Annotated in this window: 50 protein-coding genes and 1 pseudogene (1 of these 51 cut by a window edge); 31 read left to right on the forward strand and 20 right to left on the reverse strand. The window is 71.6% G+C overall.

Features of this window, described 5'->3' with window-relative positions; all coding sequences use genetic code 11:
* Positions 1–96: 96 nt before the first annotated feature.
* Positions 97–240, reverse strand: a pseudogene (locus ACWED2_RS36825) (aspartate/glutamate racemase family protein); the annotation flags it as partial.
* Positions 237–1,658, reverse strand: a complete 1,422-nt coding sequence (locus tag ACWED2_RS36830) for an NCS1 family nucleobase:cation symporter-1 (protein WP_449695138.1) — start codon at positions 1,656–1,658, stop codon at positions 237–239. The gene ACWED2_RS36830 and the pseudogene ACWED2_RS36825, both read right to left, overlap by 4 nt.
* 147 nt (positions 1,659–1,805) lie before the next feature.
* Between ACWED2_RS36830 and ACWED2_RS36835 the strand changes: the two genes are divergently transcribed.
* From ACWED2_RS36835 to ACWED2_RS36855, 5 genes are all read left to right on the forward strand, one after another.
* Complete coding sequence (locus ACWED2_RS36835) at positions 1,806–2,474, forward strand: GntR family transcriptional regulator (RefSeq protein WP_449695139.1); 669 nt, start codon at positions 1,806–1,808, stop codon at positions 2,472–2,474.
* A 163-nt stretch (positions 2,475–2,637) separates the two neighbouring features.
* A complete protein-coding gene (locus tag ACWED2_RS36840) occupies positions 2,638–3,828 on the forward strand; it encodes a S53 family peptidase (RefSeq protein ID WP_449695140.1) in 1,191 nt (396 codons plus the stop codon).
* Positions 3,829–4,064: 236 nt separating this feature from the next.
* On the forward strand, positions 4,065–5,225 hold the full coding sequence (locus ACWED2_RS36845; protein ID WP_449695141.1) for an acyltransferase: 1,161 nt from the start codon (positions 4,065–4,067) through the stop codon (positions 5,223–5,225).
* 88 nt (positions 5,226–5,313) lie between these two features.
* Positions 5,314–7,014: a CTP synthase gene (locus ACWED2_RS36850; protein ID WP_449695142.1), complete on the forward strand. Its 1,701-nt coding sequence runs from the start codon at positions 5,314–5,316 to the stop codon at positions 7,012–7,014.
* A complete protein-coding gene (locus ACWED2_RS36855) occupies positions 7,011–7,640 on the forward strand; it encodes an NUDIX domain-containing protein (RefSeq protein WP_449695143.1) in 630 nt (209 codons plus the stop codon). The genes ACWED2_RS36850 and ACWED2_RS36855 overlap by 4 nt, the downstream gene beginning before the upstream one ends.
* A 21-nt stretch (positions 7,641–7,661) precedes the next feature.
* Here the strand turns inward: ACWED2_RS36855 and ACWED2_RS36860 are convergent, their stop codons facing one another.
* On the reverse strand, positions 7,662–8,162 hold the full coding sequence (locus tag ACWED2_RS36860) for a DUF1707 domain-containing protein (protein WP_449695144.1): 501 nt from the start codon (positions 8,160–8,162) through the stop codon (positions 7,662–7,664).
* Positions 8,163–8,254: 92 nt separating this feature from the next.
* On the opposite strand from ACWED2_RS36860, the gene xerD reads away from it, so the two are divergent.
* The 6 genes from xerD to ACWED2_RS36890 all read left to right on the forward strand — a co-directional run bounded on the left by xerD (position 8,255) and on the right by ACWED2_RS36890 (position 13,367).
* Positions 8,255–9,157: a site-specific tyrosine recombinase XerD gene (gene xerD / locus ACWED2_RS36865; RefSeq protein WP_449695221.1), complete on the forward strand. Its 903-nt coding sequence runs from the start codon at positions 8,255–8,257 to the stop codon at positions 9,155–9,157.
* A 147-nt stretch (positions 9,158–9,304) separates the two neighbouring features.
* Entirely contained in the window at positions 9,305–10,276 is a 972-nt protein-coding gene (locus tag ACWED2_RS36870; RefSeq protein WP_206796715.1) for a ParA family protein, read from the forward strand.
* Entirely contained in the window at positions 10,273–10,683 is a 411-nt protein-coding gene (locus ACWED2_RS36875; protein ID WP_449695145.1) for a cobyrinic acid a,c-diamide synthase, read from the forward strand. The genes ACWED2_RS36870 and ACWED2_RS36875 overlap by 4 nt, the downstream gene beginning before the upstream one ends.
* Complete coding sequence (locus tag ACWED2_RS36880; protein WP_449695146.1) at positions 10,683–11,585, forward strand: segregation and condensation protein A; 903 nt, start codon at positions 10,683–10,685, stop codon at positions 11,583–11,585. Before ACWED2_RS36875 ends, ACWED2_RS36880 begins: the two co-directional genes overlap by 1 nt.
* Positions 11,586–11,740: 155 nt before the next feature.
* Entirely contained in the window at positions 11,741–12,628 is an 888-nt protein-coding gene (gene scpB / locus ACWED2_RS36885; protein WP_449695222.1) for an SMC-Scp complex subunit ScpB, read from the forward strand.
* Positions 12,615–13,367 (forward strand): pseudouridine synthase, encoded by a 753-nt coding sequence (locus tag ACWED2_RS36890; RefSeq protein WP_176171269.1) that lies wholly within the window; start codon positions 12,615–12,617, stop codon positions 13,365–13,367. The genes scpB and ACWED2_RS36890 overlap by 14 nt, the downstream gene beginning before the upstream one ends.
* On the opposite strand, the gene ACWED2_RS36895 is transcribed toward ACWED2_RS36890, so the two are convergent.
* Entirely contained in the window at positions 13,346–14,185 is an 840-nt protein-coding gene (locus tag ACWED2_RS36895) for an SAM-dependent methyltransferase (protein ID WP_449695147.1), read from the reverse strand. The genes ACWED2_RS36890 and ACWED2_RS36895 overlap by 22 nt on opposite strands.
* Before the next feature lie 58 nt (positions 14,186–14,243).
* Here ACWED2_RS36895 and ACWED2_RS36900 point away from each other — a divergent pair, with 58 nt between their 5' ends.
* Entirely contained in the window at positions 14,244–16,094 is a 1,851-nt protein-coding gene (locus tag ACWED2_RS36900; protein ID WP_449695148.1) for a Xaa-Pro dipeptidyl-peptidase, read from the forward strand.
* Here ACWED2_RS36900 and ACWED2_RS36905 read toward each other — a convergent pair.
* The 3 genes from ACWED2_RS36905 to ACWED2_RS36915 are packed head-to-tail and all read right to left on the reverse strand — an operon-like array spanning position 16,091 to position 18,180.
* Positions 16,091–17,284: a cation:proton antiporter gene (locus tag ACWED2_RS36905; RefSeq protein WP_449695149.1), complete on the reverse strand. Its 1,194-nt coding sequence runs from the start codon at positions 17,282–17,284 to the stop codon at positions 16,091–16,093. The two genes, ACWED2_RS36900 and ACWED2_RS36905, sit on opposite strands and share 4 nt — an antisense overlap.
* A gap of 7 nt (positions 17,285–17,291) precedes the next feature.
* Complete coding sequence (locus ACWED2_RS36910) at positions 17,292–17,774, reverse strand: cation:proton antiporter regulatory subunit (protein ID WP_449695150.1); 483 nt, start codon at positions 17,772–17,774, stop codon at positions 17,292–17,294.
* Positions 17,775–17,811: 37 nt separating this feature from the next.
* Positions 17,812–18,180 carry a DUF4267 domain-containing protein gene (locus ACWED2_RS36915; protein WP_449695151.1) on the reverse strand — a complete coding sequence of 123 codons (369 nt, stop codon included), beginning with the start codon at positions 18,178–18,180 and terminating at the stop codon, positions 17,812–17,814.
* Between the two features lie 93 nt (positions 18,181–18,273).
* Here ACWED2_RS36915 and ACWED2_RS36920 point away from each other — a divergent pair, with 93 nt between their 5' ends.
* From ACWED2_RS36920 to ACWED2_RS36960, 9 genes are all read left to right on the forward strand, one after another.
* Positions 18,274–18,840 (forward strand): TetR/AcrR family transcriptional regulator, encoded by a 567-nt coding sequence (locus ACWED2_RS36920; RefSeq protein WP_449695152.1) that lies wholly within the window; start codon positions 18,274–18,276, stop codon positions 18,838–18,840.
* 90 nt (positions 18,841–18,930) lie between these two features.
* Complete coding sequence (gene cmk, locus ACWED2_RS36925) at positions 18,931–19,635, forward strand: (d)CMP kinase (protein WP_449695223.1); 705 nt, start codon at positions 18,931–18,933, stop codon at positions 19,633–19,635.
* Positions 19,632–20,291: a lysophospholipid acyltransferase family protein gene (locus ACWED2_RS36930; protein WP_449695153.1), complete on the forward strand. Its 660-nt coding sequence runs from the start codon at positions 19,632–19,634 to the stop codon at positions 20,289–20,291. The genes cmk and ACWED2_RS36930 overlap by 4 nt, the downstream gene beginning before the upstream one ends.
* A 17-nt stretch (positions 20,292–20,308) precedes the next feature.
* A complete protein-coding gene (gene der / locus ACWED2_RS36935) occupies positions 20,309–21,769 on the forward strand; it encodes a ribosome biogenesis GTPase Der (protein WP_449695154.1) in 1,461 nt (486 codons plus the stop codon).
* Positions 21,770–22,089: 320 nt separating this feature from the next.
* Positions 22,090–25,974, forward strand: coding sequence for a Pls/PosA family non-ribosomal peptide synthetase (locus tag ACWED2_RS36940; protein ID WP_449695155.1), 3,885 nt, complete (start codon positions 22,090–22,092; stop codon positions 25,972–25,974).
* Positions 25,975–26,054: 80 nt separating this feature from the next.
* Positions 26,055–27,464: a M1 family metallopeptidase gene (locus ACWED2_RS36945; protein WP_449695156.1), complete on the forward strand. Its 1,410-nt coding sequence runs from the start codon at positions 26,055–26,057 to the stop codon at positions 27,462–27,464.
* A gap of 196 nt (positions 27,465–27,660) precedes the next feature.
* On the forward strand, positions 27,661–29,955 hold the full coding sequence (locus tag ACWED2_RS36950) for a glycosyl hydrolase family 95 catalytic domain-containing protein (RefSeq protein ID WP_449695157.1): 2,295 nt from the start codon (positions 27,661–27,663) through the stop codon (positions 29,953–29,955).
* Between the two features lie 25 nt (positions 29,956–29,980).
* The gene (locus ACWED2_RS36955) at positions 29,981–32,254 is read left to right on the forward strand and encodes a glycosyl hydrolase family 95 catalytic domain-containing protein (RefSeq protein WP_449695158.1); all 2,274 of its coding nucleotides are present in this window, start codon (positions 29,981–29,983) and stop codon (positions 32,252–32,254) included.
* Positions 32,255–32,320: 66 nt separating this feature from the next.
* Positions 32,321–33,223: a peptidylprolyl isomerase gene (locus ACWED2_RS36960; RefSeq protein ID WP_449695159.1), complete on the forward strand. Its 903-nt coding sequence runs from the start codon at positions 32,321–32,323 to the stop codon at positions 33,221–33,223.
* Between the two features lie 137 nt (positions 33,224–33,360).
* On the opposite strand, the gene ACWED2_RS36965 is transcribed toward ACWED2_RS36960, so the two are convergent.
* Genes ACWED2_RS36965 through ACWED2_RS36975 form a run of 3 tightly spaced genes read right to left on the reverse strand, consistent with a single transcriptional unit; the run spans position 33,361 to position 35,643 of the window.
* Positions 33,361–34,155, reverse strand: a complete 795-nt coding sequence (locus ACWED2_RS36965; protein WP_449695160.1) for a siderophore-interacting protein — start codon at positions 34,153–34,155, stop codon at positions 33,361–33,363.
* The gene (locus ACWED2_RS36970) at positions 34,155–35,021 is read right to left on the reverse strand and encodes a PDR/VanB family oxidoreductase (RefSeq protein ID WP_449695161.1); all 867 of its coding nucleotides are present in this window, start codon (positions 35,019–35,021) and stop codon (positions 34,155–34,157) included. Before ACWED2_RS36970 ends, ACWED2_RS36965 begins: the two co-directional genes overlap by 1 nt.
* Position 35,022: 1 nt before the next feature.
* On the reverse strand, positions 35,023–35,643 hold the full coding sequence (locus ACWED2_RS36975) for an MSMEG_1061 family FMN-dependent PPOX-type flavoprotein (RefSeq protein WP_449695162.1): 621 nt from the start codon (positions 35,641–35,643) through the stop codon (positions 35,023–35,025).
* A 56-nt stretch (positions 35,644–35,699) separates the two neighbouring features.
* On the opposite strand from ACWED2_RS36975, the gene ACWED2_RS36980 reads away from it, so the two are divergent.
* On the forward strand, positions 35,700–36,317 hold the full coding sequence (locus ACWED2_RS36980; RefSeq protein ID WP_449695163.1) for a TetR/AcrR family transcriptional regulator: 618 nt from the start codon (positions 35,700–35,702) through the stop codon (positions 36,315–36,317).
* Here the strand turns inward: ACWED2_RS36980 and ACWED2_RS36985 are convergent.
* The 3 genes from ACWED2_RS36985 to ACWED2_RS36995 form a co-directional block, all read right to left on the reverse strand.
* Positions 36,307–37,587, reverse strand: a complete 1,281-nt coding sequence (locus ACWED2_RS36985) for a right-handed parallel beta-helix repeat-containing protein (RefSeq protein WP_449695164.1) — start codon at positions 37,585–37,587, stop codon at positions 36,307–36,309. The genes ACWED2_RS36980 and ACWED2_RS36985 overlap by 11 nt on opposite strands.
* A gap of 101 nt (positions 37,588–37,688) precedes the next feature.
* Entirely contained in the window at positions 37,689–38,180 is a 492-nt protein-coding gene (locus tag ACWED2_RS36990; protein WP_449695165.1) for a hypothetical protein, read from the reverse strand.
* Positions 38,181–38,759 (reverse strand): LuxR C-terminal-related transcriptional regulator, encoded by a 579-nt coding sequence (locus ACWED2_RS36995; protein WP_449695166.1) that lies wholly within the window; start codon positions 38,757–38,759, stop codon positions 38,181–38,183.
* A gap of 22 nt (positions 38,760–38,781) precedes the next feature.
* Between ACWED2_RS36995 and ACWED2_RS37000 the strand changes: the two genes are divergently transcribed.
* Entirely contained in the window at positions 38,782–39,771 is a 990-nt protein-coding gene (locus tag ACWED2_RS37000; protein WP_449695167.1) for a histidine kinase, read from the forward strand.
* Here the strand turns inward: ACWED2_RS37000 and ACWED2_RS37005 are convergent.
* The 3 genes from ACWED2_RS37005 to ACWED2_RS37015 all read right to left on the reverse strand — a co-directional run bounded on the left by ACWED2_RS37005 (position 39,713) and on the right by ACWED2_RS37015 (position 42,173).
* A complete protein-coding gene (locus ACWED2_RS37005; RefSeq protein WP_449695168.1) occupies positions 39,713–40,444 on the reverse strand; it encodes a polysaccharide deacetylase family protein in 732 nt (243 codons plus the stop codon). The two genes, ACWED2_RS37000 and ACWED2_RS37005, sit on opposite strands and share 59 nt — an antisense overlap.
* A gap of 75 nt (positions 40,445–40,519) precedes the next feature.
* Positions 40,520–41,326 carry an NAD-dependent epimerase/dehydratase family protein gene (locus ACWED2_RS37010; protein WP_449695169.1) on the reverse strand — a complete coding sequence of 269 codons (807 nt, stop codon included), beginning with the start codon at positions 41,324–41,326 and terminating at the stop codon, positions 40,520–40,522.
* Positions 41,327–41,369: 43 nt separating this feature from the next.
* Entirely contained in the window at positions 41,370–42,173 is an 804-nt protein-coding gene (locus tag ACWED2_RS37015) for an IclR family transcriptional regulator (protein ID WP_449695170.1), read from the reverse strand.
* A gap of 153 nt (positions 42,174–42,326) precedes the next feature.
* Here ACWED2_RS37015 and ACWED2_RS37020 point away from each other — a divergent pair, with 153 nt between their 5' ends.
* From ACWED2_RS37020 to ACWED2_RS37055, 8 genes are all read left to right on the forward strand, one after another.
* Positions 42,327–43,835: a sodium:solute symporter family protein gene (locus ACWED2_RS37020; RefSeq protein ID WP_449695171.1), complete on the forward strand. Its 1,509-nt coding sequence runs from the start codon at positions 42,327–42,329 to the stop codon at positions 43,833–43,835.
* A gap of 51 nt (positions 43,836–43,886) precedes the next feature.
* Positions 43,887–44,822: a 5-dehydro-4-deoxyglucarate dehydratase gene (locus tag ACWED2_RS37025; protein ID WP_449695172.1), complete on the forward strand. Its 936-nt coding sequence runs from the start codon at positions 43,887–43,889 to the stop codon at positions 44,820–44,822.
* Positions 44,822–46,078, forward strand: a complete 1,257-nt coding sequence (locus ACWED2_RS37030) for a glucarate dehydratase family protein (RefSeq protein ID WP_449695173.1) — start codon at positions 44,822–44,824, stop codon at positions 46,076–46,078. The genes ACWED2_RS37025 and ACWED2_RS37030 overlap by 1 nt, the downstream gene beginning before the upstream one ends.
* Before the next feature lie 4 nt (positions 46,079–46,082).
* Positions 46,083–47,210, forward strand: coding sequence for a hypothetical protein (locus ACWED2_RS37035; protein WP_449695174.1), 1,128 nt, complete (start codon positions 46,083–46,085; stop codon positions 47,208–47,210).
* A 15-nt stretch (positions 47,211–47,225) separates the two neighbouring features.
* Entirely contained in the window at positions 47,226–48,680 is a 1,455-nt protein-coding gene (locus ACWED2_RS37040; RefSeq protein WP_449695175.1) for an aldehyde dehydrogenase (NADP(+)), read from the forward strand.
* A 143-nt stretch (positions 48,681–48,823) separates the two neighbouring features.
* The gene (locus tag ACWED2_RS37045; RefSeq protein WP_449695176.1) at positions 48,824–51,193 is read left to right on the forward strand and encodes a polysaccharide lyase 8 family protein; all 2,370 of its coding nucleotides are present in this window, start codon (positions 48,824–48,826) and stop codon (positions 51,191–51,193) included.
* A gap of 68 nt (positions 51,194–51,261) precedes the next feature.
* Positions 51,262–52,716: a flavin-containing monooxygenase gene (locus ACWED2_RS37050; RefSeq protein WP_449695177.1), complete on the forward strand. Its 1,455-nt coding sequence runs from the start codon at positions 51,262–51,264 to the stop codon at positions 52,714–52,716.
* Position 52,717: 1 nt separating this feature from the next.
* Complete coding sequence (locus tag ACWED2_RS37055) at positions 52,718–52,885, forward strand: VOC family protein (protein WP_449695178.1); 168 nt, start codon at positions 52,718–52,720, stop codon at positions 52,883–52,885.
* A gap of 362 nt (positions 52,886–53,247) precedes the next feature.
* Here ACWED2_RS37055 and ACWED2_RS37060 read toward each other — a convergent pair whose 3' ends face one another.
* The 4 genes from ACWED2_RS37060 to ACWED2_RS37075 form a co-directional block, all read right to left on the reverse strand.
* The gene (locus tag ACWED2_RS37060; RefSeq protein WP_410573511.1) at positions 53,248–53,370 is read right to left on the reverse strand and encodes a 50S ribosomal protein L36; all 123 of its coding nucleotides are present in this window, start codon (positions 53,368–53,370) and stop codon (positions 53,248–53,250) included.
* A gap of 76 nt (positions 53,371–53,446) precedes the next feature.
* On the reverse strand, positions 53,447–54,616 hold the full coding sequence (locus ACWED2_RS37065) for a VWA domain-containing protein (protein WP_449695179.1): 1,170 nt from the start codon (positions 54,614–54,616) through the stop codon (positions 53,447–53,449).
* Entirely contained in the window at positions 54,613–56,796 is a 2,184-nt protein-coding gene (locus ACWED2_RS37070; protein ID WP_449695180.1) for a DUF5682 family protein, read from the reverse strand. Before ACWED2_RS37070 ends, ACWED2_RS37065 begins: the two co-directional genes overlap by 4 nt.
* Positions 56,793–56,887, reverse strand: the final stretch of a protein-coding gene (locus ACWED2_RS37075) for an ATP-binding protein (protein ID WP_449695181.1). 991 nt of this gene lie beyond the right edge of the window; the window shows 95 of its 1,086 coding nt (coding positions 992–1,086); its start codon lies beyond the right edge, outside the window — the gene reads right to left on this strand; its stop codon occupies positions 56,793–56,795. Before ACWED2_RS37075 ends, ACWED2_RS37070 begins: the two co-directional genes overlap by 4 nt.

Raw genomic sequence — 56,887 nt, forward strand, 5'->3', positions numbered from 1 at the left:
AGCCGACCACCGCGATGCCGTCGGGGTCGAGCGTGAGCTGCACCGCGTCCCCGGTGCGCAGGTCCGACGCCGCTGGGGCTACCGCGTCCACAGTGCCAGCCAGCCCTCCGCGGACTCGGGGCCCCAGCGAGGCGTCCGGGCGAGGATCTCGGTGCCGGGGCTCGCGGCCGCGCGGGCCCCGGCTTCGATGTCCTTCGTCATCGCCTCGGTGGTGTTGCAGTTGGTGACGACGATCCTCATCGGTGTTTCCTCGACACCACGTAGTAAAGCGCCGCGGACGACGCCGTGCCGATGAACCACGAGTACGGCGCGGCCGGGGCGAAGAACGGCACCAGCGCGATGACGGCGGACAGCGCCGCGGTCGGGAAGAACGTCACCAGCGCGCGCGGATTCACCCGCGGGTAGCTCCCGCCGTCGACGAACAGCTGGGCGACGTCGACCTTTCCGCGCCGGATCAGGTAGTAGTCGACGATCATGATGCCGAACAGCGGGCCGAGGAACGCGCCGAGCCCGCCGAGGAAGTAGTTGACCACCGCCGGCGAGGAGTACAGCTTCCACGGCAGCACGCACAGGGCCGCGACGGCGCTGATCATCCCGCCGATGGTGAAGGTGATCCGCTTCGGCCAGATGTTCGCCAGGTCGTAGGCGGGGGAGACGAAGTTCGCGACGATGTTGACGCCCATGGTGGCGATGGCGAACGTCAGCGCGCCGACGATGAGCACCGGCGTGCTGTGCACCTTGGCCAGCAGCTCGGCGGGGTCGGTGATCGCCTCGCCGAACACCTGCATGCTGCCCGCGGTGACGATCACCGACAGCAGCGCGAACGCCGTCGAGTTGATCGGCAGGCCCCAGAAGTTGCCGCGCTTCACGGTCTTCTGGTCCGGGGCGAACCGGGAGAAGTCGCAGAAGTTGAGCATGAGCGTGCCGTAGGTGGCCAGGATGAGCCCGGCCGCGCCGAACCACTGCCGGATCTGCTCGCCGGTCGACAGCTGCTTCGGGCTGCTGGTGAAGGAGATGTTCCAGTGCCCGGCGGCGAGGATCCAGACGGCGAGGGCGATCATCACGACCCAGATCGCCGGGCCGCACCAGTCCTGGAACTTGCGCACGGACTCCATGCCGCGGGTCAGGATCAGCGCCTGCACCGCCCACAGCGCGACGAAGCAGATCCAGCCGAGCGCGTGCAGGCCGAGGAAACCGTGTTCGGTCCACGGTTTCAGGCCCGGGTCGATGGCGAGCACGAGCAGCGTGATGGCCACGCTCGCGAGGTAGGTCTGGATGCCGTACCAGAAGATCGCGATGATCGCCCGGATCAGCGCGGGCAGGTTGGCGCCGAACGTGCCGAAGCTGATCCGCGCGACGACCGGGAACGGCACACCGGTGCGCTGGCCGATCCGGCCCATCAGGTTCATGCCGACGTAGATGATGATGAACCCGAACAGCAGGGCGGTGAACACCTGCCAGGCCGACAGGCCGAGCACGAACAGGCCGGCCGCGAACGTGTAGTTGCCGAGGTTGTGCACGTCGGACATCCACAGCGCGAAGATGTCGTAGACCTTCCACCGGCGTTCCTTCGCGGGGGCGAGGTCTTCGTTCCAGAGGCGGGGATCGGGCGGCGGAGTCGTCTCTTGAGAGGATTCCGTGAGCGGGGCGGCGGTCATGAGGCCCTCCGATCGACGTGCAAGGACGGCGATTTGGGATACCAAACTTTGGAATCCCAAATATCGCCCCGGCTTCTGCCGGAGTCAACCCTCCGGCCGATAAACTCGTGTTACGGCCGGTTACGGCGGTGTTGAAGGAGGGGCGCGGTGAACGAGCGGCAACCCCTCGCGGCCACCCGGCAGCGGGTCCGCGAGGAGCTGCGCGAACGGATCCTGACCGGCCGGCTCCGCCCGGGCGACAGGCTGGTCGAGCGCGAGCTGGCCGAAGACCTCGGCGTGTCCAGGGTGCCGGTGCGCGAGGCCATCCGCAGCCTGGAGGCCGAGGGCTTCCTCGTCGTCCAGTCGCCGCGGCGGGTCGTCGTCCGGCAGCTGGCGCGAGTCGACGTCGAGGAGCTGTTCGACGTCCGCGAGGCCTTGGAGGGGCTGGCCGCCGGGCTGGCGGCGTCCCGTGCGGGCGCGCCCGAGCTGAAGGGGCTCGAGCGCACCCTCGCCGACGCCGCCCGCGCCACGGCCCGCGGCGACGCCGCCCGGATCACCGTGCTGAACTCGCGCTTCCACGACGAGATCGTCACCATCGCCGGCAATGCCCTGCTCTCCACCATGCTCCAGCCCCTCGAGGGCAGGCTCCGCTGGCTCACGAGCCAGAACGAGCACTGGGCCGAGCTGCTCGACGAGCACCGCCGGCTCTTCGACGCGATCGCGTCGGGGGACGCCGACCGGGCGAAGAACTCCGCGGTCGAGCACGTGCGGGTGAACCGCGAGGTGACGCTGCGTTCGCTCTTCGGTGAAGAACCCGGTGAGCGGCCCGCGGGCTGAGTGCCGTCCGGTTTGGCGAGGAATGCGCATGTGCGCCCGGTTTTTCAGCCATTCGCACCAACGGTGATCCGACTTTGGGCCGTGCCACGCCGCCGAACGGCCGCTTACGGTCTTCGGCCACCGGTCTCGCCGACCGGGGTCCCCGCCGTCCGGGAGGTTCACCGTGCGTAGTGCCCCAGTACTGGCCGCCGCCTTCACCCTCGCCCTGACCGTCACCGGCGTCGCCGAGGCGGCGCCCGCAGGCCACACCCACGCCCAGCGCGTCTGCTCGGTCGCGCCGGCCGGGTTCGCGGCCTGCAACGCCTGGATCAACACCGACACCGCCTTCGCCGCGGCCGCCACGCCGTCCGGGCTCGGCCCGGCCGACCTGCTCTCGGCGTACAACCTCGGCTCGCTCGCGGGCAGCGCGGGCGCCGGCCGCACGATCGCCATCGTGGACGCCTACGACGCCCCGACCGCCTTCGCCGACGTCAACGTGTACCGCGCCCAGTACGGCATCCCCGCGCTCGCGTCCTGCACGCCGTCGTCGGTCGACGCGAGCACCACGCCGTGCTTCGCCAAGGCCGACCAGAACGGCGGCACCGGCTACCCGCGCAAGGACGGCGGCTGGGCCCAGGAGATCTCGCTCGACCTCGACATGGCCTCGGCGATCTGCCCCAAGTGCAACATCCTGCTGGTCGAGGGCACCTCGTCGAGCTTCGCCAACCTCGGCACCGCGGTGAACACCGCCGTCCGGCTCGGCGCCGAAGTGGTCAGCAACAGCTACGGCGGCGGCGAGTTCTCCGGCGAGGCGAGCTCCGAAGGGCAGTACTTCAACCACCCCGGCGTGGCGATCACGGTCAGCTCCGGCGACTCCGGCTACGGCGTCGAGTTCCCGGCCGCGTCCCGGTACGTCACCGCGGTCGGCGGCACCAGCCTGAAGAAGGCGTCGAACACCCGCGGCTGGAGCGAGACGGCGTGGAGCGGCGCGGGCAGCGGCTGCTCGGCGTACATCACCAAGCCGTCGTGGCAGACCGACAGCGGGTGCGCCAAGCGCACGGTCGCCGACGTCAGCGCCGTCGCCGACCCGGCCACCGGCGTCGCGGTCTACGACAGCACGGCCTACCAAGGCCGCTCCGGCTGGCTGGTGTTCGGCGGCACGAGCGTCGCGGCGCCGGTCGTCGGCGGCGTCTACGCGCTGGGCGGTGTCAGCGGTGTCACGGGGGCGAACACTGTGTACTCGCACACATCGTCGCTCAACGATGTGAGCGGCGGCAGCAACGGCTCGTGCGGCGGCAGCTACCTCTGCACCGCCGTGACCGGCTACGACGGCCCGACCGGGCTCGGCACCCCGAACGGAGCCGCCGCCTTCTGAGTGCTTCCCGCGTAAGGGCCATCACGTCGGCGGCGGCACGCCCACGTGGTGGCCCCTCACTCTGAGCACTAACATGATCACCGTACCCGCGCATCCCGAGCGGACGTGGCATATCCGACACCCCCGAGAAGCCCCGCCAACAGGCGCTTCCCAGCGGCTTCATGGGAAATTCACAGAATGGGTGGCAAGTCTGACAACGTGAAGCACGCCGACGACGGTGCCGGATCGGCGGCACGATGACGACCGCCCAGGCCACACTCGAAGCCCCCGCCCGCAGCACGAGACCGGGCGGCAAAGCGCCCTACCTCCACCAGATCGACCTGTTCCGGTTGATCACGTTCGCCTGCGTCATCCTCATCCACGTGGTGGGCGCGACGAACTTCGCGCAGGACGTCGGCGCCAACGCCGTCGAGACGCCGCTGCACTTCACCCGCGAGGCCTTCTTCGCGCTCACCGGGTTCGTGCTCGTGTTCCAGAACCGCCGCCGCGAGTTCACCGCCGGCGACTTCTGGCGACGGCGGCTCCCGCTGGTGGCCACGCCCTACCTCGCGTGGTCGATGTTCTTCTGGGCGTACGGCCTGGTGACCGGCGAGCAGCAGCCGGGCTCGCTCGAGGCGTCGATGCGCCTGCTGCTGAAGGACCTCGTCACCGGCGGGGCCTGGTACCACCTGTACTTCCTGCTCGTGACGATGCAGGTCTACCTGCTGTTCCCGGTGCTGGTGAAGCTCCTGCGGGCGACCGAGGGCAAGCACAAGTGGCTGCTGCTCGGCAGCGGGCTGGTGCAGGTCGGCGTGACGCTGTTCATGACTTATCAGCCGTTCGGGGTGAGCTACGAGACGATCACCCACCTGTACGGCACGATCCTGCCGTACCAGTTCTACACGCTGTTCGGTGCCGTGGTGGCCATGCACTTCGAGACGGTGCACGCCTGGGTGGGGCGCCACCGGCTGCTGCTCGGCGGCGCGCTGGTGGCGGTGCTGGCCGGCACCGAGTGGTTCTACTTCCGAACTGTCCACAGTGGAACGTTCCCCCAGGTGGCCAGCGATCCGTTCCAGCCGTACCTGATCCCGTGGTTCCTCACCGTCATCGCCGCGATCTACGCGTTCACCACCAGGTGGGCGGCACGCCGCCGCGAAGGCGGCCGCGGCGCCCGGGTGGTCTCGTGGGCGGCGAACCGGTCGTTCAGCATCTTCCTCGTGCACCCGCTCGCCCTGGCGCTGCTCGGGCCGGCGATCCCGCACGTCGCGGAGCGGTTCGGCGCGCCGTGGCTCAGCGTGATCATCTACGTGGCGACGATCGTCCTGACCATCCTGATCGTGGAGGTCCTGCGGCGGTTGCCGGGGAGCCGGGCGCTCACGGGCCGCCCGCGGCTGCGGTCGGTGAAGGCTGCGGCTTAGTCACCCGGGTGGGTGGCTCAGGTCATATCCGGCGGCTCGGGCGAGTCACAGCGCGCGGATCCGCAGGAGTGGGATATGCTGGCGGCCCGTGGGACTTCAGTCACGGGCAACCAAGTACGTCTTTGTCACCGGAGGCGTCGCCTCCTCTCTGGGTAAGGGACTCACGGCTTCCAGCCTCGGTCAGCTCCTTACCGCGCGCGGGCTTCGCGTCACGATGCAGAAGCTCGACCCCTACCTCAACGTCGACCCCGGGACGATGAACCCGTTCCAGCACGGTGAGGTGTTCGTCACCGACGACGGCGCCGAGACCGACCTCGACATCGGCCACTACGAGCGGTTCCTCGACCGCGACCTCGACGGCAAGGCCAACGTCACCACCGGCCAGGTCTACTCCGAGGTGATCGCCAAGGAACGCCGCGGCGAGTACCTCGGCGACACCGTGCAGGTCATCCCGCACATCACCGACGAGATCAAGGCCCGGATCACCGCGGCCGCCGGGCCGGACGAGACCGGCCAGTCGCCGGACGTCGTGATCACCGAGGTCGGCGGCACGGTCGGCGACATCGAGTCCCTGCCGTTCCTGGAGGCCTGCCGCCAGGTCCGCCACGACGTCGGCCGCGACCACTGCTTCTTCCTGCACGTCTCGCTGGTGCCGTACCTGGCGCCGTCGGGCGAGCTGAAGACCAAGCCGACCCAGCACTCGGTCGCCGCGCTGCGCAACATCGGTATCCAGCCGGACGCGCTGGTCTGCCGGGCCGACCGGGAGATCCCGGAGGACCTCAAGCGCAAGATCGGCCTGATGTGCGACGTCGACACCGAGGCCGTCATCGCCTGCCCGGACGCGCGGTCCATCTACGACATTCCGAAGGTCCTGCACGGCGAGGCCCTCGACGCCTACGTCGTCCGCCGCCTAGGCCTGCCGTTCCGCGACGTCGACTGGACGGTGTGGGGTGACCTGCTCGACCGGGTGCACAACCCGAGCGAGATCGTCCGGATCGCCGTCGTCGGCAAGTACATCGACCTGCCGGACGCCTACCTCTCGGTCACCGAGGCCCTGCGTGCGGGCGGGTTCGCCCACCGCGCCAAGGTCGAGATCGTCTGGGTCGCCTCCGACGACGCGCAGACCGCGTCCGGCGCCGCGTCCGTGCTGTCCGATGTGGACGGTGTGCTGATCCCGGGCGGGTTCGGCATCCGCGGCATCGAGGGCAAGGTCGGCGCGATCGAGTACGCCCGCACCCGCGGCGTCCCGCTGCTCGGCCTGTGCCTCGGCCTGCAGTGCATGGTCATCGAGGCGGCCCGGCACCTGGCCGGCATCACCGACGCCGGCTCGTCGGAGTTCGACGAGAACACCAAGCACCCGGTGATCTCGACCATGGCCGACCAGCGTGACGTCGTCGCGGGTGAGCGGGACATGGGCGGCACCATGCGCCTGGGCGCGTACCCGGCGAAGCTCAAGGCGGGTTCGCAGGTCGCGAAGGCGTACGGCACCACCGAGGTCTCCGAGCGGCACCGGCACCGCTACGAGGTCAACAACGCCTACCGCAAGCAGCTCTCGGACGCGGGGCTCGTGTTCTCCGGCACCTCGCCGGACGACCACCTGGTCGAGTTCGTCGAGCTGCCCGCCGACAAGCACCCGTTCTTCGTCGGCACGCAGGCGCACCCCGAGCTGAAGAGCCGCCCGACCCGGCCGCACCCGCTGTTCAGCGCGTTCGTCAAGGCCGTGGTGGACCGCAAGGTCGCCGAGCGGCTGCCGGTCGAGCTGCCCGAGGCCCCGGTGGCGGCCCGGTGACCGCGCCGGGCGAGCACGAGTTCAGCGTCGCCTCGAGCCGGGACGTCCACATCGGACGGGTCGTCGGCCTGCGCATCGACGACGTCGTGATGCCGGGTGGCGGCACTGCCGTCCGCGAGGTGATCGAGCACCTCGGCGCGGTGGCGATCGTCGCGCTGGACGACGAGCAGCAGGTCACGCTCATCCACCAGTACCGGCACCCGATCGGGCACCGGCTGTGGGAGCTGCCCGCCGGCCTGATCGACCACCTCGGCGAGGACCCGGTCGGCACGGCCAAGCGCGAGCTCGTCGAAGAGGCCGGCCTGGCCGCTTCGGACTGGGTGACCCTGGTCGACGTCGCGGCGTCGCCCGGCTTCACCGACGAGGTCGTCCGGGTCTTCCTGGCCCGTGGACTGTCCGATGTGGATCGCGAGGTGCTCGGCGAGGAGGAGGCGGACCTGGTGATCCGCAAGTTCCCGCTCGCCGAGGCGGTCCGGATGGCGCTGGCCGGCGAGCTGCTGAACGGCGCCACCGTGTCCGGCGTGCTGGCCACCCACGCGGTGCTCACCGGCGCGGCGCCGGCCCGCCCGGCGGACGCTCCGTGGGAGGACCGGCCGACGGCGTTCGCCAAGCGCAAAGAAGCCTGAACCGCTCCGCTGCGCCCCGGCTCAGGGGCGCAGCGGGCGGCCTTCGGCGTCCGTCCCGCCGTTGACCAGCAGCATGATGCCGTCGATGATCGGCCAGAACACGCCGACTCCGGTGCAGAAGGTGGCGAAGAGCTGGGCGACGCCCAGGCCGGTCTGGCCGGTGTAGAACCGGCCGACGCCGAAGGGCAGCACGATCTGCAGCACCCCGGCCACCGTCCTCGACCGGGGCGAGTACACCACCGGCGGCGGCCCGTACGGCATCGCCACGGGCGCCGAGGGCGGCGCGTACACCTGCGTCGGCATCTGCGCGGGGCCCGCCGGCGGCCCGAAGAAGCCCGGGTGCGGGTGCGGCAGGTCGCGGAACAGCGGCCGCAGGTCACCCAGCGTCATCGCCGCGTAGGCGTCGGTCACCCGGGACTCGTACTCGTCCGGGCTGATGCGGCCCATGCCGAAGTGATCGGCCAGCAGCCTGGCTGCCTCCTCGCGCTCGGCCGTGCCGATGCGGAGTTCGTCGGACCCCATGGATCCACCGTAACCGAGCGGGGTTTCTGCCGGGTCACGAGCGCCGGGCGGCCTAAGGTGACGGCGTGGCAGCCCCGGGCAGCACGGACGGCGTGATCGCCGCGTACCTCGACCACCTGGTCGTCGAACGCGGGACCGCGCGCAACACCCTGGACAGCTACGCCCGCGACCTGCGCCGGTACGCCGCGCACCTGGACGGCCTGGGCGTCGCGAAGATCGCCGACGTCACGTCCGCGCACGTCACGGCCTTCGGCGCCGCCCTGCGGGAGGGCGACGACGAGCACAAGCCGCTCGCGGCGTCGTCCGCCGCGCGGGCCCTGGTCGCCGTGCGAGGCCTGCACAAGTTCGCGCACGCCGAGGGCCTCACCGAGCACAACCCGGCCCGGGAGGTCCGGCCGCCGACGCCGGCGAAGCGCCTGCCCAAGGCGCTGCCGGTCGACGACGTGCTGCGGCTGCTGGAGACCCCGCCGCCGGACGGCGAACGCCCGCTGCGCGACCGGGCGCTGCTCGAGCTGCTCTATTCCACCGGGGCCCGGATCTCCGAGGCGGTCGGCCTGGACGTCGACGACGTCGATGCCGGCGAACGCACGGTGCTGCTCGACGGCAAGGGCGGCAAGCAGCGGCTGGTGCCGATCGGCCGTCCCGCGCTCGCCGCGCTGCACGCCTACACCGTCCGCGCCCGCCCGGCGCTGGCCGCGCACGGGCGGGGGACGGCGGCGCTGTTCCTCAACGCCCGCGGCAGCCGGCTCTCGCGGCAGAGCGCGTGGCAGGTCCTCAAGGACACCGCCGAACGGGCGGGTATCAAAGCCGCGGTGTCGCCGCACACGCTCCGCCACTCCTTCGCCACGCACCTGCTCGAAGGCGGCGCCGATGTCCGCGTCGTCCAAGAACTCCTCGGCCACGCCTCGGTGACGACGACCCAGGTGTACACGCTGGTCACGGTCAATACCTTGCGCGAGGTGTACGCGACGGCGCACCCGCGAGCGTTGGGCTAGACAGCCCTATAGAGCGTGAAGGGCCTTCGTAGCCTGCACCGACGGTCGAGTGACATTGCCCCGTCGAGTCCGGCGCGTTGCTTTGCCGGGGCTCCGACTCCGCGCATAGGCTGCGGCGGACGCTGACGAACAAGGAGCTTTCGCGCCATGTCGACACCGAACCAGCCGGCCGTACCGGCCGAGTCCGCCGGGTCGGCGGCGGCGAACCTCAGCCAGGTCACCATCGCGACACCGATCGACCACGACGGCGACGATCAGCAGGAGCGCAACGGCAAGAAGGTGAAGCTCGAGGGCATCGGGCCCACCGGCCGCCCGATCCGCGAGCACCCCGATCCGGCCCCGCTCGACAAGCACGGCCCGGCCAAGATCATGGCGATGTGCAACCAGAAGGGCGGCGTCGGCAAGACGACGTCGACCATCAACCTGGGTGCCGCCCTCGCCGAGTACGGGCGGAAGGTGCTGCTCGTCGACTTCGACCCGCAGGGCGCGCTCGCCGTCGGCCTCGGCATCCAGCCGCACGAGCTGGACCAGACGGTCTACAACGCCATCATGGAGCGGTCGGTCAGCGCCACCGACGTGCTGATGAAAACCCGCGTCGACGGCGTTGACCTGCTGCCGAGCAACATCGACCTGTCCGCGGCGGAGGTCCAGCTCGTCGCTGAGGTAGGGCGCGAGCACACGTTGTTACGGGTCCTGCGTCCGGTCATGAACGACTACGACTATGTTCTTGTCGACTGCCAGCCCTCGCTCGGCTTGCTCACGGTGAACGCGCTGACCGCCGCGGACGGCGTGATCATCCCGCTGGAGTGCGAGTTCTTCAGTCTGCGAGGCGTCGCCCTCCTGATCGACACCATCGAGAAGGTGCAGGAACGCCTCAACCCCAAACTGGACATAGTCGGGATTCTCGCCACCATGTACGACCCGAGAACCCTGCATTCGAAGGAGGTCATGGCTCGCGTGGTGGAGGCATTCGGCGAGACCGTGTTCGACACGGTCATCAACCGCACCGTGCGGTTCCCCGAGACGACGGTCGCGGGTGAGCCGATCACGACCTGGGCGCCCAAGTCGGCCGGCGCGGCGGCGTACCGCCAGCTGGCCCGCGAGGTGATCGCTCGGTGAGCAGGCGCGCTTCCCTGCCCGGAGCGTCGGAACTCTTCAGGATCACCTCCAGTCCCGCCCTCGATCTCCCTCCCCAGGCACCCCCCGAGCCCGTTGAGAAACCTCAGCCGAAGCCTTCGGGTAACGGCCGGGCCGACCAGCTCGCCCGCAGCGCGGCCCCGCACGGCTCGGGCCGGACCAAGCACGACGCGAAGATCACCGTGTACGTCTCGGGCGACGAGCTCGTCGCCATGGAGCAGGCCCGGTTGACGCTGCGTGCGAAGCACGACCTGGTCGTCGACCGCGGCCGGCTGGTCCGGGAGGCGGTGGCGGTGCTGCTGGCCGACTTCGACCAGAACGGCGAGGAATCGGTGCTGGTGCAGCGGCTGCGGGTGGTCGGCTCAGACGGCGGCGAAACCGAGGGCTGATGGACGAGCCGGCACCGGCTCCGGAGGACCAGGTACCCGAAGAGCACCAGACGGTGCACGGCGGGATGATCCCCGAAGGCGTCAACACCGAAGAACTGAGCACGTCGAAGTTCAAGGTGCGGCTGGCCAACTTCGAAGGACCGTTCGACCTGCTGCTGCAGCTGATCTCGCAGCACCAGCTCGACGTCACCGAAGTGGCGTTGCACCGGGTCACCGACGACTTCATCGCGTACACGCGGGCGCTGGGCACCGACTGGAACCTCGACGAGACGACGGAGTTCCTGGTCATCGCGGCGACGCTGCTGGACCTCAAGGCGGCGCGGCTGCTGCCGTCGGCCGAGGTGGAGAGCGAAGACGATCTCGCGCTGCTCGAAGCCCGCGACCTGCTGTTCGCGCGGATCCTGCAGTACCGCGCGTACAAGCAGGTGGCGGCGCTGTTCGGCGAGCTGGAGCAGAACGCGCTGCGGCGCTACCCGCGGTCGGTGGCGCTGGAGGAGCGGTTCGTCGGGCTGCTGCCCGAGGTGATGCTGGGCGTGACGCCGCAGAAGTTCGCCGACATCGCCGTCGCGGTGTTCCGGCCGAAGCCGCCGCCGACAGTGTCGATCGCCCACATCCACATGGGCCGCATTTCGGTGCGCGAGCACGCGGCGATCCTGCGGGTGATGCTGGCCGAACGCGGCCAGGCGACGTTCGGGGAGCTGGTCGACGACTGCGAGCACACGGTGGAGATCGTGGCGCGCTTCCTGGCGCTGCTGGAGCTCTACCGCGAGGCGACGGTGCAGTTCGAGCAGAGCGAGGCACTGGCCGAGCTGCACGTCCGCTGGACGGGCGGCACGAAGGAAGAAGCCTCCGCGGCGGCCGAGCTGGACCGCGCGTTCGGAGACGAAGAGGAGTACGGGTGAGCCCGGAGAACGACGAGCAGGTTTCCCCGCCCGAACCGCCGGAGATCCCGGTCGACGCGCCGGCCGAGGAGCCGCCGGCGGCCGAGGAAACGCCGGCGGCCGAGGTCGAGGCGCCCGAACCGCCCCCGGCCGAGCCGGCGGAGGCCGCGGCGGAGCTGGCGCTGGACGAGGCACTGTCGGGCGAGCCGGTGACCGAGGACGGCGAGCCGGTGGAGCCCCTCGCGGTGGAAGAAGCGGCCGCCGAGGACGCGCCCGCCGAGCCCGAAGCGCCTGCCGAGGCCGCCGCCGGGCCGGGCGAGCCTGCGCCCGCTGAGACTGCTGTCGAGCCGACCGAGCCGGAAGCGCCTGCCGAGGCTGCTGCCGGGCCGGGTGAGGCTGCGCCCGCCGAGGCTGGTGCCGAGCCGACCGAGTCCGAAGCGCCTGCCGAGCCCGAGCCCGACCCCGCCGACCCCGAGTCCGACCTGGTCGCCGCCGGTGACTCCGACTCCATGCCGGACGTCACCTCCGACGAGACCCTCGAAGCCGCGCTCGAAGCGCTGCTGCTCATCGTCGACTCGCCCGCCGGCGAAGAACTGCTGGCCGACACCCTCGGCCAGCCCAAGTCGCGGATCGTCGTCGCGCTGCGCACCATGGCGCAGAAGTTCACCGACCGGAACTCCGGGATCGACCTGCGGCGCGTCGGCGAAGGGTGGCGGTTCTACACTAGGGACGTCTATGCCCCGTTCGTGGAGAAGCTCCTGCTGGACGGCCAGCGGTCGAAGCTGACCAGGGCCGCGCTGGAGAGCCTCGCCGTGATCGCGTACCGGCAGCCGGTGACCCGCGCGCGGGTTGCCGCGGTGCGCGGCGTGAACGTGGACGGCGTGATCCGGACGCTGCTCGCGCGCGGCCTCATCGAAGAGATGGGGACCGATCCCGAGACGACCGGCACGCTGTACGTGACGACCGAGCTGTTCCTGGAGCGACTGGGGCTGTCGTCACTGAACGACCTGCCCCCGATCGCTCCGCTGCTACCCGAAGTGGACACCATCGATGACATCCAGTGAACACCCCGACGGCGTCCGGCTGCAGAAGGTGCTGTCGCAGGCCGGGGTCGCCTCCCGGCGCGCGGCGGAGGACCTGATCGTCGCCGGCCGGGTCGAGGTGGACGGCGAGGTCGTCACCGAGCTGGGCCGCCGCGTGCACCCCGACGAGGCGATCATCCACGTCGACGGCACCCGGGTGAACCTGCGCGACGACCTCATCTACCTCGCCCTGAACAAGCCCAAGGGCGTGCACTCGACGATGTCGGACGACCGCGGCCGCCCCTGCGTCGGCGACTACCTGCGCGGCCGCTACGAGGAGACCCCCGGCGTCGTGCACGTCGGACGGCTCGACGAGAACACCGAGGGCCTGCTGCTGCTCACCAACGACGGCGACCTCGGCCACCGGCTGATGCACCCCTCGTACCGGGTGCTCAAGACCTACCTCGCCGAGGTCGACGGCCTGGTGCCGCGCGGGCTCGGCAAGGAGCTGCGCAACGGCTGGGAGCTGCCGGACGGCATCGTCAAGGTCGACCAGTTCCGGGTCAAGGACATGCACTCCGGCAAGTCGTTGGTGGAGCTGGTGATCCACGAGGGCAAGAAGCACATCGTGCGCCGCTTGCTCAAGGACACCGGGCACCCGGTGCTGAAGCTGGTCCGCACGGCGGTCGGCGACGTCCAGCTCGGCAACCAGCGCGTCGGCTCGATCCGGCGCCTGACCAAGACCGAGGTCGGCGCGCTCTACCGCAACGTCGAGCTCTGATACTCGGCGGTGACGAAGCCGCCGGCGGTCGCGTCGTCGGCCGAGGGGCGGCCGTAGGCGGCGGCCAGCTCGGCGCGGGTGACCGTCGACGGCTCCCAGCCGTGGGCGGCCAGCCACTCCGGCGCGGTGTCCCGCAGGCCGCCGCGCCACAACGCGGTGACGTGCTCGCCGTCTTCGGTCGCGCGGGCGCGGGAGACCAGGCTGTCCGGTGCGTCGCCCGGGCGGTGCTCGAACGACACCCGGCTGCCCGGGGCGGACAGCTCGCCCACCGTCGTCAGGAGCCGGGCGGCCTCGTCGTACGACAGGTAGATCAACAGTCCCTCGGCCAGCCACGCGGTCGGCCGGGCGGGATCGAACCCGGCTTCGCGCAGTGCCGTGGCCCAGTCTTCCCGCAGGTCGGCGCGCACGACGATCCGCTCGCACGCCGGTGTCGCGCCCCGCGCGGCGAGCACGTCGTCCTTGAACGCCAGCACGTCCGGCAGGTCGAGCTCGAACAGCCGGATCCCCGGCGGCCAGGCCAGCCGGAACGCCCGCGCGTCGAGCCCGGCGGCGAGCAGCACGACCTGCGCGCAGCCGGCGCCGAGCAGGTAGTCGTCGAAGAACCGGGTCCGGATCGCCACCTGCGGGTACATCAACGCGCCCAGCCCGGCCTGCGTGCTGCCGCGTTCGGGCAGCGCCGAGCGGCCGGCTTCGTAGAAGGCGGCGGCGTACGGGTCTTCGAACAGGCGGTCCGGGCGGCCGCTTTCGTAGGCACGCAACGCGGCGACGCCGACGGCCGTGCGGCTCACCGCGGGCAGGGACTCGGTCACGAATCCCAACGTACGCCCGACTTTCCGCCGTAGCAGCTCCCGACCCCGGGTCGCTAGCGTCACCGGTATGCGACTCGGAGTGGTGTGCGGGATTCTCGCGGTGCTCCTGTCCGGCACGGTGGCCCCGGCCGCCGCGGCGTCTGTGGCGTCTGCGGGGAGCGAACCGGTCTACGACTACGCGAAGGCGGTCCGCGAGACCGTCTGGGTCGACATCGGCCGCGACGGCGACGGTGACGGCCGGTCGGACCGCGTCGCCGCCGACATCGTCCGGCCGGGTGAAGCGACGTCACGCGTTCCGGTGATCATGGACGCCAGCCCGTACTACTCGTGCTGCGGGCGCGGCAACGAGAGCGAGCTGAAGTCCTACGACAGCGCCGGGAAGCCGGTGAAGTTCCCGCTGTTCTACGACAACTACTTCGTGCCGCGCGGCTACGCCGTGGTGCTGGTCGACCTGGCCGGGACGAACCGGTCGGCCGGCTGCGCGGACGTCGGCGGCGCTTCGGACGTCGACTCCGCGCGCAAGGTCGTCGACTGGCTGAACGGCCGCGTGACCGGCTACAGCGCGAAGACCGGCGGCAGCCCTGTGGCCGCGAGCTGGAGCACCGGGAACGTCGGCATGATCGGCAAGTCCTACGACGGCACGATCGCCAACGGCGTCGCCGCGACCGGGGTCGCCGGGCTGAAGACCATCGTCCCGATTTCGGCGATCAGCTCCTGGTACGACTACTACCGCTCGGACGGCGCGACCTTCGGCTTCAACCCGGACGGGCTCGCGCGCACGGTCGAAGCGCGCAACGGCGGGCAGAACTGCTCGGCGCAGAACCAGGCGCTGGCGTCCGGCGCCACCGCGAACGGCGACTACGGGCCGCTGTGGGCGGACCGGGACTACGTCCGGCGGGCGGGCAACGTGCGCGCGAGCGTGCTGCTGTCCCACGGCGTCAACGACCTGAACGTCAAGACCATCCACTTCGGACAGTGGTGGGCCGCGCTGAACGTCGAGAAGAAGATCTGGCTGGCGCAGACCGGGCACGTCGACCCGTTCGACTACCGCCGCGCGGACTGGGTCGACCTGCTGCACCGGTGGTTCGACCACTACCTGCTCGGCATCGACAACGGCGTCCAGAACGGGCCGCAGGCCAGCGTGGAGCGGCAGCCGGACCAGTGGGCGGACCAGAGCGCGTACCCGGCGGCCGGTGCGGTGGCGACGACGTTGCGGCCGGGCGCGTCCGGCACGCTCGGCACTTCGGCGTCGTCCGGGACGGCGTCGTTCACCGACAACCCGAGCGTGGGCGAGGACACCTGGGTGACCAACCCGGGCAGCGCCGCGCTGACCTACTCGACCGGGGCCCTGGCCGCGGACGTGCAGGTCTCCGGCACGACCTCGGTGACCGTGACGGCCACGCCGAGCACGTCGTCGGCCCGGCTTTCGGCGCTGCTGGTCGACCTCGGCCCGGCGACGATCCGCAACTTCGCGGGCAGCGGCGAGGGCATCAAGACGGGGACGGCGGAGAACTGCTGGGGCTCGTCGACGTCCGGCGACGACGCCTGCTACCGGATCACGTCCGCGGACGTGAAGAAGGTGAACTACACGATCCTCAGCCGCGGCTGGGCCGACCTGGCGAACTACGCCTCCCTCTCCCAGGAACGGCCGCTGACCCCGGGCACGGCGTACACGATGACGTTCCGGCTGGCGTCGACGGACCACCTCGTGCCGCGCGGGCACGCGCTGGCGTTGATCATCGGCGGCACGGACGGCAGCTTCATCCGCGGGCCGGCCCAGCCGGGCCGGGTGACCCTCGACCTGGCCCGCTCGTCGGCCTCGGTCCCGCTGGCGGGCGCGGTCCCGGCCGCGACGACCCACCCGGCCCCCGCCGGCGGCGAGCACGTGCCGTCGGCGGGCCGGGTGGACCTGCGCTAGTTAGCCTCGACCGGAGCGGTCTTCGCGGCCGTCTTCCGGTGCAGGGCGCGGACGATCGGCTCGACCACCCGGGCCGCCGTCGGGCCGAGGATCGCCATCAGCAGGACGTACGCCGTCGCCAGGGCGGCCAGCTCACCGGAGACCGCGCCCGCCGTCACCGCCAGGCCGGCGATGACGATCGAGAACTCGCCGCGCGCGACCAGGGCCGCGCCGGCCCGGGCCCGGCCGAGGCGGCCGATGCCCTGGCGGCGGGCCGCCCACCAGCCGGTGGCGACCTTCGTCAGCGTCGTGACGACCGCCAGCACGACCGCCCAGCCGAGCACCGGCGGGATCGACGCCGGGTTCGTGTTGAGCCCGAAGACCACGAAGAACACCGCGGCGAACAGGTCGCGGAGCGGCTCGAGCATGCGCGTCGCGTTCTCCGCCGTCGAGCCCGAGATCGCGATGCCGAGCAGGAACGCCCCGACCGCGGCCGACACCTGCATCGCCGACGCGAACCCGGCGACCAGCAGGGCCGCGCCGAGCACCTTGAGCAGGAACACCTCGCGGTCCGGGCTGTCCACCGCCGCGGAGACGTACCGGCCGAACTTCAGCGCGACCACCAGCACCACGGTGATCACCAGCAGCGAGATGCCGACCGCCTCCAGGCCGCCGAGCAGCGACACCCCGCCGAGGACCGCGGTGAGGATCGGCAGGTAGAGCGCCATCGCGAGGTCCTCGAACACGAGGATCGACAGCACCACCGGCGTCTCGCGGTTGCCGAGCCGGCCCAGGTCGCCGAGGACCTTGGCGACGATCCCGGACGACGAGATGTACGTGACGCCCGCCATCACCATCGCGCCGACCGGGCCCCAGCCCAGCAGCAGCGCGACGGCCGCGCCGGGAGCCGCGTTGAGGACGATGTCGAGCAGGCCCGCCGTCCACGAGCGGCGCAGCCCGGTGAAGAGCTCGGCCGCGGAGTACTCCAGGCCGAGCAGGAGGAGCAGCAGCACGACGCCGATTTCGCCGGCCAGGTGCGTGAAGCCGCCGATGTCGGTCAGCGGGATCAGGCCGCCTTGCCCGAAGCAGAGGCCGCCGAGCAGGTAGAGCGGGATGGGGGAGAGGCCGATCTTTCCGGCGAGGCGCCCGAGCACGCCCAGCACGAAGAAGACCGCCCCCAGTTCGATCAGGGACAGCGTGGTGTGGTCCATCGGCCGCTCAGCCGTACTTGAGGATCTTGGCGGCGGCTTCGAGGCCTTCGCTCGTCCCGACCGCGACCAGCAGGTCGCCCCCGGTGAACGTGAAGTCCGGCGCCGGCGACGGGTGCACCTGGCCGGCCCGCGCCACCGCGACCACCGAGACGCCGGTGCGGGTGCGCATGGCGGTGTCGCCGAGCGTCCGGCCGTCGAACGGGCCGGACGGCTGGATCGGCAGCTGCCGGGTGCTGATCCCCGGCAGGTCGCGGTGCTCCTCGGTGAGCTGCGCGACCAGCTGCGGGGCGCCGAGCAGGTTGGCCAGCGCGCCGGCCTCGTCCGCGGTGAGCGGGATCGAGGCGGCGCAGGCATCGGGATCGTCCGATTTGGACACGATCAGCTCGATGTGGCCGTCCCGCTGGGTGACGACGCCGATGCGGCGGCCGGTACGGGTCGCGAAGTCCTTGCGGACCCCGATGCCGGGCAGGGGAGTTACTTCGACGTTCACCCAACCACCGTAACCCAGGTGTCCGATTCGCGGGATTTCAGCCGAGCAGCAGGAGCAGCGCGGCGACGACCATCACGGCGCTCGTGAGGCCGTGGACGCCGAAGGCGATGGCCTTCTTCCCCCGGTGCCGCAGGATGATCAGCATGTCGAAGAGGGGCCAGACGGCCGCGGTGAGGAAGACCCAGCCCAGCGCGTGCGGGTCGCCGTAGATGGCCAGGGCCAGCGGGACCAGGCCGGCGCCGATGTCGCGGCCGCCCTTGACGTTCAAGAAAGTGTCGGCGTTCTCGGGAGCCTCGTTGAAGCCGAAGCCCGCGGCGGTCTTCGCCGGTGCGAAGAGGTAGTTGAGACCGATGTAGATGATCCCGAGCGAGACGAGCACGACGAGGATGTAGCCGGTGACGATCATGGTGTTTCCTCCAGTGGTTTCTAGCATCGCTAGGATTTCTAGCAACGCTAATCTAGCGACGTTAGTTTGTCTAGCGGTGCTAGCCTGTGACGTATGACCCAGCGACAACGGCGTGTGCGCGACCGGACCGAGCGAGCGCAGCGGATCGTCACCGCGGCCCGGGAGCTCGCCGAAGAGGAGGGCTGGGAGGCGGTCACCACCCGGCGCCTCGCCGCGCTGATCGAGTACAGCCAGCCGGTGCTGTACAGCCACTTCCCGGGCGGCAAGGACGCGATCATGGCGGCGGCGGCGCTGGAGGGCTTCGCCGAACTGGCGGTGGTGCTGACGAAGGCGCGGGGCGGCGGCCTGGCGGGTGTCGTCCGCGCCTACGTCGACTTCGCCCAGGCCAAGCCCGCGTTGTACGACGCGATGTTCACGCTGGCTTCGGAGCTCCCGTTCGCCCAGGACGACACCCCGGAGGTGATGAAGGCGAACTTCGCCGAGCTGCTGGCGGTCATCGAGCCGGTGGCGGGGAAGCAGGACCCCGGCCCGCTGACCGAAGTGTTCTGGAGCACGTTGCACGGCCTGGTGACACTGGATCGAGGCAGGCGGCTGTCGCCCGAGCACCGTGACGAGCGCCTCGCCTTGGTCGTTGCCCGCTTCGGCGCGCGGGCCGACTGATCTCCTCGTCACCCCGACCGGCAGAATGGACACCGAGCCGACCGAGACGAGAACGCGAGGAGAGTGCCGGTGACGGGAGCCCTACGTGGTGTGGTCGCGCTGGACGGCCCGTCGGGGACCGGGAAGACCACCGTCGCCCGCAAGCTCGCCCAGCGCCTCGGGGCCGGCTACCTCGACACCGGTGCCATGTACCGGATGGTCACCCTCGCCGTGCTGCGCGCGGGCGTCGACCCGGCCGATGCGAACGCCGTCGCCGCCGTCGCCGACCGCGCCGAGTTCAGCATCGGCACCAGCCCCGACCGGCCCGAGATCCGCCTGGCCGGCGAGGACGTCGCCGCCGACATCCGCGGGCCCGAGGTCACGAAGGCCGTCTCGCCCGTGTCCGCTGTGCCGCACGTGCGTGAGCTGCTGGTCGCGCGGCAGCGGCGGATCATCGACGACGTCGTGGCGCACCGCGGCGGGATCGTCGTCGAAGGCCGGGACATCGGCACCGTGGTCACGCCGGACTCGCCGCTCAAGGTCTTCCTGACCGCCTCGGCCGACGTCCGCGCGTCGCGCCGCAGCACCCAGGACACCGCGGCCGGGCGCCAGTCGTCGGTCGCCGACGCCCTGGCGAGCGTCGAGCGCCGCGACCACCTCGACTCGACCCGTGCCGCCTCGCCGCTGCGCGCGGCCGACGACGCCGTGCACGTCGACACCTCCGAGCTGTCGATCGACCAGGTGATCGTCGCGTTGAGCGAGCTGGCCAGCCACCGCGGCCTGCTCGCGGGGTGCAAAGAAGAAGTGGCGCGATGACCGCTGACGGACTCCCCGAGGGATCCGTCGGCAGGCTCCACGACGCCGGGCGGGTCTTCGCCCGGTACTATCTGCGCTCGGCCTTCCGCATCCGGGTGCACGGCCGCGAGCGCGTCCCCGCCACCGGGCCGCTGCTCGTGATCGCCAACCACAGCTCCATGATCGAGCCGCAGCTGATCTTCGGAATGCTTCCGCGGCGTTCGGCGTTCCTGGTCAAGGCCGAGATGTTCGGCGGGATCGTCGGCAAGTTCATGCTGGCGATCGGGCAGATCCCGCTCAAGCGCGGCGAGATCGACCGCAAACCGCTGATGACCGCGGTCGGCGTCCTGAAAGACGGCGGGGTCGTCGGGATCTTCCCCGAAGGCACCCGCGGTGCCGGGGACGTCGGCGCGGCCGAACGCGGCGCGGCCTGGCTGGTCCGGGCCTCCGGCGCGACCGTGCTCCCGGTCGCGACGCGGGGCACGCTCAAGCCGGCCGACGGCAGGCGACGGTTCCGGCCGCGGGTGGACATCCTCGTGGGCGAGCCGTTCTCGCCGAAGGTGGGGCCCGGGAAAACCGGGCTCGACCAGGGCACCGAAGAGCTGCGCGGTGAGCTCGCGGCGCTCGTGAAGACTTTGGACGACTGGCGTGCCGAACACGGATTCGGCGCGGTATAAGGGAAATCAGGTTAGCAATGGAAGAGTACGACGGCGTCGGCGAAGTCGACGGCACCTGGTCCGACGAGACCGAATTCGCCGCGCTCGACGCGCAGATCGAGGCGGCGGAAGCGGCCGAGGAGGCCGCGCTCGCGCAGCCGGTCCTCGCCGTCGTCGGCCGGCCCAACGTGGGCAAGTCGACGCTGGTCAACCGCATCCTCGGCCGGCGTGAAGCCGTCGTGCAGGACGTGCCGGGCGTGACCCGCGACCGCGTCGCCTACGACGCCTACTGGGGCGGGCGCAAGTTCACCCTGGTCGATACCGGCGGCTGGGAGCCGGACGCGACCGGGCTGCAGGCCTCCGTCGCCGCCCAGGCCGAGCTGGCCATGCAGACCGCGGACGCGGTGCTGCTGGTCATCGACGCCTCGGTCGGCGCGACCGCGACCGACGAAGCCGTCTCCAAGGTGCTGCGCCGGTCCAAGAAGCCGGTGCTGCTCGCCGCGAACAAGGTGGACGACGACCGGCTGCTCGCGGACACCGCGTCGCTGTGGTCGCTCGGCCTCGGCGAGCCGCACCCGGTCAGCGCGCTGCACGGCCGGAGCTCCGGCGACCTGCTCGACGCCATCCTCAAGGCGCTGCCGGAGTCGCCGCGCGAAGGCGGCGCCGTGACGTCGGGGCCGCGGCGCGTCGCGCTGGTCGGCAAGCCGAACGTCGGCAAGTCGAGCCTGCTGAACAAGCTGTCCGGCGAGGAGCGCTCGGTCGTCGACTCGGTGGCCGGCACCACCGTCGACCCGGTCGACTCGCTGGTCGAGCTGGACGGGGAGACCTGGCGGTTCGTGGACACGGCGGGTCTGCGCAAGCGCGTCAACTTCGCCGCGGGCGCCGAGTACTACGCCTCGCTGCGCACCAAGACCGCGATCGACGCGGCCGAGGTCGCGATCGTGCTGCTCGACGCGGCCGAGCCGCTCTCGGAGCAGGACCTGCGGGTGCTGACCATGGTCGTCGAGGCCGGCCGCGCCTGCGTGCTGGCGTTCAACAAGTGGGACCTGGTCGACGAGGACCGCCGGCACGCGATGGTCCGCGAGCTGGACCGCGGCCTGGTCCGCGTGCCGTGGGCGGAGAAGGTCAACATCTCGGCGCTGACCGGCCGCTCGGTGCGCAAGCTGGCGCCGGCGCTGCGGACCGCGCTGAAGTCGTGGGACCAGCGGGTGCCGACCGGCCAGCTCAACGCGTGGCTGTCCGACCTGATCGCGGCCACCCCGCCGCCGGTCCGCTCGGGCAAGCAGCCGAAGGTCCTGTTCGCGACCCAGGCCGGCATCCGCCCGCCGACGCTGGTCCTCTTCACCACCGGCTTCCTCGAGGCGGGCTACCGCCGCTTCATCGAGCGCAAGTTCCGCGAGCAGTTCGGCTTCACCGGCAGCCCCGTCCGGGTGAACGTGCGCGTCCGCGAAAAGAAGGCCAAGCCCAAGGTCGGCGGAAAAGCCGCCCGAACCCGGTGATTTCCTGACCCGTTTCGGACGACACGCGTGATTGAGAGGTCGACACGCGTGATCAGAGGGTCGACACGACGGATGTCCGGCCGGATGCCGTGTCGACCTTTCAATCACGCGTGTCGACCCCTCCGTCACGGCGGTTCGTCCGGTTCGAGGTGAGGTCCGACACTCCGGCGTGATCCGGGAGATATCTTTCCTTCACCTTGCGTTACAGTGGAAGGTCGTTGCGGGCGCCTCACTGGGAGAGCGAGCCCGGTTGAGGCTCCCGAAAGGTGAGTGGTGGGCTTGCGCGCCCATGGTTTTGTCCTGCCAGGGGTGAGTGGCCGATGACCGTCACCATCGAACCCACCGGGCCCGCCGCCGAGGTGAGCCTCGCGCCGGTCGCCGACCGGGCGCTGTTCTGGTCCGGTCTCGGGGCCGGTGAGCGCACCCTCCTCGACGTCCTCGCCGCCACCGCCGAGCGGCACCCGAACGCCGCCGCGATCGACGACGGCACCACCACCCTGACCTACCGGCGGCTGCTCGACGAGATCGACGGCTACGGCCGCCGCCTCCGCGGCTACGGCGTCGGTCTCGGCGACCGCGTCGGCATCCGGATCTCCTCCGGTACCGCCGAGCTGTACATCGCCATCCTCGCCACGCTGTCCGTCGGTGCCGCGTACGTGCCCGTCGACGCCGACGACCCGGACGAGCGCGCCGAGCTGGTGTTCGAAGAGGCCCAGGTCGCAGCGGTCGCTACCGACGGCAAGATCAACGTCCACTCGACGCCCGGCGGCCGCGAAGGCCGCCCCGGCCCGGCCGACGACGCCTGGATCATCTTCACCTCCGGCTCCACCGGCAAGCCGAAGGGCGTCGCGGTCACCCACGCGAGTGCCGCCGCCTTCGTCGACGCCGAGGCCGAGCTGTTCCTCACCGACGAGCCGATCGGCCCCGGTGACCGCGTCCTGGCCGGGCTGAGCGTCGCCTTCGACGCCTCCTGCGAAGAGATGTGGCTGGCCTGGCGCCACGGCGCCTGCCTGGTCCCGGCGCCACGCGCGCTGGTCCGCACCGGCGTCGACCTCGGCCCGTGGCTGGTCGCGCAGCGGATCACCGTCGTCTCGACCGTGCCGACGCTGGCCGCGCTGTGGCCCGCCGACGCGCTCGAAGACGTCCGCCTGCTCATCTTCGGCGGCGAAGCCTGCCCGCCGGAGCTGGCCGAGCGCGTCGCCGTCGAAGGCCGCGAAGTCTGGAACACCTACGGCCCGACCGAGGCCACCGTCGTCGCCTGCGCCGCGCAGCTGACCGGCGACGGCCCGGTCCGCATCGGCCTGCCGCTCGTCGGCTGGCAGCTCGCCGTGGTCAACGACGAGGGTGAGCCGGTCGCCATGGGCGAGACCGGCGAGCTCGTCATCGGCGGCGTCGGCCTGGCCCGCTACCTCGACGCGGCCAAGGACGCCGAAAAGTTCGCGCCGCTGCCGTCGCTGGGCTGGCAGCGCGCGTACCGCTCGGGCGACATGGTCCGCGCCGAAGAAGAAGGCCTGCTGTTCCTCGGCCGGCTCGACGAGCAGGTCAAGCTCGGCGGCCGCCGCATCGAGCTGGGCGAGGTCGACGCCGCGCTGCAGGCCCTGCCGGGCGTGCAGGGCGCGGCGGCCGCGATCCGCCGCACCAAGGCGGGCAACCAGGTCCTCGTCGGGTACGTCGTCCCTTCGGATGACAACTTCGACCACGACCAGGCCGCCACCCGGCTACGTGAGCACCTGCCCGCCGCGCTGGTCCCGCTGCTCGCCGTCGTCGACGACCTGCCGACCCGCACTTCCGGCAAGGTCGACCGCACCGCCCTCCCGTGGCCGCTGTCCACAGTGGAGGCTTCCGGGCTGACCCCGACCGAGACGTGGCTCGCCGAAGGCTGGGCCGAAATCCTCGGCGTGTCGGTCGACAGCCCGAAGGCGGACTTCTTCACCCACGGCGGCGGCAGCCTGACCGCCGCCCAGGTGGTGGCCCGCATCCGCACCCGGCACCCGCAGGTGTCGGTCGCCGACATCTACGCCCACCCCAAGCTGGGCGCGCTGGCAGCGATGCTGGACGCGCTGAGCGGCCAGGCCACCGAACGCCGGGACATCGCGCCGACCAAACGCCGCGCCGGGGTCATCCAGACGCTGCTGATGGTCCCGCTGATGGGACTGGTCGGGCTGCGCTGGGCGACGCTCGCCGCCGCGCTGTCGAACGTACTGGCCCTGCTCGGGTTCGCCTGGGCGCCGACGCTGAGCTGGGCCTGGCTCGGCCTGGCCTGGGTGGTGCTGTTCAGCCCGGCCGGCCGGATCGCCATCGCCGCCGGTGGCGCGCGCGTGCTGCTCTCCGGCGTCCGCCCCGGCACCTACCCGCGCGGTGGCAGCGTCCACTTGCGACTGTGGACGGCCGAGAAGCTGGCCGAGTTCTCCGGCGCGGACAGCGTGGCCGGCGCGTCCTGGATGACGACGTACGCGAAGGCGCTCGGCGCGCGGATCGGCAAGGACGTCGACCTGCACTCGCCGCCGCCGGTCACCGGCTTCCTCAAGCTGGGCCGCGGCGCGGCGATCGAGCCCGAGGTCGACCTGTCCGGCCACTGGGTCGACGGCGACATCGTGCACATCGGCAAGGTCCGCGTCGGCGCGGAGGCCCGCATCGGCGCGCGCAGCACGCTCTTCCCGGGTGTCCGCATCGGCAAGGGTGCGGAGATCGCCGCCGGTTCGACCGTCCGCGGTGCCGTCCCGGCCGGGCAGCGCTGGGCCGGTTCGCCCGCCGCCCGCGTGGCCAAGGACGAGCGTGACGCGCTGAAGTGGCCGTCGAGCCGCCCGCCGCGCTCGCACTTCTGGGCCGCCGTCTACGGCGCGACCTCGTTGGCGCTCGGCTTCCTGCCCGGCATCGCGGCGCTGGCCGGTGTGGCGGTGCTCGGCTACGCGATCTCCGGCGCTCCGACGCTGATGGACGCCTTCACCCGCGCGATGATCTTCGTGCCGGTGGCGACCGTGGCGTACTTCGGCGCGTACATGCTGCTGGTGCTGGTCGGCGTCCGGTCGCTGAGCATCGGCATGGTCGAGGGCTACCACCCGGTGCACGGCCGCGTCGCGTGGCAGGTCTGGGCGACCGAACGCCTGATGAGCATGGCCCGCGAAGGGCTGTTCCCGCTGTACGCCAGCCTGTTCACGCCGGTGTGGCTGCGGCTGCTCGGCGCGAAGGTCGGCCGCAACGTCGAGGCGTCGACCGTGCTGGCGCTGCCGAAGATGACCAAGGTCGACAGCGGCGCGTTCCTCGCCGACGACACCATGGTCGCCACCTACGAGCTCAACCACGGCTGGCTGCACGTCGCCCCGGCCCGGATCGGCAAGCAGGCCTTCCTCGGCAACTCGGGGATGACCGCGCCCGGCCGTTCGGTGCCGAAGCGCGGCCTGGTCGGCGTGCTGTCCTCGACGCCGCTGAAGGCGAAGAAGGGCTCGTCGTACCTCGGGATGCCGCCGCTGCCGGTCCGCCGCGCGATCGGCGAGGCCGACACGAGCCGCACCTACACCCCGGCGCTGCACCTCAAGGCGGCGCGGGCGCTGGTCGAGCTGTGCCGGATCGTCCCGGTGATGTGCGGCGTCGCGCTGACCGTCGTGGTCGCGTTCAGCCTGCTGTGGACGGCGTCGGCCTTCGGCTTCGGCATCGCCGCGCTGCTGGCCGGGCCCGCCCTGCTGGCCGCCGGGATCGTCGCGGCGCTGACCGCGACGGTGATGAAGTGGCTGCTGGTCGGGAAGTTCCGCGAGGTCGACCACCCGCTGTGGAGCTCCTTCGTCTGGCGCAACGAGCTGGCCGACACCTTCGTCGAGGCCTTCGCGGTGCCGTGGCTGATCGGCTCGGTCGGCGGCACCCCGCTGCTGACCGCCTGGCTGCGCACGATGGGCGTCAAGATCGGCCGCGGGGTGTGGCTGGAGACGTACTGGCTGCCCGAGGCCGACCTGGTGTCGCTGGGCGACGGCGCGACGATCAACCGCGGCTGCGTCGTGCAGACGCACCTGTTCCACGACCGGATCATGAGCATGTCCCGGGTGACCCTCGGCGAGGGCGCGACACTCGGCCCGCACGGCATCGTGCTGCCGGGCGCGGGCATCGGCGCGCGCACGACGGTCGGCCCGGGCTCGCTGGTGACCCGCGGCGACGAGGTGCCCGCCGACACCCGCTGGCTGGGCAACCCGATCTCCGCGTGGCCTGGTAAGTAACAAAAGCAGGACCGGGCGCGCCGGACTCACCCGTCCGTGCGAGCCTGGTTCCAGCACGCACGACGAAAGGTTCGCCACGGGTGATTTCGAAGGCTCCCGCTCCCGGCGCGGACACCTCGGGCGACCCCTACCTGCCCGCACACGGCAACGGCGGCTACCGGACCCGGCACTACGACCTGAGTCTCGACTACAAGGTCGCGCCGAACCGGCTCTCGGCGTCGGCGGTGATCACCGCGGAGGCGACGCAGGCGCTTTCCCGCGTCAGCCTCGACTTCGGCGAGTTCCGGATCAACCGCGTACTGGTCGACGGGAAGGCCGCGAAGTACCTCAAGCGCGGCGCGAAGCTGCACGTCAAGCCGGCGAAGTCGATCCCCGCGGGCGCCGCGTTCACCGTCGAGGTGCACTACGTCGGCAACCCGCGCCCGGTGCGCAGCCGCTGGGGTGACGTCGGCTGGGACGAGCTGACCGACGGCGCGCTGGTGGCGAGCCAGCCGGTCGGGGCGCCGTCGTGGTTCCCGTGCAACGACCACCCGTCGGACAAGGCGGCGTACCGGGTGAGCGTGACGACGGCGTCGCCGTACCTGGTCGCGGTGACCGGCACCCTGGTCGAGCGTTCGACGTCGGCGAGCACGACCCGCTGGGTCTTCGAACGTCCGGAGCCGACGGCGACGTACCTGATGAGTGTCCAGATCGGCCGTTACGACGACATCGAGCTGACCGGGCGTGGCTGGGGATCGCCCACCGGCGTGGGCTCGCGCCTGCTGAGCCTCGGCTTCGGGCGCGGCGGCGTCGAGTCGGTCACCCCGGCGGTGCCGCAGCGGGCCGCCGTGCCGCCGCGGCTGCGGCGCGCGTTCGAGCGGGACTTCGGGCGGCAGGGCCGGATGATGGAGTTCCTGCAGCGGCTGTTCGGCCCGTACCCGTTCGGCGAGTACGTCATCGTCGTGACCGACGACGACCTCGACGACCCGATCGAAGCGCAGGGCATGGCGATCTTCGGCGCCAACCACGTCGACGGCCGCCGCACCCACGAGCGGCTGGTGCTGCACGAGCTGGCCCACCAGTGGTTCGGCAACAGCCTGACGGTGGCGGACTGGCGGCACATCTGGCTGAACGAGGGCTTCGCGACGTACGCCGAGTGGCTGTGGTCGGAAGAGTCAGGCGGCGCCTCGGCCGCGGCACTGGCGCGTGACTGGTACGCGCGGACCAAGGCCAAGCCCGCGGACGTGCGGATCGCCGACCCCGGGGTGGCCCGGATGTTCGACGAGCGCGTCTACAAGCGGGGTGGGTTGACGCTGCACGCGCTGCGGGCCGAGATCGGGGATCCCGCGTTCTTCGCGCTGCTGAAGTCGTGGGCCGAGGAGCACCGGCACGGGCTGGTCACGACGGATCTCTTCGTCGCCGCGGCCGAGACGCACGCGGGGCGGTCGCTGGAGGCGTTCTTCACCCGCTGGCTGAACACCCCGGCGCTGCCCCCGCTTCCCGGCCCGTAGCGCTCGTGAGTGGTAGTTCGGGTTCTAACCCTAATTACCACTCACGAGCGCCGCGGCAGACTGCTGACTGATAGGTCGGATGTCTCTGCCGCTTTCCGGGTGAACTCCTCTGGTCTTTTGGGCCCCTCTCTGCAAGTATGACCGGACGCCGCCGCGTGATCTCGCCGAAACGTAGTATGAATTCGGAGGATGCTTCATGGACGCAGTGTCCCGGCGGACGGTGCTTCGCTCGGCCTCGGTGCTCGCCGGGGCGGCGGCCTTCGGGGGTTTGTGGGCTCGCGCGGCCCCGCCTGTGCTCGCCGCCGGCCGGAACCCGCACGCCGACGTCGCCGCCGATGCGCGGATGCGCTGGCGGCGGCTGCCGAAGAACTGGCAGGAAGGCCCGTTCCTCGCCAACGGCTACCTCGGCGTCCAGGTCTACGCCGGGAAGACGCCGGAAACCCTCAAGTTCATGCTCAGCCACACCCAGGTGCAGGACCAGCGGATCCAGTGGGAGGCGGGCATCGGCCTGTCACGCCTGCCCATCGGCTACCTCACGCTCACCCTGGCCGGCGCGATCACCGCCGTCGACTGGACGCTCGACCTCTACAACGCCGAACTCGGCGGCACCATCACCACCACCCAGGGCTCGGTCGCCTTCTCCGCCGTCGTGCACAACGACCTCGGCGTGCTGCTCGTCTCCCTGACGCCGAGCGCCGGGGAAGCCGCAGCCGCCTGGACGTTCCAGCCGCTCGAATCCGCGACCACCCGGACCGTCCGCAAGCCGCCCGAGTACGTCGCCAACCCCGCGCCCGAGCGGGCCGAGGGCTACTGCGCGCAGCCGATGCTCGCCGGCGGCGGGTACACCACGGCCTGGCAGGAACGCGCGATCGGCACGCGACGGCTGTTCGCGGCCACCGTCGCCTACAGCTTTCCCGGCACCACGCACACCGCGGACGCGCGCACCGCCGTCCGGAAAGCGCTTGCCGCCCACCCGGACGCCCTGCTCGCCCGCCACCGCCGCTGGTGGAACGACTACCACCGGCGCAGCTTCGTGTCGGTGCCCGACAAGCAGGTGCAGCGGTTCTACTGGATCCAGCTGTACAAGATCGCGGCCGCGACCCGCGCGGGCGGGCCGGTCGTGTCCGAATGGGGGCCGTGGTTCCCCGAGGTGGGCAACAGCTGGACCGCCGTCTGGTGGAACCTCAACGTCCAGGTCACCTACCCGATCGTCAACAGCACCAACCACCCCGAACTCGACGCCGTCACCGAGACCTTCCGGCGTGACCACGCGAACCTCGAGGTCTCCGTCCCGCCCGCGTACCGCGACGGTGACACCTACGCCCTCTCCCACCCGGGAGACTGGCGGCTGCGGCCCGGCGGCACCCGCTCGGTGGGCGTCCCCGGGACGACGTCCAAGACCGACCAGACCGGGAACCTCTTGTGGGGCCTGCACAACGTCTGGCTGGCCTACCGGCACCACATGGACAAGCGCGTGCTCCGCGATGTCCTGTACCCGACGCTGGCCAAGGCGCTGAACTTCTACCGCCACTTCCTGTTCACCGCCCCGGACGGGGCACTGCACCTGCCGCTGACCCGGTCGCCGGAGTACGCCGACGCGCCCGACTGCACCTACGACCTGTCGCTGATCCGGTGGGCGGCCCGCACGCTCGTCGATTCCGCCCGGATCCTGTGCCTCGACGAACCGCGGGTGCCGATCTGGCGGGAAATCAGCGCGAAACTCGTGTCCTACCACGAAGATCCCGCCAACGGCGTGCTGATCGGCGACGGCGTTCCGCTGGCCGCCTCGCACCGGCACTTCTCGCACCTGCTGTGGCTGTACCCGCTGCGGGAGAAGGTCTGGGACGTCCCGGGCGACCGCGACCTCATGACGCGCACCTTCGACCACTGGGCCGCCGACGAATCCGCCTGGCACGGTTACAGCTACGCGGCCGCGTCGTCGATGAAGTCGGTGATGGACGCGCCCGAAGAAGCGTTGCGGTACCTGAAGTTCTTCCTCGACCGCAACGTCGTGGCCGACACCGAGCTGACCGCGAACACGATGTACCGCGAGGGCTCCAACTTCGCCATCGAGAGCCCGATCACCGCCGCACAGTCCGTTGTGGACATGCTGATGCAGGGCTCCGGCGGGGTGCTCAAGATCTTCCCGTCGGTGTCGGCGGCCTGGCGGGACGCCTCGATCGCCGGGCTGCGCGCGGAAGGCGCGTTCCTCGTGGACGCCTCCCGCCGCGACGGCAGGACCGAGTTCGTGCGCGTGCACAGCGAAGCCGGTGAGCCGCTGGTGCTCCAGCACGGTGTCGCCGGGGACATCGACGTCCGCGACGAGTACGGCCGCCGGCTGCCGTGGCGCCCGGCCGGGCCCGGCCGGGTCGCGATCGGGCTGCACCGCGGCGGCACCGCCGTCGTCACCCCGCGGGGCGGACGGGCGGACTTCGCACCGCGAGACGTTCCCGCGCTCGGTCCCGCGCCGTCGTGGGGCCTGCCGAGCTGAATCCGCTCTTCGACGAGGAGGTCGAATGGACATCACCCGCAGGACGATGCTCGGCGGTGCGCTCGCCGGGATCGCCGCCGCCGGCTTGACCCCGGGGTTCGCCGAAGCGGCGCCCGGCGGCGACGACTTCGGCTGGGCCGGGTTCCTGGGCACCGCGGACCTGTACTGGCGGCGGTTGCCGAAGACCTGGTACGAGGGCCCGTTCCTGGGCAACGGTTTCCTCGGCTCCGGCATCTACGCCGAGCCGGGGCAGAACGCGATCCGGTTCAACGTCCAGCACAGCCAGGTGCAGGACCACCGCCCGGAGTTCGGCTCGCTCTTCGGGCTGGCCCGGCTCCCCATCGGCTACTTCACGCTGGAGCCGGTCGGCGCGATCACCGCCATCGACTGGCGGATGGACCTGTGGAACGCCGAGCTGACCGGCACGATCACCACCGCGGCGGGCAGCCTGAGCCTGCGCGCGATCGTCCACACCGGACAGTCGCTGCTGGCCGTCGAAATCCGGCCGTCCGAAGGGGAACGGGCGTTCAAGTGGGTGTTCCATCCGGCGGTCGCGGTCAGCCCGCGCGCCGACCCGGTGTGGAACAAGCCGCCGCCGGCCGGGTACACCGCGAACCCGCCGGTGCAGCTGTCGAGCAGCGGTGACGCGCAGCTGGCCGTCCAGCCGCTGCTGGCCGGCGGTGAGCACGTGACGGCCTGGCGGGAGGTCACCCGCGGCGGCGCGCGCACGCTGTACACGTCGGTGGCCTGGTCGCACCCCGGGAAGACGTCGGCGGCGCGGGCGCTGGGCACGGTCCGCCGGGCGGCGGAGTTCGGCGCGCTGACCCCGGACCACCGGCGCTGGTGGCACGACTACTACCGGCGGAGCTTCCTGTCCGTTCCGGACACCCGGCTGCAGAGCTTCTACTGGATCCAGCTGTACAAGGTCGCCTCGGCCGCGCGGCGCGAGGCGCCGGTGATGGCGACGTCCGGGCCGTGGCTGGAGAACACGCCGTGGCCGGCGACCTGGTGGAACCTCAACGTCCAGCTCGAATACTGGCTGATCCACGGCTCCAACCACCTGGAGCTCGACGCGGTCAGCTACGCACTCGACAAGTACCGGGCCAACCTGACCAGCCAGGTCGCTTCCCCCTACCAGGCCGACTCGGCGGGCATCCCGCGGACGACCGACATGACGCTGCTCAACGGCGTCTCGAACACGACCAGCGGGTTCCCGGTCGGGATCCCGGGCAAGGACACGCCGACACCGGAGGTCGGCAACCTGACCTGGGCGCTGCACAACGTGTGGCTGTCCTACCGGCACACTCTCGATCGCGCGCTGCTCCGGGACACGTTGGTGCCCTTGCTGCGCAAGGCGATCAACTACTACCTGCACTTCCTCGCGCCGGGGGCGGACGGCAAGCTGCACCTGCCGCCGACGTTCTCGCCCGAGTACGGCGTCAACGCGCCGGACTGCAACTACGACCTCTCGCTGATCCGCTGGGGCTGCAAGACGCTGCTGCAGCACGCGCCCGGCGATCCGCTGGCCCCTCGCTGGCAGAACGTGCTGGCGAACCTCGTCGACTACCCGGCCGACGTCAACGGCTACATGATCGGCGCCGGCGTGCCGTTCGCGAAGTCGCACCGGCACTACTCGCACCTGCTGCAGATCTACCCGCTCTACGACGTCACCTGGGAGCAGCCGGAGCACCGGGCGATCATCGAGACGTCGCTGAACCACTGGGTCGGCTTCGAGGGCGCGCTGCAGGGCTACACCTTCACCGGGGCGGCGTCGATCTCGGCGCAGATGCTGCGCGGCGACCAGGCCGCGTTCTACCTCGGCGAGCTGCAGCGGCGGTACATCCAGCCGAACACGATGTACAAGGAATCCGGGCCGGTCATCGAGACACCGCTCTCGGCGGCGAAGTCCCTGCAGGACATGCTGGTGCAGAGCTGGGGCGGGGTGGTCCGGCTGTTCCCGGCGGTGCCGGCGGCCTGGGGCGACGTCGCGCTGCGGGATTTCCGCACCGAGGGCGCGTTCCTGCTCAGCGCGTCCCGCACCGGCGGGAAGACGCGCTGGCTGAAGGTGCACAGCGAGGCCGGGGCGCCGTGCGTGCTGCGGCCGGGCATCGACGGCGAGCTCGTGGTGACGGACGCGCGGGGCCGGGCGCGGCGCTGGCGGCGGCTGGCGAACGGGGACGTCCAGGTCGAGCTCGGGTGCGGCGAAGACGCGTTCGTGTACCGGAAGGGGGACAAGCCGGACTTCGGTGTCCGGCCGGTGGCGCCGGGCGGGCCGAGCGCGCCCTGGGGCCTGCCGTGATCAGGCGTTTCCGCCCGGAACGGTGGCTTTGACGGCAGAATGGTGCTCTCGGACGAGGGGAGCACGATGAGCGAGCCGGACGGCAGACCGCCGTACCAGTACCCGCCGTGGCAGCCGCCGGTGCCGCCGAAGCGGACGTCACCGGTGGCCATGGTGCTGATCACCGGGTCGGTCGCGGTGGTCATCCTGATGGTGCTGGCCTTCCTGGCCTGGGGGTATCCGGGGTTCCTGCGCGAGCCGGACGCGCAGGGGGACGTCGTGCAGGGCCGCTGGCCCGCGGCCTCGGCGACCGTGGTGACCTCGACGCCGCCCGTGCCGAGCACCCCGGTGAAGCTGCCGGGCGGCCGGGCGCCGATGCCGAAGCGGCCGAAGCCGCTGGCCGACCCGGTGACCTGCGCGTTCACCCCGGACCCCGGTGCGCCGGCGCCGAAGAAGGTCGCGCTCCCGCCGGACGGCCCGGCGCCGTCGTCCGGCACGGTCGAGGCCCGGCTGGCGACCAGCGCGGGCGACATCGGGCTCACCCTGGACCGGGCGCTGGCGCCGTGCACCGTGGTCAACTTCCTCAGCCTGGCCCGGCAGGGTTTCTACGACGGCACGTCGTGCCACCGGCTGTCGGTGACGACGGGCCTGCAGATGCTCCAGTGCGGCGACCCGGTCGGCGACGGCACCGGCGGCCCGGGCTACACGATCCGCGACGAGGTGTTCCCCGAGCTGACCTACGGCCGCGGCGTCCTCGCGATGGCGAAGACGGCCGCCCCGGACTCCGGCGGTTCCCAGTTCTTCCTGGTCTTCGGCGACATCACCATCCCGCCGGAGTACACGGTCTTCGGCAGCATCGACGACCCGGGCCTGGAAACCCTCGACACGATCGCCCGCGCCGGAATCGACCCGGCCAAACCCGGCATCGGCGACGGCAGCGGCCCCCCGAAGACCCCGGTAACCCTCACCCACGTCACCGCCACCTCATGACTCGCGTGATCACCGCCGGAACCGGCGTGATCAGACCCGTAACTCGCGTGATTGGAACCGGAACTCGCGAGTTCCGGCTCCAATCACGCCAGTTCCGGCCTTGATCACGCGAGTTCCGTGCTCGATCACGTTGCGGGTCAGCCGGGTGCGGCGCGGCCGTGGCGCCAGTAGCCGAGGAACGCGATGTCCGCCTTCGGCCAGCCGCGGTCACGCACCAGGTGCCGGCGCACGCCCGTGGCCAGCGCGGCTTCCCCGGCGACCCACGCGTAGGCGGGGCCGGACGGCAGGACGGCGTCCCGGATCGCCGCCAGGGCCAGCGTGCCCGGCCGCCCGTGACCCGGGCGCGGCAGCCAGTGCACGCGCACCCCGGGCGGCGCTTCGACCTCGCGGACGTCCGCCGGTGACGGGACTTCCAGGAACACCTCGGCCACCAGGTCGTCCCGGGCGTGATCGAGGATCGCCAGGATCGCGGGCAGCGCGCTCTCGTCCCCGGCCAGCAGCTGCCAGGGCACCCCGGGTGGCGGCAGGTAGCTGACGCCGAGGTCGAAGACGCCGGCCGGATCGCCCGGGCGTGCCCGGCGGGCCCAGCCGGCGGCCGGGGCGTCGCCGTCGTGCAGGGCGAACTCGATGTCGATCTCGCCGGGCCGCGCTCGCCGGATCGTGTAGTTGCGGACCCACGGGCGGCGGGATTTCGGCAGCACGAGCAGTTCGGCCATCCAGCCCTCGTTGTCGAGGGTGGGCATGCGCAGCCGGTCCTGGCCCGCGCGGGGGAAGAACAGCCGCACGGCCTGGTCGTCGCCGGCCGGCTCGAACTCGGCCAGCCCGGGACCGCCGAGGGTGATGGTGCGGAACGCCGGGCTGGGCGCGGTGTTCGCGCGCACTTCCAGGGTGATCATCCGCCGCGTCCGGGGGCGGCGCACCTTCGGGATCATCAGACGTCCAGCACCAGCCGCGAGGACAGCGCGCGCGACACGCACGGGTACATCCGGCCCGCCGCCGCGCCGATGTCGTCGCGGTGCTCGGGTTCGCCCTCGACGACCCCGACCTCGCAGCTGCCGCAGACCCCCTCGCGGCACGCGGACGGTACCGGCTTCCCGGCGTGGTTCAGCGCGTCCAGCAGCGACTCGTCCGCCGGGACCTGGATCGTGTCCCCGGAGCGGGCGCACACCACCTCGAACGGGGTGTCCGGCGCGAACGTCCGCCGGGTCGGCTCGAACCGCTCGGTGTGCACCCGCGGGAACACGGCCTCGGCCGCGTCCACCATGGACGCCGGGCCGCAGCAGTACACCTCCGCGCCGGGGAACTCGCCGGCCAGTGCCACAAGATCCGGGCGTCCCAGCCGCACGCGTTCGCCATACCGGGACGAGAGTTCGGCGGCGAACGGGCGGCCCGCGTAGGCCAGCGTCACCGCGGCACCGGAGGCGACGGCGGAACGCAGCATCGGCACGATCGGCGTGATCCCGATCCCGCCCGCCACGAACAGGTACTCCGCCGCCGGGAGCAGGGGGAAGTGGTTGCGGGGCAACGAAACCGACAGCGTCCGGCCGGGCTGCAGGAACAGGTGGACGTACTCCGAGCCGCCGCGGCTCAGCGGGTCGTGGCGCACCGCGATGCGGTAGGCCGACAGGTCGTCCGGATCGCCGCAGAGCGAGTACTGGCGCGTCAGCCAGTTCGGCAGCTCCAGGTCGATGTGCGCGCCCGGCTCCCACGGCGCCAGCGGGCCTTCGTCGCCGCGGAGGACCAGCGAAACGACGTCGTCGGTCACGCGCTCGACGCGCTCCAGGGTCGTTTTCTGCATGTCAGTACAGCTTCCGGTAGCCGGCTTCGAGGAGCTGGTCGAGCAGTGCCGGGTCGACGTTCATCTTTTCTCCGGCGATCTCGCCCGCCGACGGCAGTTCCGCGGCCAGCGCCTGGCTCGCCGGGTCCCACAGGCGCGACCGGATCAACGCGCGGCCGCAGTGGAAGTACACCTCCTCGACGTCGACGACGATCGCCAGCTCCGGCGCCTTCGCCTCGGTGCGCATCCGGGCGAGCACGTCCGGCTCGTCGGTGACGTACGCGCTTCCGTTGACCCGCAGGGTCTCCCGCATGCCGGGGACGAAGAACAGCAGGCCGACGCCGTCGTTCTCGGCGATGTTGCGGAAGGAGTCGGCGATCTTGTTGCCGGGCCGGTCGGGCAGGGCCAGGGTGCGCTCGTCGAGGACCTTGACGAAGCCGGGGTAGTCGCCGCGGGGCGAGCAGTCGGCGCGGCCCGCGGCGTCGGCGGTGGCCAGTGTCAGGAACGGCGAGTGCGCGATGAAGCGGCGGGCGTGGGTGTCGATGCGGTCGCCGATCTTGGCCTTGATCATCTCTTCCGGCTCGCCCAGCCGAGCCCGCACCTCGGCCACGGAGACACGGTGCAGCATGTTTGTGCTGGTCATGGCACAATTATGAGCAAATATTCAGATCTTGACTACTCGCTTTCCCGGAGGGATCCGTGCCGTCGGACCAGCGCCGCATCCAGCCACGTAAACAGCCGCGTCAGGTGCGTGCCGAGCTGACCCGGCAGCGGATCCTGACCGCGGCTGCTCACGTTTTCGCCGACCTCGGCTACGCCGCCGGCACCACCAACCGCATCGCCGAGCGCGCCGGCATCTCGATCGGCTCGCTGTACCAGTACTTCCCGAACAAGGACGCGATCCTCGCCGAGCTGCTGACCCGCCACCTCGACGGCGGCACGGCGGCCGCGACGAAGGTCCTGACCGGCTCGCTGCCCGATTCGATCGAGGACATCTTCCGCGTCTTCGTCCGGCTCGCCGTCGAAGCCCACCGCGACGACCCCCACCTGCTGCGCATGCTGCTGGAGCAGGCCCCGCGGTCGAACGAGCTGCTGGAGCGGATCGGCCGGGTGAAGCAGGACATGGTCGGCCACACCCGCACCCTGCTGGAGAACCACCCGGAGGTCCGGGTCGCCGACACCGCGACGGCCGCCCGCCTGGTCATCGCGACGGTCGAGCTGGCCGTCCACGACCTGCTGGCCGAGCCGGACCCGATCGACGCCCGGCGGCTCGAGGACGAGATGGTCGCGATGCTGACGCGGTACGTCAGGGGGTGAACTGGTAGGCGCCCGCGTCGATCCGGGTGCCGACCGGGTTGCCGTCGACGTCGATGTCCGCGTACTTCTTGACGCCGAGCCCGATGGCCGGGCTGCCGGTCTTGAGGACCAGGTTCGTCGCGGAGGTGAACTTCGGGTCGGCGACCTTGTCCGTGGCGCCGGGGGTGAACTGCCGCTGCCCGCCGTAGAAGACGTTGTGGTCGGTCGCGGTCCAGCCGGTGTCGGCGTACCCGACCTTCATCGCGGCCTGGATGACGTTCTGGGTCAGCTTGAGCGTCTGGTTGGTGCAGCCGCCGTAGCAGACGAACCCTTCGGATTCGGCGTTGCCGAGGCGGACGGAGTTGTTGCGGAAGACCGTGCCGGTCACCGGGCCGTTGCCGTCCTGGGCGCCGCGCGTCACGATCCCGCCGCGTGTCTTGGCGCCGAAGACGGCGTTGTACTCGTAGACGTTGTTGCGGGAGACGCCGTCCGGGTCCTCCGCGTCGGTGCCGAGCTCGGTGAAGGACTCGTTGTCCTCGGAAATGTTGTGGTGGATGACGTTGTCCGAGCCGTAGAAGATCTCGACCGCGGCGCCGTCGAGCCCGCCGAAGTCGTCGCTCACCGCGATGGACCCGCTGATCCGGTTCCAGCCGATGTCGGAACCGTTGCCCTGCACCAGGATCGCGAACGCGCCGGAATCGTCGTTGCCGCCCGGCGTCACGACGGTCATGTGGTTGTTGTCGACGAGGTCGTTCTGGGTGACCTCGGTGCCGTCGGCGCTGGGGGCGATGTAGACGCCGGCGCCGGCGCCGGTGATGTAGTTGGAGAGGACCTTGTCGTGGTCCCCGCCGACCTCGACCCCGGCCCACGAGCAGCGCCCGGCATCGGCCGCGACGCCGATCTGGAGGTCCTGCACGACGAGGTAGTCGCCGGGCAGGTTGACGCAGGCTTCCTCGTTGCCTTGGACGATCGGCCGGGCGCCGTCTCCGTAGGCGCCGATGGTGACGGGCGCGGTGTCCGACCCCTTGCCGAAGACGCTGAGCCCGCCGGTCCAGGTCCGGCCGCGGCGCAGCAGCACGGTTTCGCCGGGCTTCAGCTCGGTCGCGGCGACCTTGGCGAGGGATTTCCAGGGCGCGGCCTGGGTCCCGGCGGCGTTGTCGTTGCCGAGGGCCTGGTCGACGTAGTAGGTGTTCGGCGCGGCAGCGGCCTCCGTGGCGGTGACCGTGGTGACTGTGCCGGCCGCGAGGGCGGCGAACACGCCGAGCGAGAGCAGTTTCCACTGGTTCGACATGGCCCGCGACGCTAACCCGGCGGCGTACACGGGCCGTACAAGTCAGCCGAGCCGTGCTCCGCCTCGCTGATCGGGACGGAGATCGTCGCCCGTCGGGGCGCTCAAGCGCCCGCCCGGCGCAGTCGTTCGGCCGCCTGGACCCGCACGGCTTCTCCGCACACCGGGCGGTCGCCGTCGGGATCCGCGTGGTCCCACCGCGCCCACCGCGGGTTCGGCAGGGGCGCGGGGACCGTGACGCCGGTCAGCTCGGCCATCAGCCGCGCGAACACCTCCGCGTACCGCACGGCGACCTCCGGGCTGTCACCGGGGAGCAGGGTGCCGCCGGGCCGGAACTCCTCGGCGTGCACGGCCAGCGTGCCGACGGCGATCACCGGCGTGAGCGGCCGCGGGCACGGGAACCCGCGTTCCGCCAGGCGGGCCTGCGCGGTGACGCACGCTTCGGCCCGGCCCTCGTCCGGCCGCGCCTTGACGACGACCGCCCGCCCGTCGGCCAGCCGCAGGCCGGTCACCTCCGACAGGGACCGCCGTTCGAACACCACTTCGGCGGGCGCGGCACCCAGGTGGTCCGTGCACCAGGACGGCAGCCAGTCCACTCAGCGGTCCCTGGCCAGCAGCGCCGCCTGGGTGCGGCTGGTCACGCCGAGCTTCGCCAGGACGTTCCCGACGTGCACCTTGACCGTCCGCTCGGCCAGCCGGAGCCGGGCCGCGATGTCGCGATTGGACAGACCCTCGCCCAGCAGCTCGAGCACGTCACGCTCCCGCGGGGTCAGCACGCCGCCACCGCTCAACGCCGCCGCCGCTGCCGGGCTCAGTGCCGTCACGCCCTGGTGGGCGGCCCGGACGGCCGCCGCGAGCTCGTCGCCCGAGGCGTCCTTCAGCACGAAGCCCGCCGCGCCAAGGCTGAGCGCTTCGCGGATTTCGCGGGGACGGCCGACCGTCGTCAGCATCACCACCCGCGGGGCCGCCGGGCCGAGCCGGCGCAGGACCTCGAGGCCGTCCATCCCGGGCAGGTACAGGTCGAGCAGGACGACGTCGGCCTCGACGGACGAACCGAGCAGCTCCGGCCCGGAAGCGTGCTGCGCGACCACCTCGAGGTCCGGCCGCGCGCCCAGGATCAGCCCGATGCCCTCGCGCACCAGCGCGTGGTCGTCGACGACCTGCACCCGGATCATGCCCGCACTCTACTGTCGGCCCATGCGCCAGTCTTTCCTCACGACGGCAGCCGTCGCCGCGGTGTTCTTCGCCAGCGGGGCGTGGACGCCACAGCAAGGATGGGTCGCCGCCGGGCTCAGCGCCGCCCAGCTCGTCCCGCTGCTGTGGTCCCGCCGGGCCCCGGCGCTCGTGCTCGTGGTGGTGACCCTGGCGACGGCCGGGCACCTGCTGCTCGACCAGCCGCGCAACACGATGTACGTGCCGGTGCTCCTCGCCCTCTACAGCACGCCGCAGCGCTGGCTGGCGGGGTCGGCGGCGCTGGTCGTCGGCGCCGCCGTGTTCCCGGCGAAGGGCCTGCTCGACGGCACGGTCCTGGCGGTGACGATCGCCGCGGTGGCCTGGCTGCTGGGCGCCGAACGCCGTCGGGCGCTCGCCGACCGGGCCGAACGCGCGGCCCGGCGGCTGCACGACACGCTCGCCCAGACCACAGCCGTCATGCTCGTGCAGGCCGAGACGCTGCGCGCGGTCGGCGACCTGACCGACGCCGACCGCGAACGCCTCGACACGCTCCTGGCGGCCGGCCGGGGCGCGCTCACGCTCGTCCGGCGCACGCTGGACGACCTGCGCGCCGACGCCGAACGCGCCCCGGACCTGGCCGAGGTGCTGGCCCGGCTCCGGACCGCCGGCCTGGTCCTCGACCGCGACCCGGTGCTGCCCGAGCTGCCGCGCCCGGTCCGGGAGCTGGCCGAGCGGTTCGTCGCCGAGACGGCGGTGAACGCCTTGCGCCACAACGGCCCCGGTGTCCGGCTGCGGCTGGACGTCCAAGCCGGTGAGCGGGTGACGATCACCGCGCGGAACACGCTCACCGGGACGTCACCCGGAGGCGACGGCTACGGGCTGGCCGGGCTCGCGGAGCAGGCCGCGGCCGCCGGGGGAGCGGTGTCGTTCGGGCCGCGCGTCGGCGAGTGGGTGGTCAGCGTCGAGCTGCCAGCAGCTGCGACACGGTCACGAACCGGAAGCCGCGCTGCTTGAGCCGGTCGACGATCGGCCCGATCGCCCGGCGGGTCTGCTCGCGCGTCGGGTACATCGGGTGCAGCAGGACGATCGAGCCGGGCCGCACCTGGTCGACGGTCGTCTTTTCGATGGTGGCGGCATCGGGCGTGCCGGCCGAATCCGGTTCGACGTCCCAGGTGATCGTCGTGCGGTCGTGTTCGGCCAGGTAGTGCGGGAGGGCGAAGAGCTTCTTGCCGTTCGGCGGCCGGAAGAGGATTTCGCCGGTGTAGCCGGTCGTGCGGATGAGGGCGTCGGTGGCTTCGACCTCGTCGGCCACCCAGGACGGCGTCACGCCGATCATGCGTTCGTGGCTGAAGCTGTGGTTGCCGATCTCGTGGCCGGCGGCGGCGATGTCCTTCGCCAGGTCGGGATGCGCGGCGATGTCCCGGCCGATGAGGAAGAAAGTCGCCGGCACCTGGTGGGTCTTCAGGGTGTCGAGGACCGTTGTCGCCCCGGCGGGGTCGGGGCCGTCGTCGAAGGTGAGGGCGACCAGCTTTTCGGAGGTCTCGACGCGGTTCACCAGGGTGCCGAAGAACTGGAAGGTACGCGACTTCGACACCTCGAACAGCGCGATGGCGGCGCCGAGGGCGATGACCAGCGCGCTCGCCACGGCGATCGTCCACCTCCGGGCGCGGCGGGATTTCAAGATCATGGCGCCACCTTGGCGAGCGCGGTCCCCCCGGGGAAGCCGCGAAGGTACTAGTACCTTCGCGGCTTCCCGGAACCGTCAGAGCGGGTTGAACACACCCAGCGGTGCGGTGCAGAACGGGCCGCCGACGTACTCGGCCGCCGCGCCCGTCGGAGCGGGCTTCGAAGCCAGCTGGTCCGCGTACACCTCAGCGTCGTCCAGCGACTTGTAGCCCAGCGCCTCCGCCTCCTCCAGCGAGTAGATCCGGCGCGTGTTGTCCGAGACGCCCCAGATCAGCCGATAGCCCGGCGAGGGCGCCGAAAGGCACGCCTCGAACAGCCGTGCGGCGTCGTCGGGGGAGAGCCAGGTCGTCAGGCCGCGCGGGCCCAGCGGCAGCGGTGTCTCGAAGCAGGAGCCGATGCGGATCACGATCACGTCCATGCCGAAGCGGGAGTGGTACAGGCTCCCCAGTGCCTCGATCGCCGCCTTCGAGACGCCGTAGTACGTGTCCGGCCTCGGCGAGGAGTCGGCGGGGAGGTCGGAGTCGGTCCGGCGGAAGCCCACCGCGTGGTTGCTCGACGCCAGGATCACCCGCCGGATCCCCGCGGCGCGCGCCGCCTCCAGGACCGTCTGCGTTCCGTTGATGTTGACGTCGAGGGTCGCTTCCCACGTGTTCTCGCGGCTGTGCCCGCCCAGGTGGATCAGCGCGTCGACGCCTTCGCACGCTTGCGCCATCGCCGCCGCGTCGGTCACCGAGGCCGTCACGATCTCTTCGGAGGCGTCGGACGCCGTCTGCGGGGCCACGTCGAGCAGGCGCAGCACCCGGCCGTCGCGCCGCAGGCGGGGGCGCATCAGGGTGCCGACGACTCCCGCCGACCCGGTGATGAGCACGCGCTGGTCCGTCATGGAATTCTTCTCCTAACCAGAAATGGCGGCGGACTGTGGTGGTTCAACGGATGCCGGCCCGGCGCAGCTGCTGCCCGAGCTCGGCGGTGGTCTCGGCGAGCAGCTCGCCGACGCGGCGGGCGTCGTCGTCGGTCACCTGGGCGATGGGCATCGAGCAGCTGATCGCGTCGGTGCCCGGGATGCGGTACGGGATCACCGCGGCGACGCACCGGACGCCGAGCGTGCCTTCCTCGATTTCCGCGGCGTACCCGCGCTCGCGCGTCGCGGCGCACTCGGCGTGCAGGCCTTCGAGGGTGGTGATGGTGTTCGGGGTGAGCGCGGTGAGCGTGGCCGGCATCAGCGCCTCGATCTCGTCGTGCGTCAGCTCGGCCAGCAAGGCCTTGCCCAGCGCCGTCGCGTGCGCGGGCAGCGTGCGCCCGACGCGGGAGACGAGGTGCGTCGAGCGCTGCGACTCCCGGGTCTCCAGGTAGACGACCTCGGTGCCGTTGCGGCGCGCGAAGTGCGCGGTGAAGCCGGTCTTCTCCCGGATGCGCTCCAGGGCTTCGGTGGCGAACGGGACCACCGCGTCACGGTCCAGGTACGCCGTGCCGCAGATCAGCGCGCGGACGCCGAGGCGGTAGCGGGCGGTGTTCGCGTCGGCCTCCAGCCAGCCGGCCTCCAGCAGGGTCCGGAGCAGGCCGTGCAGCGACGAGCGCGGGAAGCCGGTGCGCGCGTGCAGGTCCGACAGGGACAGCCAGACGTCGTTCGCCGCGAACGTCTCGATGAGGTCGACGGCCCGGCGCGCGGACTTCACACCCGACGACTCGGCCGGGGCGCTCTCCGCCGGGTTGTCCACCTTCTGCGGCATTTGTGCTCCTCCGTCCGGCCGTTGACTTGTGACCCCGGCCATATTAGCGTCCCGAACAACGTTCTTATGGATGAACATAATCACTATAACAGACTCCGTTCATAGATGTGAACAGCACGACCACATCGAAGTGGACGCGGAAGGGAGCCTGCGGTGCACGCACTCGACTGGACGATGATCTGCGCGTACTTCGCGCTGATGATCGTGATCGGCTGGTGGTCGCACAAGAGAATCAGCGACGTGAAGGACTTCTTCACCGCCGGCGGGCGGATGCCGTGGTGGCTGGCCGGCATCTCGCACCACATGTCCGGCTACAGCGCCGTGCTCTTCGTCGCGTACGCGGGCGTGGCCTACACCTCCGGCGTCACCGTGTACTTCTGGGGCTTCGCCAGCATCGGCATCGGCGTGGGCATCGGCAGCTGGCTGTTCGCCGCCCGCTGGAACCGGTTGCGCTCGAAGCTCGGCGTCGCCTCGCCGCTGGAGTACCTGGCCAAGCGCTACAACGTGCCGACGCAGCAGGCGCTCGCCTGGAGCGGCAGCCTGCTGAAGATCTTCGACATCGCGGCCAAGTGGTTCGCCGTCGCGACGCTGCTGCACGTCTTCGCCGGCCTGGACTACAACCTCGGCATCCTCATCACCGGCGCGGTCACTCTGGTCTACTGCACCATCGGCGGCCTGTGGGCCGACGCGCTCACCGACTTCGGCCAGTTCGTCATCCAGGCGATCGCCGCGATCGTGATGATCGTCGTGGTGCTGGGCAAGCTGGGCGGGATCTCCGCGCTCTGGACGATGTGGGACAAACTGCCCGAGGGCCACGTCAACCCGGTGACGTCCAAGTACACCACCATCTTCCTGCTGGTCTACGTGCTGGTGAAGACGCTGGAGTACAACGGAGGCATGTGGAACCTGGCGCAGCGGTACATGGCCGCGCCGAACACCCACGAGGCCAAGCGGGGTGCGCGGCTTTCCTCGGCGCTGTACCTGTTGTGGCCCCTGGTGCTGATGTTCCCGATGTTCGCGGCGCCGCTGCTGATCCCCGGCGTCAAGGACCCGACGCAGTCGTACGCGATCATGACCACGACGTTCCTGCCGCCGGGCCTGATCGGCCTGGTGCTGGCCGGCATCTTCTCGCACACCATGGCGATGGTTTCCTCCGACGCCAACGCGATCTCCGCGGTGATCACCCGCGACATGATCCCGGCGATGTTCCGCCGCACCCGGCAGTGGACCGACGTCCAGGGCCTCAAGGCGGCCCGGATCACCACGGTCGTGTTCGTCGCGCTGACCATGCTCGTGGCCACCCAGGCGCAGAACCTCGGCGGTGTGCTGCAGATCGTCGTCAACTGGGTCGCCGCGCTGATGGGCCCGATCTCGATCCCGCTGCTGCTGGGCATGCTGCCGTGGTTCCGCAAGTGCGGCCCGCGTGCCGCGCTGATCTCCTGGGCGGGCGGCCTGATCGACTACGCGCTGGTCTACTACGTCTTCAAGGCGAACCAGACCGTGCTCGTCGCGACACCGATCCTGGTTTCCCTCGCGCTCTACGTCGGCCTCGGCCTGCTCGCGCCCGAGCGCAGTGCGGCCGCCGATGAGATCGTCGACACCGTGAACACCGCCGACGACGAAGTCGACCGGAAGCAGGAAGGCACGACCGTGCCCGCCTGACGAGAGGCCTCACCCGGCCAAACCGAGTTAAGGACGAGAGAGCGGAAACTGATGGCACAGAACGAGATCGAGCTGGACGGCCTGCTGGCGTTCCCCCTCACCCCGTTCACCGAGGACCTCGAGGTCAACCTCGACGCGCTCGCGGAGAACGTGGAGAGCCACATCGCGGCGGGCGCCGGTGCGCTGTTCGTCGCGTGCGGCACCGGCGAGTTCAGCTCGCTCTCGCCCGCCGAGGTCACCTCGGTGCTCACCCGGGCCCGGGAGGTGGCCGACGGCCGCGTCCCGGTCTGGGTGGGCGCCGGGGGTGGCGCGGCGTCGGCTCGGGCCGGCGTCGCGGCGGCACAGGCGGCCGGCGCGGACGGCGTCCTGCTGCTGCCGCCGTACCTGGTCACCGGACCCTCGTCGGGGCTGGTCGACTTCGTGCGGTACGCCGTCGGGGACTCCTCCGTGCCGGTCATCGTCTACCACCGCGGCACCGGCGTGTTCACCGCGCCGGCCGCGGCTGCGCTGCTCGACATCCCGTCGGTCGTGGGCTTGAAGGACGGCTACGGCGACGTCGAGTGCATGACCCGGATCGTCACCACGATCCGGGCGCTGGACACCGAGCGGGCGCGGAACTTCCTGTTCTTCAACGGGTTGCCGACCGCGGAGGTTTCGGCCAAGGCGTACGCGGCGATCGGTGTCGCCCGGTACTCCTCGGCGGTGCACTGCTTCGCGCCGGAGATCGCGCACCGCTTCCACCGCGCCCTCGGCGAAGGCGACACCCGCGTGATGGACGCCCTGCTGACCGGGTTCTACCTGCCGCTGGTGGCGTTGCGGGACGAGACGCCGGGCTTCGCCGTCTCGCTGGTGAAGGCGGCCGCCCGGCTGCGCGGCGACAAGGTCGGCCCGGTCCGGCCGCCGCTGGTCGAGCCGACGCCGGAGCAGATCCGCCGGCTGGAGAAGGTCGTGGAGGACGGCTTCGTGACGCTGAAGGGGCTCGGCTGATGCAGATCCTCGACGTGGTGCTCACCCCGGTCGCGTTCGCGGACCCGCCGCTGCTCAACGTCATGGGCGTGCACGAGCCGTTCGCGCTGCGCAGCGTCGTGCAGGTCCAGTGCGAGGACGGGATCGTCGGGCTCGGCGAGTCCTACGGCGACGACGCCTTCCTCGGCGAGGTGCGCAAGGTGCTGCCGCGGCTGCGCGGCCACGACGTCTTCGACCTGCCCGGCCTGCAGCGGCTGGTCGCGGAGGCGCTGTCGGACACCGTGCTGACCGACGCGCACGGCCTGATCGGCGGCTTCTCCATCCGCAAGACCATCGCGAGCGTGTACTCGCTGTTCGAGGTCGCCTGCCTGGACGCGCAGGGCCACTTCCTCGGCCGTCCGGTGACCGACCTGCTCGGCGGCAAGGCGCGCGACGCCGTGGAGTTCTCCGCCTACCTGTTCTACAAGTACGGCAAGCACATCGACGGCCGCGAAGACTCCTGGGGCGAGATCACCACGCCCGAGGCGTTGGTCGGGTCGGCGAAGCGGATGTTCGACGAATACGGCTTCCGCTCGATCAAGCTCAAGGGCGGGGTCTACGAGCCCGCGCAGGAGGTCGACGGCATCCGCGCGCTGGCCGAGGCGTTCCCCGGAAGCCCGCTGCGGATCGACCCGAACGGCGCCTGGACGGTCGAAACGGGCATCCGGGTCGCGCGTGAGCTCGACGGCGTCCTGGAGTACCTCGAAGACCCGACACCGGGCATCGACGGCATGGCCCAGGTGGCCGCCGAGGCGTCCATGCCGCTGGCGACCAACATGTGCGTGGTCAACTTCGGCGACGTCGAGCCGGGCTTCCGGGCGCGGGCGATCGGCGTCCTGTTGTCCGACCACCACTTCTGGGGCGGGCTGCGGGCCACGCAGTCGTTGTCGGTGACGTGCGAGAGCTTCGGCGTCGGGCTGTCGATGCACTCCAACAGCCACCTCGGGATCAGCCTGGCCGCGATGGTGCAGGTCGCCGCGGCCACGCCGCACCTGACCTACGCCTGCGACACGCACTGGCCGTGGAAGGTCGAGGACGTCATCGAGCCGGGCGTGCTGGAGTTCACCGACGGCGCCGTCGCGGTGCCCACCACCCCGGGCCTCGGGATCACGCTCGACGAGGACGCGCTGGCCCGCCTGCACGAGAATTACGTCCGATGTGGACTGACCAAGCGGGACGACGGGACCTACATGCGGAAGTACGTGCCCGGGTTCGAAGCGAACACGGCGAGGTGGTGAGCCGGTGAAGGTGACGGGATACGCCTATCCCTGGGACGTCCTGGAATCCGGGTTCGTTTCGCGGGTTCGGGCGCTCGGTGTCGACGAGGTGGCCGTGGCGCTGTCGTACCACAGCGCTCGCGCGGCGACGCCGTGGTCGCCGTCCCGGACGGCGGTCGTGGCGCGGCACGCGGCGTTCTACCGCCCGGTGTCCGGGGAGTGGGGCACCCTGCGTCCGTCCACTCCGGACTGGGTCGCTCCGGAGGATTCCGGGGGTGACGCCGTCCGGCTGCTGAACGAGGCGGGGATCCCGACCGCCGCCTGGATCGTGCTGACCCACAGCTCGCAGCTCGGCTGCGAGCACCCGGACGTCGTGGTGCGCAACTGCTTCGGCGAGGCCTACCCGTGGGCGCTGTGCCCGTCGCAGCCCGCTGTGCGCGAGTACGCGGCCAAGGTGACCGCCGAGGCTGTCGCGGGGCTGGAGCTGTCGTCGGTGATCCTCGAGGCCTGCGGGCCGCTCGGGGCGATCCACCAGCACCAGCACGAGAAGACCGACGGCGTGTGGGCGCCCGCGGTGGCCCGGCTGCTGTCGATCTGCTGCTGCGACGCCTGCGCCGCGGCGTGGGACGTCGACGCGGACACCGTCCGGGCGCAGCTCGTCGAAGAGGTCCGGCGGCTGCTGGCCACCGGTGATCTGGGGATCACCGGCGACCGGCTGCCGCCGTCGTTGACGCAGCTGCTGCTGCGAGGCCGGCAGCGGGCCACCGACGCGCTGCGGGCCACGGTTTTGGCCACGCTGCCGCCGGGCACCCGGATCGTGCTGCACGGCGCGCTCGACCCCTGGGTCACCGGCGCGCTGCCCGGGCTGACGCCGTCGGCGCCCGACGACGTCGACGCGGTCGTGTTGTTCGGGTGGGCCCCCGCCACGGGTGCCGAAGCCGTCGCGGCGGCCCGGGAGGCCCTGCCCGAACGCGTGGCGATCGGGAGCTACATCACGGCGGTGGCCGCCGCGCCGGTGCCGGACATCGCCGGCTACGTCGGCGAGCTGGCCAAGGCGGGCGCCGCCGAGCTGCACCTGTACCACCTCGGCCTGGCCGGTCCGGGTCGCTGGCCCGACCTGGAAACGGCCACCGCCGCCGCCCACGAACACTGAGGAGCTGTACCCCGAATGAGCCAGGCCACTGACGCCGCCACGCTCGAGAAGATCCTGGCGGGAGCCGCCGACGCGGCCCGCCCCGCCGCCGAGGCGACCCCGGCCGAACGCGCCGGCTGGCTGACCGCGGTCGCCGACGCCCTCGACGCCGCCGCGGGCCGGCTGGTCCCGCTGGCCCACGCCGAGACGCACCTGCCCGAGACGCCGCGGCTGGCCGGCGAGCTGAAGCGCACGACGTTCCAGCTGCGCCTGTTCGCCGAGGTCCTCACCGACGGCGAGTACCTCGGCGCCACCGTCGACCACGCCGACCCGGAGTGGCCGATGGGCCCGCGTCCGGACATCCGCCGCGTCAAGACCGCGATCGGGCCGGTGCTGGTGTTCGCGGCCAGCAACTTCCCGTTCGCGTTCAGCGTCGCGGGCGGAGACACCGCTTCGGCGCTCGCCGCGGGCTGCCCGGTGATCGTGAAGGCGCATTCCGGGCACCCCGAGCTGTCCGCGGAGACCGGCTCGGTCGTGCGGGAGGCGCTGATCAAGGCGGGCGCCCCGGCCGCCCTGTTCAACGTCATCTTCGGGCAGGACCAGGGCGTCACCGCGCTCAAGGACCCGCGGATCGCGGCCGGGTCGTTCACCGGCTCGATCCCGGGCGGGCGGGCGCTGTTCGACATCGCGAACGGGCGGCCGCGGCCGATCCCGTTCTACGGCGAGCTCGGCAGCGTCAACCCGGTGGTGGTCACCGAGGCCGCGATCGCCGCCCGCGGGGAAGCCGTGGCCAAGGGGTACGCCGGGTCGTTCACCCTCGGCGCCGGCCAGTTCTGCACCAAGCCGGGCCTGCTGTTCCTGCCATCGGACCACGGTTTGACCGACGCATTGCGGGCGGCTCTGGACGGCGCGGCCGCCCAGCCGATGCTGAACGACCGGATCGCTGCGGGCTTTTCCGCTCAGCTTTCGAAGTTGCGTGAGGTACCGGGCGTCGAGGTGGTGTCTTCGTCGGCTTCCACGTCGCCGTCGTTCACCCCGACGCTGCTGGCCACCACCGGCAAGCAGTTCCTCGAGGGCGGCGCCACGGTGCACGAGGAGTGCTTCGGGCCGGCGTCGCTGATCGTCAACTACGCCGACCAGGCCGAGCTGCTGCGCCTGCTGGAGGTGATCGAACCGGGGCTCACCGCCACGATCCACGGCGAGGAGTCCGATGTGGACTGGGTCCGGCCGCTGCTGCCGTCGCTGGCCCGCATCGCCGGCCGGCTGCTGTGGAACGACTGGCCCACCGGGGTGACGGTGACCTGGGCCCAGCAACACGGCGGCCCGTACCCGGCCACAACGGCCCCGACGACGACCTCGGTCGGCACCGCGGCGATCGAGCGCTTCCTGCGGCCGATCGCCTGGCAGGGCTTCCCGGACGCCCTGCTGCCCGAACCCCTGCAGGAGGCGAACCCCTGGCAGGTACCCCGCCGCACCGACGGCTCCCGCTGACCCGCTGAATCGGCGCTTCCCCGGGGAAGTGCCGGCCCGGCCCGGTGCCTTTCCCGCAAGGCGCCGGGCCGGGACCCATCCGCCGCCGCACAACTGAATTCCTTCCCCCGTAAGCCGAGGATGTCTTCCTGGGAGGCATTGCCATGCCCGTGAACCGGAGAAATGCCCTGCGCGGCGGTGCCCTGGCGGCCGCTTCCACCGTGCTCCTGACCCGTCCGGCCTTCGCCGCGCCGTCGGCGAACCCCGTACGAACAGCCGGCCCCGTGCCCGCCGCGACCGCGCCGATCGTCGCCGCGTACCGGCAGCTGCAGACCGGCATCAACCGGCCGTCGCCCGAACGTTCCGCGGCGCTGGCCAACCTCGGCCGGGTCGCCAAAGCCTACAACGCGAGCCTGTCCGTGGCCGGCGGCGGTGCTCCACTGTGGACCGACCTGCCGCTCGGCCCGGGCAGCGACTACACGACGTCGATGTACGCGCGGCTGCGCGCGATCGCCGTCGACTGGGGCACGCCGGGCGGTTCCCTGTCCGGCGACCCGGTGGTGCTCGACCGCGTCAAGACCGCGCTGGAACTGATCTACGCCAGCCAGTACAACGAAAACGTCGGGGAAATCGGCAACTGGTACACCTACGAAATCGGCATCCCGTACTACCTGCTGCACACGCTGTCGGTGGTCGCCGACCAGCTCACCGCCGAGCAGCTGGCCCGCTACCTCAGGCCGGTCAAGCGGTTCGTCGGCAACCCGAACCTGCGCGCGAACAACGCGTCGGTGGTCGAAACCGGCGCCAACCGCGCGGACAAGGCCCTCATTTCGATCGTCTCGGGCGCCATGCTCGGCGACACCGCGTGGATCAGGACCGGTATCGACGCGCTCACCGACGTGGCGGGCGGAGGCGCGGCGAGCGTGGTCGGGAAACTGGATCGTGCGGCGGGCGACGGCTTCCACGTCGACGGCTCGTTCATCCAGCACGACACCATCCCGTACCCCGGCCACTACGGCATCGTGCTGCTGTCCGCGCTCGCCGGTGCCATCCACGTCACGCAGGGCACCGAGTACGCGCTCCCGCAGCCGTTGAAGGACAAGATCTACGCGCTCGTGGCGGACAGCTTCGCGCCGTTCGTCTACGCGGGCGCGCTGATGGAGCCGGTGCGCGGGCGGATGCTGTCGCGGCAGGGCGAGACGGGCCACGACATCGGCCACCAGCTCACCGTCGCGACGCTGGTGCTGGCGCGGACGGCCACCGGCAAGACGAAGACCGACCTCAACGCGCTGGCCGCGAAGTGGATCAAGGAAGGCGAGTACGCGCCGTTCCTGAAGATCCCGGACCCGGAGCGGTTCGCGCCCGGCCCGGACCTGGTGGCGACGCCGGGCATCGAATTCGCGCAGGACATGCTGGCCGCGGGGGCGCGCCCGGCGCGGGTCGAGGCGACGCACCGCGTCTTCGGCCAGCAGGACAGGCTGGTCCACGTCACCGACGGCTGGTCGGCTTCGCTGGGCGTCAGCTCGACGCGGATTTCCCGCTACGAAGCCATCAACGGCCAGAACCTCAAGGGCTACCACGTCGGCGACGGCGTGCTGTACACGTTCCTGCCGAACGCCAAGGGCCACTACACCGACGCCTACTGGCCGACGGTCGACCCGCTGCTGCTGCCGGGCACGACCGAGCACGACGGCCCGGCCGACCCCAAGTTCGGCGGGGTGCCGACCGGCCCGAACCCGCACACCGGCGGCGTCCGCTGGGACGCGCGCCACGGCGCGAGCGCGTTCGACTTCAAGAACTGGGACGGGTCGCTGGTCGCGAAGAAGTCGTGGTTCTTCACGCCGGACGGGGTCGTCTGCCTCGGCGCCGGGATCACCGGCACGTCGTCCTACGCCGTGCGCACGACGATCGAGAACCGCAACCTCGGCGAGGGCGGCCGCGGGACACTGCTGGCCGACGGCCGTCGCGTGGCCACCGACCTCGGGAAGGCTTCCGCGCTGCGGCGGCCGCGCTGGGTGCACCTGGAGAACGTCGGCGGGTACGTGCTCCTCGACGACGCCTCGGTGACGGCGCTGCGCGAAGACCGGACGGGCGCGTGGCGCGACATCGACACGGGCGCCAACACCAAGGGCACCACGACGCCGAACACGCGTCGGTACCAGAAGCTGGTCCTGGAACACGGCGTCAAGCCGACGGACGCGAAGTACGCGTACGCGGTGCTGCCGGGCGCTTCGGTGATCGACACGCTGGCGGCGTCCTGGGCGTGGCGCGTGCTGGCGAACACCCCGGTGGTGCAGGCGATCCGGGTGGCCGGTGGCACGGTGCTGGCGAACTTCTTCGCGGCGGGCTCAGTCGGTGACGTCGGCGTGTCGGGGCCGGCGTCGGTGGCGATCGGGCGGTGCGGGGGCCGGACCCAGGTCGCGGTGTCGGACCCGACGCAGCTGCAGGACAGCGTCACGGTGACGGTGCGCGGCCGGTCCGTGGTGGTGCCGCTGAAGGGCACGTTCGGCGCGACGAAGGTGGTCCTGGTGTGAGAGCTCCCCGCCGGGCCGGTGACCCGACCCGGTCCGGCGGGGTCCCCACCTCGGTTAGGCTGCCGGGCATGACTGTCGCCGAGCACGTGGACGTCCTGATCGTGGGCGCCGGCCTGTCCGGCGTCGGCGCGGCCTGCCGGCTGCAGGAGCGCTTGCCGGGCAAGACGTACGCGGTGCTGGAAGCGCGTGACGCGATCGGCGGAACCTGGGACCTGTTCCGGTACCCGGGCATTCGCTCCGATTCGGACATGTTCACCCTCGGTTACCCGTTCCGGCCGTGGAAGGACCCGAAGGCGATCGCCGACGGGCCGTCGATCCTGAGCTACATCCGCTCGACGGCCGAGGAGTTCGGGGTGACCGGCCACATCCGCTTCGGCCACCGGGTGACGGAAGCGTCGTGGTCGTCGGAGGATGCGCGGTGGACGGTGTCGACCGCGCACGGGGCGACGTTCACCTGCCGGTTCCTGTACCTGTGCAGTGGTTACTACTCGTACGACTCGGGCCACGTCGTCGACTTCCCGGGCCGCGCGGAGTTCGCCGGGGAGGTCGTGCACCCGCAGCACTGGCCCTCGTCGTTGGACTACAAGGGAAAGCGGGTCGTGGTGATCGGCAGCGGCGCGACGGCGGTGACGCTCGTCCCGGCGCTCGCGTCGCGCGCTTCGCACGTGACGATGCTGCAGCGGTCGCCGTCGTACATCGTGGCGCGGCCGGGGCGGGACGCGCTGGCCGACCGGATCCGCGCGCTGCTGCCGGAAAAGCTCGCGCACCGGGTGGTCCGCGGCAAGAACGTCGTCATGGGGACGCTGTTCTTCCAGCTGATGCGGTGGCTGCCGGGCCGGGCGGCGCTGGCGCTGCGCAAGCGCGTGGCGGCGCAGCTGCCGGCGTCGATCCCGGTGGACCCGCACTTCGTGCCGTCGTACGACCCGTGGGACCAGCGGCTGTGCCTGGTGCCGGACGCGGATCTGTTCCGGGCGTTGCGTTCCGGCAAAGCGGACATCGTGACGGACCGGATCGCGCGGTTCACGGCGTCGGGTGTTTCGCTGGAATCGGGCCGGGCGCTTCCGGCGGACGTGATCGTGACGGCGACCGGCCTCCGGCTGGTGGCGTTCGGCGGAATCGCGTTGACCGTCGACGGGCGGGCGATCGAGCCGGGGGAGCAGCGGGCGTACAAGGGCACGATGTTCGGCGGGGTGCCGAACCTGGCGTGGTGCGTGGGGTACACGAACAGTTCGTGGACGCTGCGGGCGGACCTGGCGTCGCAGTACGTGTGCCGCCTGCTCGCCCACCTGGACCGGCACGGGTACGCGTTCTGCGTGCCGGACGCCGCCTCGGCGTCGGGCGCGGGCCGGCCTCGCCCGATCGTGGACCTGCAGTCGGGGTACATCAAGAGGGCCGCGCCCGGCCTGCCGAAGCAGGGCGGGCGGCGGCCCTGGATGATGCGGCAGAACTACTTGCTGGACCTGGCGGACATGCGGTTCAGCCGCGTGGACGACGGGGTGCTGCGCTTCGCCCGCGCGGGCTGACGTGGTGTTCTACGTGGGCGTCCCGGACGTCGCGGCGGCGCTGGCGGAGGCCGAACGCCTCGGCGGAACCCGCCGGATGGGCCCGGACCGCGCCCCGGGGCGCGACCTGGTGGTCGCCCACTTCGCCGATCCGGAGGGCAACCTCATCGGCCTCGCCGGTCCAGCCTGACGCAGCACCCGCGCAAGCGGCGGCATCCCCGCCTTCGCGGCACGCCCCCGCGGCGGCTCAGGCGCCACTGCCAGGGTCAGTCGCGTGATCGGAGGCGCGTCTCACGTGATTGGAGGCGCGTCTCACGTGATTGGAGGCGTATCTCACGTGACTGGAGGGGATCTCGCGTGTTTCGAGGGGCATCTCGCGTGATCGGAGGGGCATCGCGGTGATGCCTTCCCAATCACGGGTGATGCCTGCTTAGGCACGGGTGATGCCCGGCTGGTCACGGGTGATGCCTCTTCGGGTGTGGCTGTGCCCCGGGGCCGGGATGGCTCCGGGGCACGGTGGCGTGGCGGGCGGGCCCTTGTCGGGCCGCCGGGTCAGCCCTGGCGGGCCTTCGAGCGGGGGTTGTCCTTGTTGATCACCAGCACCTTCGTCCCCCGGCGGATGACCTGGGCGCCCGGCTGGCGGGCGAGCGAACGGATCGAGCTGCGGACCTTCATGGCGAGCCGTCCTTCCTGTGGGAACTGCCGTCCCACATCCCGTTCAACCAGGAGCCGGTCGGTTTCATTCCGCAACTCAGCTGCTCTCGCGGGCCACCCACCCTTGCAGGTCGTCGCCGCGGATGGCGGCGGCCATCAGGTCCGGAAACTGGTCCGGGGTGCATGCGAAGGCCGGGATGCCCAGCTCGGCCAGGGCCGCCGCGTTCTCGTGGTCGTACGACGGGGCGCCCGAGTCCGACAGGGCCAGCAGCGTCACCACCTGGACCCCCGCGCCGGCCAGCTCCGCCATCCGGTGCAGCAGCTCTTCCTCGTCGCCGCCTTCGTACAGGTCGCTGATCAGGACCAGCAGCGTCCGCTCCGGGCGCTCGACCAGGCCCTGGCAGTACGCGATCGCCCGGTTGATGTCCGTGCCGCCGCCCAGCTGGGTGCCGAACAGGACGTCGACCGGGTCGGCGAGGTGCTCGGTGAGGTCCGCGACCTCCGTGTCGAACGCCACGAACGACGTCTTCAACGCCCGCATCGACGCCAGGACCGCCCCGAACAGCCCCGAGTACACCACCGACTCCGCCATCGACCCCGACTGGTCGACGGCCAGGATCACGTCCCGCTGCACCGCCTGCTGCCGCCTGCCGAAGCCGATCAGCTTCTCCGGGACGATCGTGCGCAGGTCGGGGGAGTAGTGCTTGAGGTTCGCGTGGATCGTGCGCGCCCAGTCGACGTCGCCGGGACGCGGCCGGTGCGTGCGTGACGCCTTGTCCAGCGCGCCCCGGATCGCCGCCCGGGTGCGCTCGGCCAGCCGCTCCTCCAGCTCCGTGACGACCTTGCGGACCACCTCGCGCGCGGTCTCCTTGGTCTCCTCCGGGAGCACGCCGTTCAGCGACAGCAGCGTGCCGACCAGGTGGACGTCCGGCTCGACGGCCGACAGCAGCTCCTTCTCCAGCAGCATCCGGGTGAGCCCGAGCCGGTCGACCGCGTCCCGCTGCATCACCTGCACGACGGTGCTGGGGAAGTAGCGCCGGATGTCGCCGAGCCAGCGCGCGACCCGCGGCGCCGACGCGCCCAGGTTCGCGCTGCGCGGCCCGCCCGTGGTCTCCTCGTCGGGCTTGTCGTAGAGGGCGGCCAGCACCGCGTCCACCCCACTGTCCTCATCGGACAGCTGGGCGTCCTCCAGGCCCGACCCCGGCCCGGCGCCGTCGCCGCCCAGCACCAGCCGCCAGCGCCGCACCCGGTCCGTATCCGCGCTCATGCCCCCACCCCCAGCAGCGTCGCCAGGACCGGCAGCACGCGCTCGGCCCGGTCCTCGTCGAGTTCGTCGGCGACGGCCACCGCGCGAGCCGTGCCGGTGAGCCCGGCCGCGCGCTGCCCGATCGCCCGCTTTTCGGGCCCGCTGAAGGCGCCGAAAGTGCGGCGCAGCAACGGAAGCACTTCGGTGAAGACGTCGGCGGGGATCGCCGCCAGCCACGCGTCGATCACCCGCAACAGGCCCTCGTCGTGCACCAGCAGCAGCGCCCCACCGTCGAAGAAGCCCTCGACGTACGCCGCGCCCGCCGACGGCACGACGCCCGGTGTGAGGGCCCGGCCCAGCCGCAGTTCGACGTCGAGCGCGTCGAACAACCCCGCGTCGTGCAGGATCCGGGTGAGCCGCCCGGCCAGCAGCGGGGGCAGTGACGGCCGTTCCGCCAGCCGGGCCAGCGCCGTCAGCCAGCGCTCCTTCGCGTCGTCGCCCAGCAGTGCGGTCGCGTCGTGCACCCCGTCGACCAGCTTGGCCAGCCGGGCCGCGGCGTCGTCGTCGATGCCGTGGGCGGCCGGCGGCAGGCCGGCGCAGATCCGGTCCAGCATCCGATCGGCCACCGCGCGCAGCGCGCCGGTGTCGGTGCCGCGGACGTTGCCGTACCGGGTCGCCCGAGCCAGCGCGGGCAAGGCCGACATCAGGCGGGCGACGTCCGCGTCCGCCGCCGCCCGGGCGTCGAGCGCCGCGAGCGCTTCGGGCAGCGCCTCCGGCAGGTCGGCGAGCAGGCAGTTCTCGACGGCGGTGGTGACCTCGTCCAGCGGCGGGGTGCCTTCGACCGTGCCGCGGACCGCGGTGGTGGCCGCCGACGCCACGGTGGTGCCGTACACGGCCGCCGCGACCAGGTCGACCTCGAACGACGGCTCCCAGCACAGCGCCCACGTTTCGCGGAACGTGCCCTTGTTCCGCCGCGCCGACGCCTCCCGGCTGCCCCACTCGATGCCGAGGATCCGCAGCCGGTGCAGCAGCTTCGAGCGGTCGAGCCCGCCCGGGGTCCGCAGGTCGAGGTCGAGTTCCTTGACGACCGGGTCCTTCTTCAGCCGCAGGCGTTTCGCGGTCGCGGTCAGGTCCGCGGCCAGCGGCGGCTGCGGGACGTTGGCCGGCACCTCGCCCAGCCGTTCGCCGACCACCAGCCGCCGCGTGACGAGCTCGACCTGCACCTCGTCGCCGCCGCACAGCACGGACCGGGTGGCTTCGGTGACCTCGGCGAGCCCCGCCGAGGACCGGCCCCGCAGTGTGGCGAGGGTCTCGGCGAGGCGGACCGCCTCGATGACGTGTGCGGTCGAGACCGGCAGGTCCTCCTCCCGCAGCACCGCCGCCACCTGGGCCAGCCAGCGCGCGGTGACGTCGCCGGCCGTGGTGAACAGGTGGTGGTACCAGCCCGGCGACCGCACGCCCGCGCCGTAACCGCTGGCCGTGGCGAGCCGCCCGTGCGTCCACGGCACCCAGGTGCACGCGACCTTCCGCTTCGGCAGTCCTTTGAGGACGGCCTGGTCGTGCGACGCCGGCGGCAGCGGGTCGGCCAGCGCGGGCACGTGCCAAGCGCCGCAGACGACCGCGATGTTTTCGAAGCCCTCCTTGCGCGTGCGGCGCAGCACCGAGCGCATGTACGCCTCGCGGCGGGCTTCGTTGCCCTGCGGTGGCTCTTCGTCTTCCCGCACCGCGCTCATCGCTTCGGCGATCACCTCGAACGGGCTTTCGGTGTCCCGCCGCGATTCGACGACGTCGTCCCACCAGCGTTCCGGGTCGTCGTAGCCGCCGGCCGAGGCCAGCAGCGCCAGGGGATCGACGGGCGGGCCGGTGTGCTCGTCCGGCCCCGCGGCGAACGTGTTCGCGGCCGGGAGGTCGCAGAACCGCACCGGGATCCCGGCCTCGCGGGCGTAGGTCAGCGCCTGCCACTCCGGGCTGAAGACGGCGAACGGCCAGAAGGCGGCGCGCGAGACGTCGTCGGTCGCGTACGCCAGCAGCGCGACCGGCGGCTGCATGGCCGGGTCTTCGGTGAGTTCGACCAGGGCGTCGGCCTCGGGCGGACCCTCGATGAGGACGACGTCCGGTCCGAGTTCGGCGAGCCGGGTCGCCACGGCCCGGGCGGATCCCGGGCCGTGGTGGCGGATGCCGAGCAGGTGGGTCGAGGTCAAGAGATCTCCTGACCGGCCCGGTAGAAGTCGGCCCAGCCGTCGCGTTCGCGGACCACGGTCTCCAGGTACTCGATCCAGATCGCGCGGTCGG

It is taken from the genome of Amycolatopsis sp. NPDC005003 (assembly GCF_053600695.1).

What these genes read in the sequence shown, in the direction of transcription:
- ACWED2_RS36830 (WP_449695138.1), bottom strand. Translation starts at nt 1,658, where the DNA reads ATGACCGCCGCCCCGCTCACGGAATCCTCTCAAGAGACGACTCCGCCG.
- ACWED2_RS36845 (WP_449695141.1), top strand. Translation starts at nt 4,065, where the DNA reads ATGACGACCGCCCAGGCCACACTCGAAGCCCCCGCCCGCAGCACGAGA.
- ACWED2_RS36860 (WP_449695144.1), bottom strand. Translation starts at nt 8,162, where the DNA reads ATGGGGTCCGACGAACTCCGCATCGGCACGGCCGAGCGCGAGGAGGCA.
- ACWED2_RS36870 (WP_206796715.1), top strand. Translation starts at nt 9,305, where the DNA reads ATGTCGACACCGAACCAGCCGGCCGTACCGGCCGAGTCCGCCGGGTCG.
- ACWED2_RS36880 (WP_449695146.1), top strand. Translation starts at nt 10,683, where the DNA reads ATGGACGAGCCGGCACCGGCTCCGGAGGACCAGGTACCCGAAGAGCAC.
- ACWED2_RS36890 (WP_176171269.1), top strand. Translation starts at nt 12,615, where the DNA reads ATGACATCCAGTGAACACCCCGACGGCGTCCGGCTGCAGAAGGTGCTG.
- ACWED2_RS36900 (WP_449695148.1), top strand. Translation starts at nt 14,244, where the DNA reads ATGCGACTCGGAGTGGTGTGCGGGATTCTCGCGGTGCTCCTGTCCGGC.
- ACWED2_RS36905 (WP_449695149.1), bottom strand. Translation starts at nt 17,284, where the DNA reads ATGGACCACACCACGCTGTCCCTGATCGAACTGGGGGCGGTCTTCTTC.
- ACWED2_RS36915 (WP_449695151.1), bottom strand. Translation starts at nt 18,180, where the DNA reads ATGATCGTCACCGGCTACATCCTCGTCGTGCTCGTCTCGCTCGGGATC.
- ACWED2_RS36920 (WP_449695152.1), top strand. Translation starts at nt 18,274, where the DNA reads ATGACCCAGCGACAACGGCGTGTGCGCGACCGGACCGAGCGAGCGCAG.
- ACWED2_RS36930 (WP_449695153.1), top strand. Translation starts at nt 19,632, where the DNA reads ATGACCGCTGACGGACTCCCCGAGGGATCCGTCGGCAGGCTCCACGAC.
- der (WP_449695154.1), top strand. Translation starts at nt 20,309, where the DNA reads ATGGAAGAGTACGACGGCGTCGGCGAAGTCGACGGCACCTGGTCCGAC.
- ACWED2_RS36940 (WP_449695155.1), top strand. Translation starts at nt 22,090, where the DNA reads ATGACCGTCACCATCGAACCCACCGGGCCCGCCGCCGAGGTGAGCCTC.
- ACWED2_RS36950 (WP_449695157.1), top strand. Translation starts at nt 27,661, where the DNA reads ATGGACGCAGTGTCCCGGCGGACGGTGCTTCGCTCGGCCTCGGTGCTC.
- ACWED2_RS36955 (WP_449695158.1), top strand. Translation starts at nt 29,981, where the DNA reads ATGGACATCACCCGCAGGACGATGCTCGGCGGTGCGCTCGCCGGGATC.
- ACWED2_RS36960 (WP_449695159.1), top strand. Translation starts at nt 32,321, where the DNA reads ATGAGCGAGCCGGACGGCAGACCGCCGTACCAGTACCCGCCGTGGCAG.
- ACWED2_RS36965 (WP_449695160.1), bottom strand. Translation starts at nt 34,155, where the DNA reads ATGATCCCGAAGGTGCGCCGCCCCCGGACGCGGCGGATGATCACCCTG.
- ACWED2_RS36970 (WP_449695161.1), bottom strand. Translation starts at nt 35,021, where the DNA reads ATGCAGAAAACGACCCTGGAGCGCGTCGAGCGCGTGACCGACGACGTC.
- ACWED2_RS36975 (WP_449695162.1), bottom strand. Translation starts at nt 35,643, where the DNA reads ATGACCAGCACAAACATGCTGCACCGTGTCTCCGTGGCCGAGGTGCGG.
- ACWED2_RS36985 (WP_449695164.1), bottom strand. Translation starts at nt 37,587, where the DNA reads ATGTCGAACCAGTGGAAACTGCTCTCGCTCGGCGTGTTCGCCGCCCTC.
- ACWED2_RS36995 (WP_449695166.1), bottom strand. Translation starts at nt 38,759, where the DNA reads ATGATCCGGGTGCAGGTCGTCGACGACCACGCGCTGGTGCGCGAGGGC.
- ACWED2_RS37000 (WP_449695167.1), top strand. Translation starts at nt 38,782, where the DNA reads ATGCGCCAGTCTTTCCTCACGACGGCAGCCGTCGCCGCGGTGTTCTTC.
- ACWED2_RS37005 (WP_449695168.1), bottom strand. Translation starts at nt 40,444, where the DNA reads ATGATCTTGAAATCCCGCCGCGCCCGGAGGTGGACGATCGCCGTGGCG.
- ACWED2_RS37010 (WP_449695169.1), bottom strand. Translation starts at nt 41,326, where the DNA reads ATGACGGACCAGCGCGTGCTCATCACCGGGTCGGCGGGAGTCGTCGGC.
- ACWED2_RS37015 (WP_449695170.1), bottom strand. Translation starts at nt 42,173, where the DNA reads ATGCCGCAGAAGGTGGACAACCCGGCGGAGAGCGCCCCGGCCGAGTCG.
- ACWED2_RS37025 (WP_449695172.1), top strand. Translation starts at nt 43,887, where the DNA reads ATGGCACAGAACGAGATCGAGCTGGACGGCCTGCTGGCGTTCCCCCTC.
- ACWED2_RS37030 (WP_449695173.1), top strand. Translation starts at nt 44,822, where the DNA reads ATGCAGATCCTCGACGTGGTGCTCACCCCGGTCGCGTTCGCGGACCCG.
- ACWED2_RS37040 (WP_449695175.1), top strand. Translation starts at nt 47,226, where the DNA reads ATGAGCCAGGCCACTGACGCCGCCACGCTCGAGAAGATCCTGGCGGGA.
- ACWED2_RS37045 (WP_449695176.1), top strand. Translation starts at nt 48,824, where the DNA reads ATGCCCGTGAACCGGAGAAATGCCCTGCGCGGCGGTGCCCTGGCGGCC.
- ACWED2_RS37050 (WP_449695177.1), top strand. Translation starts at nt 51,262, where the DNA reads ATGACTGTCGCCGAGCACGTGGACGTCCTGATCGTGGGCGCCGGCCTG.
- ACWED2_RS37060 (WP_410573511.1), bottom strand. Translation starts at nt 53,370, where the DNA reads ATGAAGGTCCGCAGCTCGATCCGTTCGCTCGCCCGCCAGCCGGGCGCC.
- ACWED2_RS37065 (WP_449695179.1), bottom strand. Translation starts at nt 54,616, where the DNA reads ATGAGCGCGGATACGGACCGGGTGCGGCGCTGGCGGCTGGTGCTGGGC.